Origin of the sequence: Hymenobacter lapidiphilus (genome assembly GCF_013377885.1) — a bacterium.
Classification (GTDB): Bacteria; Bacteroidota; Bacteroidia; order Cytophagales; family Hymenobacteraceae; genus Hymenobacter; species Hymenobacter lapidiphilus.
Map to the genome: position 1 here is coordinate 1 of NZ_JABKAU010000035.1, position 50,849 is coordinate 50,849.

Annotated in this window: 40 protein-coding genes; 16 read left to right on the forward strand and 24 right to left on the reverse strand. The window is 62.3% G+C overall.

The features are described from left to right. Positions 1 to 246: 246 nt before the first annotated feature. Positions 247 to 1,071, forward strand: a complete 825-nt coding sequence (gene mutM / locus HW554_RS15810; protein WP_176909552.1) for a DNA-formamidopyrimidine glycosylase — start codon at positions 247 to 249, stop codon at positions 1,069 to 1,071. A 288-nt stretch (positions 1,072 to 1,359) separates the two neighbouring features. Here mutM and HW554_RS15815 read toward each other — a convergent pair whose 3' ends face one another. Then, entirely contained in the window at positions 1,360 to 2,394 is a 1,035-nt protein-coding gene (locus HW554_RS15815; RefSeq protein ID WP_176909553.1) for an SDR family NAD(P)-dependent oxidoreductase, read from the reverse strand. 236 nt (positions 2,395 to 2,630) lie between these two features. Between HW554_RS15815 and HW554_RS15820 the strand changes: the two genes are divergently transcribed. Further along, positions 2,631 to 3,095 carry a hypothetical protein gene (locus tag HW554_RS15820; protein WP_176909554.1) on the forward strand — a complete coding sequence of 155 codons (465 nt, stop codon included), beginning with the start codon at positions 2,631 to 2,633 and terminating at the stop codon, positions 3,093 to 3,095. Positions 3,096 to 3,225: 130 nt separating this feature from the next. Here the strand turns inward: HW554_RS15820 and HW554_RS15825 are convergent, their stop codons facing one another. Further along, positions 3,226 to 3,999 carry a sulfite exporter TauE/SafE family protein gene (locus HW554_RS15825; protein ID WP_176909555.1) on the reverse strand — a complete coding sequence of 258 codons (774 nt, stop codon included), beginning with the start codon at positions 3,997 to 3,999 and terminating at the stop codon, positions 3,226 to 3,228. A gap of 207 nt (positions 4,000 to 4,206) precedes the next feature. Here HW554_RS15825 and HW554_RS15830 point away from each other — a divergent pair, with 207 nt between their 5' ends. From HW554_RS15830 to HW554_RS15850, 5 genes are all read left to right on the forward strand, one after another. Beyond that, positions 4,207 to 5,796, forward strand: coding sequence for an MDR family MFS transporter (locus tag HW554_RS15830; protein WP_246285343.1), 1,590 nt, complete (start codon positions 4,207 to 4,209; stop codon positions 5,794 to 5,796). Positions 5,797 to 6,046: 250 nt separating this feature from the next. Beyond that, a complete protein-coding gene (locus tag HW554_RS15835; protein ID WP_176909556.1) occupies positions 6,047 to 6,514 on the forward strand; it encodes a PepSY-associated TM helix domain-containing protein in 468 nt (155 codons plus the stop codon). Between the two features lie 386 nt (positions 6,515 to 6,900). Further along, positions 6,901 to 7,788, forward strand: a complete 888-nt coding sequence (locus HW554_RS15840; protein ID WP_176909557.1) for a tetratricopeptide repeat protein — start codon at positions 6,901 to 6,903, stop codon at positions 7,786 to 7,788. Positions 7,789 to 7,796: 8 nt separating this feature from the next. Then, a complete protein-coding gene (locus tag HW554_RS15845; RefSeq protein ID WP_176909558.1) occupies positions 7,797 to 8,858 on the forward strand; it encodes a bile acid:sodium symporter family protein in 1,062 nt (353 codons plus the stop codon). 85 nt (positions 8,859 to 8,943) lie between these two features. Continuing rightward, entirely contained in the window at positions 8,944 to 9,396 is a 453-nt protein-coding gene (locus HW554_RS15850; protein ID WP_176909559.1) for an ankyrin repeat domain-containing protein, read from the forward strand. A gap of 131 nt (positions 9,397 to 9,527) precedes the next feature. On the opposite strand, the gene HW554_RS15855 is transcribed toward HW554_RS15850, so the two are convergent. Together HW554_RS15855 and HW554_RS15860 are read right to left on the reverse strand one after the other, a co-directional pair. Further along, positions 9,528 to 12,197: an MGH1-like glycoside hydrolase domain-containing protein gene (locus tag HW554_RS15855; protein WP_176909560.1), complete on the reverse strand. Its 2,670-nt coding sequence runs from the start codon at positions 12,195 to 12,197 to the stop codon at positions 9,528 to 9,530. Between the two features lie 133 nt (positions 12,198 to 12,330). Further along, the gene (locus HW554_RS15860) at positions 12,331 to 13,200 is read right to left on the reverse strand and encodes a sterol desaturase family protein (protein WP_176909561.1); all 870 of its coding nucleotides are present in this window, start codon (positions 13,198 to 13,200) and stop codon (positions 12,331 to 12,333) included. A gap of 230 nt (positions 13,201 to 13,430) precedes the next feature. Between HW554_RS15860 and HW554_RS15865 the strand changes: the two genes are divergently transcribed. Continuing rightward, positions 13,431 to 14,975, forward strand: coding sequence for a SulP family inorganic anion transporter (locus HW554_RS15865; RefSeq protein ID WP_176909562.1), 1,545 nt, complete (start codon positions 13,431 to 13,433; stop codon positions 14,973 to 14,975). 58 nt (positions 14,976 to 15,033) lie between these two features. Here HW554_RS15865 and HW554_RS15870 read toward each other — a convergent pair whose 3' ends face one another. From HW554_RS15870 to HW554_RS15910, 9 genes are all read right to left on the reverse strand, one after another. After that, positions 15,034 to 15,978 (reverse strand): radical SAM protein, encoded by a 945-nt coding sequence (locus tag HW554_RS15870; protein ID WP_176909563.1) that lies wholly within the window; start codon positions 15,976 to 15,978, stop codon positions 15,034 to 15,036. Between the two features lie 155 nt (positions 15,979 to 16,133). Further along, positions 16,134 to 16,877 (reverse strand): ABC transporter ATP-binding protein, encoded by a 744-nt coding sequence (locus HW554_RS15875; protein ID WP_176909564.1) that lies wholly within the window; start codon positions 16,875 to 16,877, stop codon positions 16,134 to 16,136. A 285-nt stretch (positions 16,878 to 17,162) separates the two neighbouring features. Then, positions 17,163 to 17,816: a hypothetical protein gene (locus HW554_RS15880; RefSeq protein ID WP_176909565.1), complete on the reverse strand. Its 654-nt coding sequence runs from the start codon at positions 17,814 to 17,816 to the stop codon at positions 17,163 to 17,165. After that, entirely contained in the window at positions 17,809 to 18,429 is a 621-nt protein-coding gene (locus HW554_RS15885; protein ID WP_176909566.1) for a hypothetical protein, read from the reverse strand. Before HW554_RS15885 ends, HW554_RS15880 begins: the two co-directional genes overlap by 8 nt. A 94-nt stretch (positions 18,430 to 18,523) precedes the next feature. Further along, complete coding sequence (locus tag HW554_RS15890; protein ID WP_176909567.1) at positions 18,524 to 19,285, reverse strand: ABC transporter permease subunit; 762 nt, start codon at positions 19,283 to 19,285, stop codon at positions 18,524 to 18,526. A gap of 238 nt (positions 19,286 to 19,523) precedes the next feature. After that, entirely contained in the window at positions 19,524 to 20,384 is an 861-nt protein-coding gene (locus HW554_RS15895) for an ABC transporter permease family protein (RefSeq protein ID WP_176909568.1), read from the reverse strand. A gap of 159 nt (positions 20,385 to 20,543) precedes the next feature. After that, the gene (locus HW554_RS15900; protein WP_176909569.1) at positions 20,544 to 21,761 is read right to left on the reverse strand and encodes an ABC transporter substrate-binding protein; all 1,218 of its coding nucleotides are present in this window, start codon (positions 21,759 to 21,761) and stop codon (positions 20,544 to 20,546) included. 202 nt (positions 21,762 to 21,963) lie between these two features. Continuing rightward, on the reverse strand, positions 21,964 to 25,017 hold the full coding sequence (locus tag HW554_RS15905) for a TonB-dependent receptor (protein ID WP_176909570.1): 3,054 nt from the start codon (positions 25,015 to 25,017) through the stop codon (positions 21,964 to 21,966). A gap of 107 nt (positions 25,018 to 25,124) precedes the next feature. Then, entirely contained in the window at positions 25,125 to 25,817 is a 693-nt protein-coding gene (locus HW554_RS15910; protein ID WP_176909571.1) for a TIGR04282 family arsenosugar biosynthesis glycosyltransferase, read from the reverse strand. A gap of 184 nt (positions 25,818 to 26,001) precedes the next feature. Between HW554_RS15910 and HW554_RS15915 the strand changes: the two genes are divergently transcribed. The 3 genes from HW554_RS15915 to HW554_RS15925 all read left to right on the forward strand — a co-directional run bounded on the left by HW554_RS15915 (position 26,002) and on the right by HW554_RS15925 (position 29,186). Continuing rightward, positions 26,002 to 27,060: an aldo/keto reductase gene (locus HW554_RS15915; RefSeq protein ID WP_176909572.1), complete on the forward strand. Its 1,059-nt coding sequence runs from the start codon at positions 26,002 to 26,004 to the stop codon at positions 27,058 to 27,060. A 155-nt stretch (positions 27,061 to 27,215) separates the two neighbouring features. Further along, a complete protein-coding gene (locus tag HW554_RS15920; protein WP_176909573.1) occupies positions 27,216 to 28,205 on the forward strand; it encodes an aldo/keto reductase in 990 nt (329 codons plus the stop codon). 42 nt (positions 28,206 to 28,247) lie between these two features. Beyond that, entirely contained in the window at positions 28,248 to 29,186 is a 939-nt protein-coding gene (locus tag HW554_RS15925) for a helix-turn-helix domain-containing protein (RefSeq protein ID WP_176909574.1), read from the forward strand. Between the two features lie 7 nt (positions 29,187 to 29,193). Here HW554_RS15925 and HW554_RS15930 read toward each other — a convergent pair whose 3' ends face one another. From HW554_RS15930 to HW554_RS15940, 3 genes are all read right to left on the reverse strand, one after another. Then, positions 29,194 to 30,189, reverse strand: a complete 996-nt coding sequence (locus HW554_RS15930) for an SDR family oxidoreductase (RefSeq protein ID WP_176909575.1) — start codon at positions 30,187 to 30,189, stop codon at positions 29,194 to 29,196. Positions 30,190 to 30,193: 4 nt separating this feature from the next. Further along, entirely contained in the window at positions 30,194 to 31,210 is a 1,017-nt protein-coding gene (locus HW554_RS15935) for an NAD-dependent epimerase/dehydratase family protein (protein WP_176909576.1), read from the reverse strand. Positions 31,211 to 31,383: 173 nt separating this feature from the next. Beyond that, positions 31,384 to 32,082, reverse strand: coding sequence for a TIGR04283 family arsenosugar biosynthesis glycosyltransferase (locus tag HW554_RS15940; protein ID WP_176909577.1), 699 nt, complete (start codon positions 32,080 to 32,082; stop codon positions 31,384 to 31,386). 233 nt (positions 32,083 to 32,315) lie between these two features. On the opposite strand from HW554_RS15940, the gene HW554_RS15945 reads away from it, so the two are divergent. From HW554_RS15945 to HW554_RS15960, 4 genes are all read left to right on the forward strand, one after another. Further along, entirely contained in the window at positions 32,316 to 33,116 is an 801-nt protein-coding gene (locus tag HW554_RS15945) for a DUF547 domain-containing protein (protein ID WP_176909578.1), read from the forward strand. A gap of 156 nt (positions 33,117 to 33,272) precedes the next feature. Further along, positions 33,273 to 33,869: a DUF6134 family protein gene (locus tag HW554_RS15950; RefSeq protein WP_176909579.1), complete on the forward strand. Its 597-nt coding sequence runs from the start codon at positions 33,273 to 33,275 to the stop codon at positions 33,867 to 33,869. A gap of 353 nt (positions 33,870 to 34,222) precedes the next feature. Beyond that, entirely contained in the window at positions 34,223 to 35,422 is a 1,200-nt protein-coding gene (locus tag HW554_RS15955) for an MFS transporter (protein WP_176909580.1), read from the forward strand. A gap of 131 nt (positions 35,423 to 35,553) precedes the next feature. Beyond that, entirely contained in the window at positions 35,554 to 36,441 is an 888-nt protein-coding gene (locus HW554_RS15960; protein ID WP_176909581.1) for an RDD family protein, read from the forward strand. A 237-nt stretch (positions 36,442 to 36,678) separates the two neighbouring features. On the opposite strand, the gene HW554_RS15965 is transcribed toward HW554_RS15960, so the two are convergent. The 4 genes from HW554_RS15965 to HW554_RS15980 all read right to left on the reverse strand — a co-directional run bounded on the left by HW554_RS15965 (position 36,679) and on the right by HW554_RS15980 (position 41,317). Next, positions 36,679 to 37,023, reverse strand: a complete 345-nt coding sequence (locus tag HW554_RS15965) for a hypothetical protein (RefSeq protein ID WP_176909582.1) — start codon at positions 37,021 to 37,023, stop codon at positions 36,679 to 36,681. Between the two features lie 197 nt (positions 37,024 to 37,220). Continuing rightward, the gene (locus HW554_RS15970) at positions 37,221 to 39,452 is read right to left on the reverse strand and encodes a xanthine dehydrogenase family protein molybdopterin-binding subunit (RefSeq protein WP_176909583.1); all 2,232 of its coding nucleotides are present in this window, start codon (positions 39,450 to 39,452) and stop codon (positions 37,221 to 37,223) included. 228 nt (positions 39,453 to 39,680) lie between these two features. Then, positions 39,681 to 40,700 carry an FAD binding domain-containing protein gene (locus HW554_RS15975; protein ID WP_176909584.1) on the reverse strand — a complete coding sequence of 340 codons (1,020 nt, stop codon included), beginning with the start codon at positions 40,698 to 40,700 and terminating at the stop codon, positions 39,681 to 39,683. Positions 40,701 to 40,798: 98 nt separating this feature from the next. After that, positions 40,799 to 41,317 carry a (2Fe-2S)-binding protein gene (locus HW554_RS15980; RefSeq protein WP_176909585.1) on the reverse strand — a complete coding sequence of 173 codons (519 nt, stop codon included), beginning with the start codon at positions 41,315 to 41,317 and terminating at the stop codon, positions 40,799 to 40,801. A 221-nt stretch (positions 41,318 to 41,538) separates the two neighbouring features. On the opposite strand from HW554_RS15980, the gene HW554_RS21020 reads away from it, so the two are divergent. Next, positions 41,539 to 42,783 (forward strand): M1 family aminopeptidase, encoded by a 1,245-nt coding sequence (locus tag HW554_RS21020; RefSeq protein WP_176909586.1) that lies wholly within the window; start codon positions 41,539 to 41,541, stop codon positions 42,781 to 42,783. Positions 42,784 to 43,098: 315 nt separating this feature from the next. On the opposite strand, the gene HW554_RS15990 is transcribed toward HW554_RS21020, so the two are convergent. The 4 genes from HW554_RS15990 to HW554_RS16005 all read right to left on the reverse strand — a co-directional run bounded on the left by HW554_RS15990 (position 43,099) and on the right by HW554_RS16005 (position 50,515). Continuing rightward, positions 43,099 to 43,398: a putative quinol monooxygenase gene (locus tag HW554_RS15990; RefSeq protein ID WP_176909587.1), complete on the reverse strand. Its 300-nt coding sequence runs from the start codon at positions 43,396 to 43,398 to the stop codon at positions 43,099 to 43,101. Positions 43,399 to 43,612: 214 nt separating this feature from the next. Further along, on the reverse strand, positions 43,613 to 46,234 hold the full coding sequence (locus HW554_RS15995; protein ID WP_176909588.1) for a TonB-dependent receptor: 2,622 nt from the start codon (positions 46,232 to 46,234) through the stop codon (positions 43,613 to 43,615). 179 nt (positions 46,235 to 46,413) lie between these two features. Next, positions 46,414 to 46,707: a hypothetical protein gene (locus HW554_RS16000; RefSeq protein ID WP_176901240.1), complete on the reverse strand. Its 294-nt coding sequence runs from the start codon at positions 46,705 to 46,707 to the stop codon at positions 46,414 to 46,416. 490 nt (positions 46,708 to 47,197) lie between these two features. After that, a complete protein-coding gene (locus tag HW554_RS16005; RefSeq protein WP_176909589.1) occupies positions 47,198 to 50,515 on the reverse strand; it encodes a PAS domain-containing protein in 3,318 nt (1,105 codons plus the stop codon). Between the last annotated feature and the right edge of the window lie 334 nt (positions 50,516 to 50,849).

Here is a 50,849-nt window from a genome sequence, read left to right on the forward strand (position 1 = left end):
CTGCATCAAAGGGGGGGGGGGGGGGGGGGGTTTGCCCCCGCCCGCCGTTGAACGATTCAGACCTGAGCCGTTCAACGGCGGGCGGGGACAAGCCCCGCACCCTACACCGTTCTTTAATAACTCGGGCTATTTAGTTACGCGAGCCAGCCCTGCCTGACTTTTTACCGGGCTACCTGTTTATGCATGCAGGGGCCATTATAGCGCCCTTTACAACTCCCGAAACCCACAACTCGCTGACCCTCCCAAATGCCCGAATTACCCGAAGTCGAAACCTACCGCCGCTTTCTGGATGAGCTGGTAGTGGGCCAGACGATTACCGCTTTCGAAGTGCTCGACGCCCACGTGCTGGGCACGCCCGAAGACACGCTGCGGCCGGCACTGGTGGGCCGTACCATTTCGGGCACCAGCCGGCTGGGCAAAAACTGCTTCCTGCTGCTCGACAACGGCCAGGTGCTGGTGCTGCACTTCGGCATGAGCGGCGACGTGGGCGCCTACCGCGACGCCGCCGACGCGCCCCGCTTCACCCGCGTAGCCCTGCACCTCGACTCGGGCCTGCGCGCCGCCTTCGTCGACCCGCGCAAGTTTGGCCGCATCCGGCTGGCCGAAAGTGTAGCCGCCTACCAGCAGGCCAAAAAGCTTGGCCCCGACGCGCTGGAACTGACCGTTTCCGAGCTGACTGACAGGCTGACCAAGCGCAAAACGCTCCTCAAGCCCTTGCTGCTCGACCAGCGCCTCACGGCCGGCCTCGGCAACTGGATTGTGGACGAGGTACTGTTTCAGGCCAAAATTCACCCCGAGCGCATAGCCAACACCGTAACGGCCGCCGAGGTCAAGCGCCTGCACGCAGCCGTTCAGCTGGTACTCACCACGGCCATTGCCGCCGAGGCCAACTACCGGAACTTCCCGGCCAGCTTCCTCATTCACGCCCGCGAGTGGGACGAGTCGGCCACGCCCGGCACCGACTCCCACGAGTTCTGCCCCCGCCACCCACGCACCCGCATCGAGAAGAAATACGTGGGCGGCCGGGCTACCTATTTCTGCCCCAAGTGCCAGCCCGAGCCGGCAGAGTAGGACAAATCACCTGTCATCCTGAGCGCAGCGAAGGACCTGGTGAGAAGCTGCTTCCTTTTTGTCGTTGAAAGGGATATAGCGAACCTGTTTAGGAAGTGTCTGCTATTTAAATGAACGTCATGCTGAGCTTGTCGAAGCATCTCTACTGCTTCGTTGAACGCCCCACTACAAAGCAGTAGAGATGCTTCGACAAGCTCAGCATGACGTTCTAGTTGACTTCCTAAACAGCTTCAGCTTCTCACCAGGTCCTTCGCTGCGCTCAAGACGACAAATATTCCTCTCCCTCCCCTACTCAAACTCCTCGTTGTTCTTTTTCTCGGCACGGCGGTTGAGCATGGTAATCCAGGAGCGGGTGATGGGCGACTCGCTTTCGTAGCCGAAGCGACGGGCGTCGCCGCGGTTGCTGTCGGGGGCGGGCAGGGCCTGATTGACCCAGGCGAGCAGGTTGGCGGTGGTGCCGGGCAGCAGGCCGTGCAGCCCGGAGAGCAGCTTGGCAGGCAGGCTGAGGATGATTTCGGCGTCGCCGCGGCGGCAGGCGTTCCAGATGCGGCGGGCGGCGTTGTCGGCATTCATCGAGAGGGCCGGCAGCGAATCAGCCACTGTGAACCAGGCGTATTCCTTGCGGTGCTGGCCCTTGATGAGGGCGTGGCGGGCGCTGCCGGTACGCAGTAGCCCGGGGCACACGGTAGTTACGCGCACACCGTACTGCAGCAGCTCGGCCCGGAAACTTTCCGAGAGGCCCACCAGCGCGAATTTACTGGCACAATAGGGCGCCAGGTGCGGCACAGCCACTTTACCGCCCACCGAGGCAATGTTCACAATGCGGCCTTCGCCCCGCTGGCGCATGCTGGGCAACACGGCCTGCATGGCGTGCAGGGGGGCCCAGAAGTGCGTATCCATCGAGTCCTCGAACTCGCGCACATCCATATTGTCGAGCGGGCCGGCCGTGATGATGCCGGCGTTGTTGACCAGCACCTCAATGGGCCCCAGTTGCTGCTCCACATCGGCTACCAGCTGGCGCACCTCGTCGGGTTGGGTAAGGTCGCAGACGAAGGCCCGTACCGGCTCGGAGCCGGCAGCGGCCAGCTCGCGGCGGGCCGTTTCCAACTCGTCGGCGTCGCGGGCGCAGATGGCCACGCGCGCACCTTCGGCCACGGCCTGCCGGGCCAGAATGAGGCCCAGGCCGCGCGAGCCGCCAGTGATAAGCACGGTGCGGCCCGCCAGCTCGAAGCTGCCGCGGCGGTTGGCGTAGAGCGTAGCGGCCAGCAGCCCGGCACCGGCAGCGGCGGCCATGAGCAGGGAATTACGGGTATCAGATTTCATACAAGGAATATGTTTAGGTGGAAGGTTAGGTAGATGTAAGGATTTAGAAACCGAAAGGTTACAACTCAGCCGGCGGGCCGGGTTTTTTAGGCTCCTGCAGGGAATATAACTTCGCCGACGCGCGTTGGTGGCAGTGGTTTGCTGAAACTGGCACCATCTTTACTACCCCTTTGCGGTCCGGCCCCGGTTGCGGGCCGTTTCCCGGCTTTACTTCCTCGATACTGACTTCTTCGCTCATGAAAGCGTCCTTCCTGCTCGCCACTCTCTTTACCCTCACGGCCGCCCCTACCCTGCTGGCCCAAACGGCCGGCCGGCCCAAACCAACGCCCCGCCCCGCCACTACGGCCGCCGCGCCGGCTCCCAAGCTCGATGAAGGCAAGATTGCCGAGCGCGCCACGGCCCTCACCGCCAACATGCAGAAAGCCCTGGGCCTTAACCCGCAGCAAATGGCCAAGGTGGGCCAGATAAACCTGATTAGCGTGCGCGGTGTGGAAACCGCCCGCCAGACCTACCGCCAGAATGTGCGCAAGATGGGCGGCGTTATCGAGGACATCGGCCAGTCCCGCATGGCACAGCTCAAGGAGGTGCTCAGCCCCGCCCAGTTCGATAAGTACCAGCGCAAGCGCGAAGAGAAAATGGGCGTACCCAGCTCCCAGGGCATCCAGGGCAACCCCGTTCCCGGCATGCCGGGCCAGGAGTAAAGTGGGAGTTAGGAAGTTTGTCATTCTGAGCAGCGCGAAGAATCTCGCGTGCCACGGTAATCCTGTAGTAGGGAATTACTGTGGCGCGCGAGATTCTTCGCGCTGCTCAGAATGACAGTTCTTTTATTCGCTAACCACCAAAAAATACCTGCCAGCTCAGCTTCAGAATGAAAGCGCTGACCATTAGCAGGAACAGTACCCGTACGAAACCGGTGCCGTGGCGTAGGGCCAGGTGGGCACCCAGCGTGGAGCCTACGATGTTGCTGACGGCCATGGGCACCGCGGCAGCCCATAGAATTTGGGCGGAGGCGGCGAAGTAGATGAGGGCCGTGAAGTTGGTGATGGCGTTAACGAGCTTGGCCGAGGCCGAGGCCGAGAGGAAATCGTAGCCGAACAGCCCTACGAAGGAGAAGAGCAGAAACGAACCCATGCCGGGGCCGAAAAACCCGTCGTAGAAGCCCAGTACCAAGCCCAGCGCAGCCCCATAGTACGGCTCGCGGCTGGCGGGCAGCCGGGGCGCATGGATGCTGCCGAAATCCTTGCGCCAGAAAGTGTAGGCGGCAATAACCACCAGCAAACCTAGTACCAGCGGTGGCAGCAGCTCCTGGGGCAGCTTGCTTACCACCCGCGCCCCCAGAAACGAGAACACGCCCGCCACCGCCGCCGCCGTGCCCACCGCCCGCCACCGCAGCGGCACCTGCCCCGCATAGCGCCGCAATGCCGCCACCGTACCCAGCAACGACGATACTTTGCCCGTACCCAGCAATGTGGGCACCGGCACACCCGGCAACAGCACCAGCAGCGCCGGCAGCTGAATCAGTCCGCCCCCACCCACCACGGCATCAATCAACCCCGCCAGAAAGGCGAATAAACACAGCAGGGCAAGCGTGGTAGCAGTCAGCATAGGGCCGCGAAGGTAAGCGGCAGCAGGAAATGTGCTTCAATGGGTGAGAGAAGGACCGGCGCAGGAGCAAAAAAAAACAGTCATGCTTCGGCTGCGCGGACGCCAGATGAAGCATGACGACCTGAATGTTGTTGACTTTATTCCTGCCCAACCCTTGCTTTCGCCCGCTTAACAACCGGCGCCGCCGGCGGCCGTACAGCTTGGCTTATGACCGAACAACTTACGCAACGGCAGAAAATGCTCACGTTTGGCGCCGTGCTGCTGGCCATGTTTCTGGGGGCCCTCGACCAAACTATCGTCAGCACCGCTTTGCCGCGCATCGTGGACGACCTGCAGGGGCTCGACCGGTTTACCTGGGTAGCCACTTCGTACCTGGTGGCCAGCACAGCACTGGTGCCCATTTATGGCAAGCTAGCCGACACCTACTCGCGGCGCACCATTGAGATTGTAGCCGTGAGCGTGTTTTTGCTGGGCTCGGCGCTGTGCGGGCTGGCCGGCGAGTTCGGCACGCTGCCCCTGCTCGGCGACGGAATGACACAGCTCATCGTGTTCCGGGCCATTCAGGGCTTAGGTGGGGCGGGCCTGTTTGCCATGGCCTTCATTGTCATTGCCGATCTGTTTCCGCCGGCTGAGCGCGGGCGCTACCAGGGGTTTGTAGGGGCCGTGTTCGGCACCTCATCGGTGCTGGGGCCGTTTCTGGGCGGTTTCCTCACCGATAACGGCACCAACCTGATTCCGGGGGTGGAGGGCTGGCGGCTGGTATTCTACGTGAACCTGCCGCTGGGCGCGCTGGCCCTGTGGTTCATCATCACCCAGATGCCCCCGCTACGCCCCCGCGCCGCCCCCAAGCCCCTCGATTACCTCTCGATGCTGCTGCTGATTCTGGGGCTGGGCTCACTGGTCATCGGCCTGCAGCTCAACAAGAACCAGTATGGCTGGACCGACCCCGTTACGCTGGGCCTGCTATCCTTCGCGGCCCTGATGCTACTGCTGTTCGTGCGTCGCAGCCTCAGTCACCCCAATCCTATTCTGGCGTTCAGCCTGTTCAAAAACCCGGTGTTCCGGACGGCCAACGCGGCCCTGTTCCTGCTGGGCGGGGCGTTTCTGGGGCTCATCATTTTCGAGCCGCTGTTCATGGTGAACGTACTGGGCGAATCGGCCACCAGCGCCGGCGTGAGCCTGATTCCGCTGTCGATGGGCGTGGTGACAGGCTCGTTGCTGGCCGGCCAGATGGTATCGCGCTACGGCCACTACAAGCGCTGGATGCTGGCCGGACTGGTGGTGCTGATGGGCGGCCTTACGCTGCTGGCCACCATGCCGCCCACCGTAGGCTACAGCCAGGTGCTGGTGTACCTACTGATTTGCGGCGTGGGCCTGGGCCCGAGCATGCCACTCTACACGCTGGCCATCCAGAACGCCGTGGAGCCGCAATTTATCGGTCAGGCCACCTCGGCCAGCCAGTTTTTCCGGCAGATTGGCGGGGCCATTACGGCCTCGGTGCTGGGTGTTATTCTCTCGCTGGGCCTGAGCAGCGTGCTGCCCGCGGCCGGTCCGGCGGGCGGCGTAGCGCCATCGGCCGCAGCGGCCCAGGCGGCCCCAGTGGGCGAAGGCCCGGTGGTAGTGCCGGCTGGTACGCCCGCTTCGCCGGAGCTGAAAGCCGCGTTTTCGGAGGCTATTTCGCAGGTGTACCTGGTGACGCTGCTGCTAGTGGCCGCGGGCTTCGTAATGACGCTGTTCGTGCCCGAGCTGCCGCTGCGCAAAACCAACGAGGAGGCTCCGCCGATGAAGGTGAAGTAGAACGGCTGTAGCGCGAAGCTCCCGCTTTGCGTATCGTCGAACGGAATCGTTGAGGCAGTTGGCGGTTGAGTCGTTCAACGGCACGCGAAGCTGAAGCTTCGCGCTACAGTCGTTCTACAGTTAGCAGGCTACTACCCGCTGGTGGCTGTTATAGGTGCTTCACCCCGGCTTTACGGCCGGGGTCACCTCCTGTTTCTATTACATGATTACTGAAAACAAGCTTTAACTCAGCGTCTTCGACCAGTCGCCGGTGCCGCTGGGGCGCACGCCGCGCGAGGCGCTGCTGCACACCGTGGAACTGGCGCGGCTGAACGACCGGCTGGACTTTACCCGGTTCTGGGTGAGCGAGCACCACAACACCCGCGCGCTGGCCGGCTCATTGCCCGATGCGGCGCTGGCCCGCGCCCACCAACCGGCCCCGCGAGCGGTGTTCTACAGCCTGCAACTGCCCCAGGACTCCACGGCCAGTTTCAAGCTAGCCACCCTGCGGCCCGATGCCTCTACCGACAACGCCACCGACGAGGTTTATCCCGACCAGTACAGCGGCCAGATGGTGGGTGCCCAAACCTACGAGCGGCGTAACCTGGGCCAGCGGGTCCGGGGCCTGTTCAAGCCGGTGCATACGGGGTCCATCTGGGGCTGGCCGGGCAAAGTCGTCAGCCTCGTGGCCTACCTGCTGGGCTTCACTTTCCCATCACGGGCACCATTATGTGGCTGAAGCGCCTGAAAAAATCCCGCAAGAAACCAGCGAAGCAGTTAGTGGGGTAGAACACCGGTTGTTTCTATCTTCGAAGCTGTTTAGGAAGTCGAAAGAACGTCATGCTGAGCCTGCCGAAGCATCTCTACCGATTCGTTGAACGACTGTAACAAAGCGGTAGAGATGCTTCGGCAGGCTCAGCATGACGTTCTGATTGATTCCAAGTGCTTCTTGAACAGCTTCTTCTCCAGCAACAGCTAGGTTTTCCTTCTGGAAGCATCGTCCCTTACAGGACGGTGCTTCTTTATTTGTGTGCCATACCCCAACATTAGATATTTCGCAAAATACAGCGCGCTAATTCTATTGCGAGGCCGCATATTGCCCGCTCAATACTATTTCACCTATTCATGTATCCCCTCCTTAAACAAGCGGTAATTGCGGCTGCAATCCTGTTGGCGACTAGCCCACTGGCGGCCCAAACCGCTACCCTGCCCCAACTCGCCGCGGAGAAACTGTGCGCCTGCATTGGGGAAGTTCCCCAACCCGATTCGGTGGCGAATCGTCTGCAACGATGCCTCCCCCAGGCACTAACCAAAGCCGCCATCCAGCAGGGTGGTCTGGAGGCCATCGGCACGGTTGAGGGCATGAAAGGTGCCCTGCTTAAAACCCAGGAACTGGCAACCGCCTCGTGCCCGCCCGTGCGTAATGCTTATGTAGTGCAGCGCACCGAACACTCTTATGCGTCTTCGAATATTGCGGCAGCTCAGAAAGCGTACGATGCTGGCACCGCGTTGCTGGAGAAGCAACAATACCAGCAAGCGCTGCCCCTTTTTCTAAAAGCTCTCAAGCTCGACCGTAAATTTGTAAAAGCCCACGACCACGCCGCCATTTGCTATCGGCAGCTGCAGGATTTCAAAAAAGCCGCCGATTACTACGCTAAATCCCTGGCTATCTTTCCGGAAGACGACTTGGCCCTATTGAATATGGCGGTAGTGCAAAACCGGCTGGAAAAACCAGACGAGGCGCGTGGCTACTTTGAGAAGCTACGCTATTTTCATCCCTACAATCCAGAAGGCTATTTTGGAGCCGGAAAAATGGCCCTGGTTGCCAGTGATTTTCCCGCTGCCCTCGACAACCTGTTTCAAGCTCATCGTTTGTACACGCAGCAGGAGTCGCCCTATCTTGCCGACAGCAACAAGCTTATTAGCCTGCTGTACGGCGCGATGAAGGAGAATAATCAGCTTGATCTGTTTCGCAACAGGGCCCAACAGTACAATTTCGAAATCAAGGAGTAATCCTGCTGATGCCACAACCTGCTGCCCCATCACGCCTACCCCCTGTTGAAAATCGCCTGCTAGCTTGGTTGCGGCGCGCCGGGCTGCTCGACTGGTTTCTGCCGGCGCTGGCCGGGATGGTGGGACTGGCTTACCTGATGCCCGAACTGGGCAGCGAGGCCAGCCCTCTGCCCTGGGACGCTCTTACAAGCGGAGGGGTGGCATTGGTTTTTTTCCTGTACGGCCTCAAGCTGAGCCTAAGCAGTCTGCGCAATGGCACCCGTAACTGGCGGCTGCACATTGTAGTGCAGCTCACTACGTTTTTGCTGTTTCCACTGCTGGCGCTGGCAGTGCGGCCATTGTTTGGCGGGATGCAGGGCGAGTTGCTGTGGCCGAGCATTTTCTTTCTGTGCGTGCTGCCGAGCACGGTTTCCACTTCGGTGGTGATGGTAAGCATGGGCCGCGGCAACGTGCCAGCGGCTATTTTCAACGCCAGCCTGAGCGCTCTGCTGGGCATAGCGCTTACGCCACTGTGGGTGGGTTTGGTGCTGCACCCGGCCGGCGCGGGCGGCACTGAGGGGTTGGGAGAACTGGCCCTCAGCCTGGCCTGGCAGGTGGTGCTGCCGGTGGGCGCGGGCATGCTGCTCAACCCGCGCTTCGGCGAGTGGGCCGGGCGGCACAAGGGCCACCTGCGGGTGCTCGACCAAGTAGTTATTCTGAGCATCGTGTTCACCTCGTTCTGCGAATCGTTTGCCCAGGGCGTGTTCCGAAGCTACGCGCCGGCCACGGTGGCGCTGCTGGGCCTGGGCATGGTAGGATTGTATTTCGCGGTGTTCGGGCTGGTAGCCGGGGCCAGCAGTTTGTTGGGCTTTTCGGCCGCCGACCGCACCACGGCCATTTTCTGCGGCTCCAAGAAGTCGTTGGTGCATGGCAGCGTGTTTGCCAGCCTGCTGTTTCCGGCCACTGCCGCTACCGGGGCGCTGCTGCTGCCACTCATGCTCTACCATGCTCTGCAAATTGTGCTGGCCAGCATCATGGCCCAGCAGTTTGGGCGGGCCGCCCTACGCGCCGAGGCCCAGCCGGAAACTTAGGCGAGCACTTTTTATTGCGTGTATTTTTTCCACTGAAACCGTATCTTCCGGCTGGTTTTCTTCCACCCCACCCCCACTTTCCGGAATGAAAAAACTTCTTCTCGTTTTTACGCTATTTCTGACCACTACTATTCTGGCCCAGGCCCAGACGACGCCCACCCAGAAAGTGTACGCGGCAGTAGCAAAAAACAACCCGGCCGACGTAGAAACCCTGCTCGCGGCCGGAGCCGACGCCAACGCGCCGGTAGAAATGATGCCCGGCTTTCCGACCACCTTCCTGGTTATTGCCGCCGGCAACGGCCACCTCGATGTGGTGAAGGCCCTGCTCAAAAACAAGGCTCAGATTGATAAAACCGACTCCTTCCAGATGACCCCGCTTATGGCCGCCGCCGCCAACGGCAGCCTCGACGTAGTGGAATTCCTGCTTGCTAACGGAGCCAACCCCAAGGCCAAAGACAAGGACGGTAAAGACGTACTGGCCGCCGCCAAAGAAGGCGAAAACGAGCAGGTCATCAAACTGATAAAGAGCAAGATATAGCCAACGAAGCCATTCTTTCATGCTAAGCAGCGCGAAGGACTCATTAGGAAGCTCACCTCAACAGGTAGCCTCTTAATAGGTCCTTCGCGCTGCTTAGCATCACAGCTCGTTTGCCACATCCTACGTCCTAATTAATCCGCCTTCTTCTGCCCCAGCAGGCGCACGACGAGGCCAGTCCAGCCGGTTTGGTGGCTGGCGCCGAGGCCGCGGCCGGTGTCGCCGTGGAAGTACTCGTGGAAGAGCAGGTGGTCTTTGAAGTGCGGGTCGGTCTGCATGAGCTCGTCGCCGTTGAAGGCCGGGCGCAGGCCGTTGGCGTCGCGCAGAAACAGCTTGGCCAGGCGCTCCGAGAGAGCCTCGGCAATCTGCTTCAGCGTGTGCATCTTACCCGAGCCGGTCGGGTACTCGACCTGAAAAGCGTCGCCGTAGTAGGCATAGAAACGCTGCAACGACTCGATGATGAGGTAGTTGATGGGAAACCAGATGGGGCCGCGCCAGTTGCTGTTCCCCCCGAACATGCTGCTTTCGGCCTCGCCGGGCACGTACTGCACCGTGAAGTCGGTTTCGGGAGTGTGGTACACGTAGGGGTTGGCCAGGTGGTCGCGCGACAGGGAACGGATGCCGTAGTCGGAGAGGAACTCGGTTTCGTCGAGCATGCGGTGCAGCAGGGCCCGCAGGCGCGAGCGGCGCAACAGGCTCAGCAGGTGGCGGGCGCCCTTGCCGTCGCCGTCGGTTCCCTTCTCGCGCCAGCGCGACACGAGTTGGGCCAGGTGCGGACGGTTTTCGAGCAGCCAGCGGGCCCGCTCCGTGAAATCGGGCAGCTCGCTGAGCAGTTCCTCATCAATCACTTCCACGGCAAACAGCGGAATCAGGCCCACAATGGAGCGCACCTTGAGCATGGTGCGGGCACCGTCGGGCGTGTGCAGCACGTCGTAGTAAAACTGGTCTTCCTCGTCCCAGAGGTTGAACTGGCCGTCGCCGCCGCGCGTCATGGCGTCGGCAATGTAGAGGAAGTGCTCGAAGAACTTGCCGGCCATTTCCTGGTATACCGAGTTGGTGCGGGCCAGCTCCATGGCAATGCGCATCAGGTTGAGCGCGAACATGGCCATCCAGCTCGTGCCATCCGACTGCTCGATGTGGCCACCGGTGGGTAGTGGGGCCGAACGGTCGAAGACGCCGATGTTGTCGAGGCCCAGGAAACCGCCCTCGAATACGTTTCGCTCGCTTTTATCCTTGCGGTTCACCCACCACGTGAAGTTGAGCACCAGCTTGTGGAACACGGCTTCGAGGAAAGCCGGGTCGCCGTGGCCATTCAGCTTTTTGTCCATCTGGTACACCCGCCAGGTGGCCCAGGCATGCACGGGCGGGTTCACATCGGACAGGTGCCACTCGTAGGCCGGCAGCTGGCCGTTGGGGTGCATGTACCAGTCGCGGCACAGTAGCCGGAGCTGGTTTTTGGCGAATTCTACGTCCACCATGGCCAGCGGAATGCAGTGGAAGGCCAGGTCCCAGGCCGCGTACCAGGGGTATTCCCAGGTATCGGGCATCGAGATGATGTCGTGGTTGCGCAGGTGGCGCCAGTTGTGGTTGCGGCCCTTACGGCGGCGCATGGCAGGCACCCGCGGCAGGGCCGGGTCGCCGTCGAGCCATTGGGCCACATCGTAGTAGTAAAACTGCTTGCTCCAGAGCATACCGGCAAACGCCTGGCGCTGCACGTTGCGGGCGTCGGTGGCATCGGCGGGCAAATCGTCCTGGAGGCAGTCGTAAAACTCGTCGGCCTCCTGCTGGCGGGTTTCAAATATGGCTCCGAAATCGGCAAACGGTACCTCCAGAGCAGCCGGGGTCAGGCGTACCTGCACGGTAACCGATTCGCCGGCCGGCACCTCGAACTGGCAGTGAGCGGCCATTTTGGTACCCCGGCGGGCCGGGTTTACGGACGTGGGGTCGCCCTCCACCACGTAATCGTTGATACCGTCTTTGAAGTAGCGGCCAGGGTTGTGATAATCGGCCAGGCTGCCGGTGCGGTAGGCGTTGGTGTCGTTGTCGCAGAACAGCAGCTCGACGTCGGGATGGTCGCAGTAGCAGTAGTACTGGCCCAGCGTGGGGTGGGCCGCCAGGGCCGTGCCGGGGGCATGGGCCGCCACCACAGGCCGGGCTTCCTGGTGAGGGTAGCCCCAGCTCCAGGTGTTGCGGAACCACAGCTGGGGCAGCACGTGCAGCGGCGCAACCTCGGGGCCACGGTTGTGGGCCGTAATGCGCAGCAACACGTCATCGGGGCCAGCCTTGGCATACTCGATGAACACGTCGAAGTAACGGCCCTGATCGAAAATGCCGGTGTCGAGCAGCTCAAATTCGGGGTCCTGGCGGGTGCGGGCGGCACTCTCACGCCGCAACTGCTCGTACGGGAATTCGGCCTGCGGATACTTGTAGAGCATCCGCATGTAGGAGTGCGTGGGCGTGCTGTCGAGGTAGTAGTACAGCTCCTTCACGTCTTCGCCGTGGTTGCCCTCGGGGTTGGTCAGGCCGAACAAGCGCTCCTTGAGCATCTCGTCCTGCCCATTCCACAGGCCCACGGCCAGGCACAAGTGCTGCTCGTTGTCGGAGAGGCCACCTATTCCGTCCTCGCCCCAGCGGTAGGCGGTGCTACGGGCCTCGTCGTGGGGCAGGAAGCTCCAGGCCTGCCCGTCGGGACTATAATCTTCCCGGACCGTGCCCCACTGCCGCTCAGTGAGATAGGGACCAAACTTCTTCCAAGGGGCAGTCAGGGCGTTGGCATCAGCCAGCCGCAGTTGTTCGTGCGTCATAAATAGAATCGGGCCGGCCAACGGCCGCCGGTTCAGGATACCAAAAATCAGGCCCTGTTAAGCCGGCAAAGATACTGGGTTGCCAGTTGCCATCTACAGAAGAGTCTAAAAAGTGTTAACCGGACACCGAAACCTACTCCGCCAGCTCGGTAACCGGTTTGGCGTATTCAGGGTGTTCGGGTACCTCACCATTCGGCAACGCCCAGGTATCCTGGGGCTCCAGCGGCAGGGCCAGCAGGCGGGCAACGGTCTGGCCGGCCGGGTCGGCGTAGGCGGGCACGCCGATGGTGAGGTCCTGCTGGGGCACGTTAAGGCGCAGGGTGCGGTGGAGCCGGTCCCAGAGGGTGAGCACGACGCCGAAGTTGCTCTGCGTTTCGCGGTCGACCATGGAGTGGTGGATGCCGTGGGCGCGGGGCGTGACCATGAACGGGGCCAGACGGCGCTCCAGCTCATAGGGCAGCTCCAGGTTGGTGTGGTGGAAGGCCGTGCAGGCCTCAAACACCACCTCGAAGCCCAGCGCCGTGGAACCGCGCACGCCCAGCAGGGCCGCAATGCCGGCCCGGTATGGGATGCTGGCCAGCATTTCGCCGAAGTGAAAGCGCCAGCCGGTGGTCAGGTCCATATCGAGGTCGGAGTGGTGGACGCGGTGAAAGCGCCAGAGCAGCGGCGAGTGCAGCAGCCGGTGCCAGGAGTAGCCCAGGTAGTCGAGCAGCAGCACTTCGGCCAGCATGCGGGCCGGCTCGGGCAGGCGCGAGAGGGGCGTGCGGTACGGGGCCATTAGGTTGCCCAGGCCCACCATGGCGGGCAGTAGCGTCAGGCGCATGGCCGGCATCGAGGGGGCCGCCAGCACGGCGTTGCGCACCCACCGCTCGGTGCGGGGCCGGGTGCGTTTGCGCAGCGGCTTACGGGTTTCAAACAGCAGCAACCCCAGGCCCACCACGGCCAGAATAGGCGTGGCGTATTTATCGAACCGCTTGAGCAGCGGGTGAGAAACGGGGAACATGTTCATAATTAGTGGTGGTTGTCAGTTACGAGAATACAAAGAACGTCATTCAGCGCATGTGGCGGATGACGTTTTACTGAATCAACCACCAACCTTCGAACCCCTACCTTTGCCCCGGCGGATCTTCCGTCAGATTCTTCATTTCGCCGGGCTCCCACGTTTCCCGCCGCACGACCCAACCGGGGCGGGCGGCTTTTTTGGCCCCACTCCTTTCCTGCTTTTCGCCGCTTATGCAACAAGTCCTGCACTACTTCACGCAGTATAAAGTCAACTACAAAAACGAAATTCTGTCGGGTCTGACGGTGGCCCTGGCCCTGATTCCGGAGGCCGTGGCGTTTTCCATCATTGCCGGGGTACCGCCGCTGGTGGGCCTGTACGCAGCCTTTATGATGGGCCTGGTCACGTCGGTGCTGGGCGGGCGGCCGGGCATGATTTCGGGGGCGACCGGGGCGGTGGCCGTGGTGCTGGTGGCGCTGGCCAAAACCCACGGCGTCGAATACATCTTCGCTACCGTTATTCTGGCGGGCATTATTCAGGTGCTGGCGGGCGTGCTGCGGCTGGGCAAGTTTATCCGGCTCGTGCCGCAGTCGGTGATGTTCGGTTTTGTCAACGGGTTGGCCATTATCATCTTCCTGTCGCAGCTGGTACAGTTTCAGGCTCCGGGGGCCAATGGGGTGCTGCACTGGCTGACGGGAACCGCGCTGCTGACAATGGTCGGGCTGGTGGGCCTCACCATTGCCATCATTGTGCTGTTGCCACGCCTGACCAAGGTGGTGCCGGCCTCGCTGACGGCCATTCTGGTGGTGTCGGCGCTGGTTATCGGGCTGGGCATCAATACCAAAACGGTGGGCGACATTGCCTCGATTCAGGGCGGCTTCCCGCCGTTCCATATCCCGGCCGTGCCGTTCACCTTCGCCACGCTGGGTCTCATTTTCCCCTACGCCGCCATCGTGGCCGGCGTGGGCCTGATTGAGAGTCTGCTGACGCTGAACCTGATTGACGAAATCACCGAAACCCGGGGCCGCGGCAACAAGGAGTGCGTGGCCCAGGGCGTGGCCAACATGCTGTCGGGCGTGTTTTCGGGCATGGGTGGCTGCGCCATGATTGGCCAGAGCCTCATCAACATCTCGTCGGGGGCCCGCGCGCGCCTCTCGGGCGTGGTGGCGGCCGTCATGCTGCTGGTATTCATTATGTTCGGCGCTTCGCTGATTGAGCGCGTGCCCATGGCGGCCCTCACCGGCCTGATGATTATGGTGTCGGTGGGCACGTTCGAGTGGGCTTCGCTTAAAACGTTCAGCAAAATGCCCGTTTCCGACCTCGTGGTGATGCTAACCGTGACGCTGGTGACGGTGGTGCTGCACAACCTGGCGCTGGCCGTGTTTATCGGCGTCATCATTGCAGCGCTGGTATTTGCCTGGGAAAACGCCCGCCGCATCCGCACCCGTAAGCACCTCGACGAGGCCGGCGTGAAGCATTACGCCATCTTCGGGCCGCTATTCTTCGGCTCGGTGCAGGCCTTCGGCGAGAAGTTCGACGTGGCCGACGACCCGCAGGAAGTCATCATCGACTTCGCCGAAAGCCGCGTCGCCGATATGTCGGCCATCGACGCCCTTAACAAGCTCACCGAACGCTACCACCGCCTGGGCAAAACCGTGCACCTACGCCACCTCAGCCCCGACTGCCGCCACCTGCTCCAGCGTGCCGACTCGCTCATCGACGTGAACATCCTGGAAGACCCGATTTACCATGTCGCGGGGGCCGATTTACGGTACTAATTGGGTAGACCCGAAAACGGTGTAGGGGTGGGGCTTGTCCCCGCCCCTACACCGTTGTTTACACCGCAACCTTCGGCTCTTCGGAGGCTACCAGCGGGCCCTCAAAGTGCTGTTCGAAGAACTCGTCGCACCACTTGCACACGTTCTGCAGGTCCTCGGTGCGGGCCAGGGCGTGCGCTTCTGAGACGCCAACGGACTCGCCCATTTTCCATGGTGCTCCTTCATTGAGGCGCTGCATGATTTCCGATTTGGAAGCGCGCAGCAGCACGTCGGCTACTTTTTCCTTGCGGGCGTCGCCGAGCGGAAACTTGGTACCGGGACAGCAAGGGTTGATTTTCCAGAGCTGGATGCTGATTTCCTGGGGCAGCTCGGTACCGCCCAGGAAGCCTTTGGCGCCCGAGAGGATGGCGCAGAAGTTATGGCTGGGGTCCTTGAGCCAGATATCCTTTTCGAGGGCGCGGCCGCGGGCCCAGTTGCCGCCCAGCCACATATCCTCGCTGGCACCCCAGTAGCCCCAGCTCAGGCGGTGGGCTTCCACCAGCAGGTGCTCCTTATCGATGAGCGGGTCGTGGTCGTCGCCGTTCACGCCGCGGCTCTCAAACAGGTCGGCCAGCGTCATCAGCCGGGCCCCGGCGGCCTTGTGGTAACGGTCGATGCTGGCAATATCGAAGCGGGTAACGCCTTTATCGATAAGCAAATCGAGGATTTTCTCGGTCAGCAGGTCACCGTTGGTTTGCAGCATAATCTGGGTGCGGCCCTGGTACTTGCGCTGCAAAGCGTCCAGAATCGAGTACAGCTTCACCTTATCAGCCAGCGGCTCGCCGCCCGACAAAATCAGCCGATCAATCTTCTCGGGCAAGTTGTCGATGATGCGAAAACAGTCCTGCACACTGATGCGCGTACCCTGGGGCCCGGAACTGTTGTAGCAATGGTCGCACTTATCGTTGCAGAGCTGGGTAAATACCCAGTAAACGGATTCGCAATGATTGAAATCGGTTTTCATTCTGTGATTTTAGGTTATTCTAATGCGAAAGGCGGAACGTCATGCTTCATCTGGCGTCCGCGTAGTCGAAGCATGACGTTCCGCCATGCTAACTCTGTCGACTGCAACGAAGCACTAGAGATTCCGCTTCGCTCGGCATGACCCTGTTCTGTTATTCACTCGGCAACCGCTGGGCTGGCCGTGCTGCGGATGTTCTCCCAGAAAGACAGTTCGGCGGCAATATTGGTGCGGGCGTCGGCCACGAACTCGGTTACGGAGGCAAAGCTGGTGAGGCGGCCGCGCTCCAGGTAGCCGAGGCGGGTGCCCACGGTAAGCGCCTCGCGGCTGTCGTGGGTGACGAAAATGGACGTGATGTGGTGCTGGCGGCTGACACGACCGAACAACTGCTGCATGGCAGCGCGGGTCTGGGCATCGAGGTTGCCGAAGGGTTCGTCGAGCAGCAGCAAACGCGGCCGGATGATGAGCGCCCGCCCGAACGACACGCGCTGCCGCTGCCCGCCCGAAAGCTGATGCGGCGCCTTCCGGGCGTGCTCGCTCATCTCCAGCTCGGCCAGCAGCTCGGTTACGCGCTGCCTGATTTCTGCCTCTTTCACCTTCCGAATCCGCAGCCCAAAAGCCACGTTCTCGAACACCGAAAGGTGCGGAAACAGCAGCGGCTCCTGATACAGGTACACCATCTGCCGCTCGTTGGGCGGAACGGGGAGCAAATCCTGTCCGTGCAGCTCCAGGGTACCGCTGTCAGCCGTTTCGAGGCCCGCCAGAATCTTGAGCAGGGTGGTTTTGCCGCAGCCCGAGCGCCCCAGCACCGCCAGCACTTCGCCCTCGGCCAACGTCAGCGAAATATCGCGTAGTACGGGCTGGTCGTTGAACTGCTTGGAAAGGTGCGAAACGGTGAGCATGGGTTGGGTTTTGGGAAATTAGATGACGTTCAAAGGACTAGTAAGAACGTCATGCTTCGACTGCGCGGACGCCAGATGAAGCATGACGTTCCGGTTTTATCGAAGCTGTTTAGGAAGTGCCAGGAATCAGTTAGGACGTCATGCTGAGCGAAGTCGAAGCATCTCTACTGCTTCGTTAAACGACCACAACGAAGCGGTAGAGATGCTTCGACTTCGCTCAGCATGACGTTCTTTTGACTTTTTAAACAGCTTCATCATTAGCCACTCATTCCAGTCTGATCAACCTCATACCACTGCGCCCTCCCCATACGCCGCCGCGTCAATCGTCATGCGGTCGGGGCTGGGCTGCTGGTCGCTGAGCCAGTACGTGAGGCGGTCTACGTAGTTATCGAGGTGCGTAATTTGCTGCACGCCGTGCTCGACCAGCGGGTCGAGGGTGGTGGCCAGCAGTGTGCCACCGTAGGCGTGAGTTTGCCAGGTGATAATGTCGCCGGCGGCGTTGGTTTGCAGGATTTCGGCCGACTCGGGTACCCGGGTGTACACGCCGTGGGTGTGCCAGCAGGCCTGCCGGGGCGTGAGGCCCTGGTACACAGGATGGTCGTAGTTGGTTTCCGACACGGGCGGGTTGGTAGGGTCGTCCACCCACCAGTAGTTGTTTACGGGCCGGTCCTCCCACTGCGCATCGAGCCAGGCAGTCGAGGAATCGCCTTCCAGGAACACCTTTTTACCGGCCGCCAGGAAATCGTAAATGATGGCCTTTTTCTCCGTCAGCACCTGCTGATTCGACTGGAAGGGAATGGCCAGCGCCTCCAGGTCTGCCACAGCTTCGGCCGTGAGGTCGTGCACGTACAGCAGCTCATACAGGTCGCGGTATTTGGGGGCCGTAGCCACGGCGTAGTGCGACCACACACCGTTGAAAATCAAGCCGATCTTAGCCATGTGCAGAAACAGTTTCGGTGGAAATAAGGTGCAGGAAGTTGCGGTACAGCGTAACCATTGCGCTTTCCGATTTGCCGGCGTACGTTACGTCGGCCAGCGGGCCACTGGCCGTGAGCAGCATTCGGCCCGGTGTGCTTACCTCGTCGAGTACCACAATGGGGCGCTGCCAGGTATCGGCCAGCAGCACGTCGGCCCCGGCAGCCGCCCGAATGTAGCCGCAGGCCCACCAGCCGCTCATGCCGTGCGAGAAGTTCAGCTCATCGAGGTTGACGTTGGCCAGCAGGCCGTACGAATCGGTACCGGCCACATAGCGCACGTCGAGCGTGCGCCGGGAGTTGTCCATCAGCCACTGGTTACCAGGCACCCAGGCCGTGAAAAACCCGTCGCAGCAAATCAATGCCTTCCCGGCCGCCAAAAACGCCGCTACCTTATCCTTTATCCTGAGCATGGCCACGTGGTCGGAGCCGTTGGGCACCACCAGCAGGTCGTAAGGTAACAGGTCGGGATTGAAGTCTTTGGTGATAAGGCAGGTAGTGTACTGCACCAGCTCACTGGAAACATAGTAGCTATCCAGCCCTTGCAGACCATTGGAAATCAGAAGGGCTTGCAGCATTATCGTTGTCAGTTTTTGGTTGTCAGTTGTTAGTTTTTGGAGATTTTGGTTACCGACTGACAACTGACAACCAAAAACTAACAACTGATTAAAGCTACGGCTTTCGCAGCAGGGCAGATTTATTGGCCAGCAGCAGCAACATGGGCGGCAGCACCAGCAGCAGCGAGGCTACGGCCGCCAGCGGGGCGTTGGCCTCGCCTACGTACATGAACACCTGCACCGTAAGCGTCCGCACCTTACCTACGCTCAGCACGTTGGTCAGGCCGAAATCGAACCAGGCCAGCAGGAACGTTTGCACCAGCGTGGTGCGCAGCAGTGGGGCGGCCAGCGGCAGCAGCACCCGGCGCAGCGCCTGCCGGGGCGTGCAGCCCAATGTGCGGGCCAGCTGCTCGTACTCGGTGGCCCGCTGGCTCCAGAAGGAGCCCAGCAGCAGCGTAGCGAAGGGCAGCGCCAGCAGCAGCAGCCCCAGCAGCACCCCGCCCACCGAGCCCGACAAATGCATCCGGATAATAAAAGGCTGAATGAGGACGGCTAGTAGCACCGGCGGCAGCGCGTAGGGCAGGTAGCTCAGGGCGGTCCAGCGGGCCGATAGCCGCGTTCCGGCAATGGCCCGCGCTACTATAAAGCCGCCCACTGTGGCCAGCACTGCCACCACCGAGGCCAGCAGCAGGCTTTTGCCCAGGCCGCCCAGCAAGTCGTTATCGGCCGCTACCAGCCCGCGCAACGGCTCCAGCGAGTAGGCTGGCGGCAGCACCTCCGGGAAGCGCCACTCCTCCCCCACCGCCAGCAGCCCCAGCAGCCCAAACGGCAGCACGAAGAGGATGAGCAGAACGGTTATGAGGAGTCTGGAACGCATTGTTGGTGGTGAGAAGAGGTGCGGAAACGGAATACAGGAAGAACGTTGGCAAGCTGGTTATGTGGCGTATAGAGCCAGATTATGAGCGGACCCTATTAGCACGCTGTAGGGGCGGGGCTTGTCCCCGCCCGCCGTTGAACGATTGCCATTGAACGATTACCGTTGTAGCGGCGCGAATGGCGGGCGGGGGCAAGCCCCGCTCCTACATCGCTCTTCGCAATTCGGTTTGTTACTCCTCTCATCCTGCCTCTATCCTACTCCGGTTTGCCAGCCGCAACAGCAGCAGAATAAGCCCCAGCAGCCCTGCCGCCACCAGAAACCCGGCCAGGTAGGCGGCGGGCAGTTCGCGCAGGTCGAAGCGTTGGAGTTTGGTGATGATGAACACGCTCAGCATCTGCGGATACGGGCGGCCCAGCAGCAGCGGAATGTCGTAGGCGCCGAGCGTGGCAATGAAGCTGAGCAGCACCGTGGGCGCGGCCCGGCGCAGCAGCAGCGGCGCCGCCACCCGCCGCCGAAACTGCCTTGCGCTGGCCCCAAGCGTGCTCGTAAGCTGCCCCAGCTCGGCGAGGCGGCTTTCCTGATAGATGGCCTGGAACAGCAGCGTCAGGAACGGAAACGTGAGCAGCACGTGGGCCAGAATGATACCCACGCCTGCCGCGTCCTGCACCAGCTCGGGGAAGGCCTCCAGGCTGTTCGTCAGGCCCAGCCGGAAGCTGATGCGCGAGAGCCAGCCGCTGCGGCTCAGCAGTTGAAACAGATAGAACGCCACCACCAGCGCGGGCATTACCAGCGGCACGTATAACAGCCCCGGCAGCGGCCCGCGCTGCAGCGTGGCTTGCGCCCGCAGCACCAGCAACAGCGCCAGCACCACCGAAATACCCACCGAGGCGCCCGCAATCCAGAGGCTGTACAATGCGGCGTACGCCAGACCCGGTTCGTGGCCCAGCGCCTGCCAGTACTGCCCCGTAAAGCCCTCGGCCAGTGGCCCCACCACGCCCACACTACCCAGCAACGCGTAGCCCAGCCCCGCCAGTGGCAAGCCGATAACGAGCAGGGCGTAAAGCGGCAGAATGGGTTTGATGGGTTTGATGGGTTTCATGATGGTGTAGGAAACGTCATGCTGAGCGAAGGCGTAAGCCGTAGTCGAAGCATCTCTACCGCAATGCTAATTTTAATTCTGTCAGTTGCAATGAAGCGGTAGAGATGCTTCGGATCCGCGCTGCTGCGCTCAGCATGACGCCCTCTTAATATCCCTTGACTACTTCTCCAGCACCTGCGTCCGAAAATCCTTGAACAGCCGGGTCATGTATTCGGGGTCGGGTTCCATGAGGGCCAGGTTCTGCAGGCTCTCGCGGCGCGGGGCGTAGCGGCGCGAGGGTAGCTGCTGAAACTGCTGGCGCTGCTCGGGCGTGAGGGCGGCCAGGTTGAGCACCGTATGGTCGCCCCACACGTTGGGGTCCATCTTTTTCAGCTGGGCCTCGGGCGAAAGCAGGAAGTTGATAACCAGCATAGCCGCCTCGGGGTGTTGGGCCCCGCGCACCACGCCCAGGTAGTGGGAGTTCTGGATGGTGCCGGGCAGCGGCACGTAGGCGCGGGCCGTGGCCGGAAACACCTTTTGGTTCATCTTATTGTCCACCTCAGCATCGTTGTTGGAGAAGGTAAAGGCCACCTCGCCGTTGGCAAACAGCTGATGCAGCGGCGCCAGCTGCTCCGGAAACGTGCGGCCCTCCTTCCAGAAGTAGCGCTTGTTCTGGTTGATAACTTTCCACAACTCGCCCGACCACTTGGTGTACACCGCCTCGTCGAACTTGCCCTGAAACAGCTTCGGGTCGCCCGACAGCGCAATCATCCACGATTTGAGCAGGGTCATGCCCGTAAACTCGTTCGGGATGGTGAACTGGCCGGGGTGGGCCTGCACAAAGGCCGGCAGTTCGGCAAACGACTTCGGCGGACTGGCCACCCGGGCCGAATCGTAGATGAAGTTGAACTGCACGTTGCCCCAGGGGGCCTCCATGCCAGCAATGGGCTGCTGAAAATCGGTGTTGATGAATGGGTTTTCGAGGTCGAGCAGGCGGGCGTTGGGCAGCTTGTCTACGAAGGGCCCGAGCAACGCATTTACCTGCCGGAGCTGGTAAAACGTTTCGCCATTGATCCAGACCATATCGGCCTCGCTGGGCTGGCCGGCTTGCTGCTCGGCGGCCAGCATCTGCACCAGTTGCGCGCCCTGGCTGGACGCAATCTGCAAGTCGATGCCATAGCGGCGCTGCACCTCGGGCTTCACGTAGGTCTGCATATACTTATTGATGAGCGGGTCGCCCATCCACATCAGCATGCTCACCGGCTGGTTTTTACCCGCTGCCTCAATTTGCGGCCAGGTCTGGGCCAGCGTCTGGTCCGGCGTTTTGGCCTGCTCACCTGCGCCGCAAGCGGTCAGCAGGGCCAGGGCGGGGAGGAAATAGAGGAGGGAAACTCTCATAGAATGTAATTCAGTAACAACAAGAACGGTGTCATGCTGAGCATGTGGCGCATCAAGCCAGTGTCCGGAGGCGAAGTCGAAGCATCTCTACCGCTTCGCCGCAACACAAATCAGCCGACAGGATTACTACTGCAGTGCAGTAGAGATGCTTCGACTCCGCCTCCGGCCGCGCTCAGCATGACATCGTTCTCATCAATTCAGCCTAAAACGCGTAGCGGGCGCCGAACTGGAACTGGCGGGGGGCGCTGGCGTTCTGGCGCACGATGCCCGAGCCGGCGGGGCCCACCTGAATCTGGTTGCTTTGGGTGGCGTTGTTGGCGTAGCCGCTCAGGTTCTGGGTGTTGAACACGTTGAACACGTCGGCCCGAATTTCGAGCCGGCTCAGCTTCTCGCCAAACACGAAGTTGTACTGCAGGCCCGCGTCAATCGTCTTCGACCAAGGCAGCCGGTCGGAGTTGCGGCCTTCGCCCGGAAACCGGTCGGCGTTGCCCAGGTAAGCGGTGCTGAACGAGCTGCCGTCGCCGTTGAGGTCGTTGGTGAGTACCGGCGAGCCGTCGGGATTGAAGGCGCCCGGCACCGGATAGCCCCCGGCCACGCGGTTGATAGGCTGGCCGCTTTGCACCAGCGCCGCCACATTGAAATTCAGGTTGCGGATGGGCTGGTAGAAGCCCAGGGCATTGAATACGTGGGTGCGGTCGTTGATGGAGTTGGCGTATTCCGTGCCATACTGGTTGGCGTTCTGGGCCCGGAAGTTGATGTCCTCGGTGTCGTTTTTGAGGTTGGACAGCGAGTAGCTGAAGCGGTAGCCGTACTTGTCGTCGGCCAGCAGGTCGCGCTTGAGGTTCAGGTTGAGGGCCAGGTAGCGCGAGCGGCCGGCCGTTTCACTCACGATAATGTCGCGGGCCACGCCGCGTACCCGCTGGCCGTTGATGTTGGCGTAGGGGCCGTTAGCGTCGGTCAGAATCGGTATCGGGCGGCTGGCATCGGCCTGGGCCGCGGTGCGTACCACCACATTGTTGGGGTCGGTTACGGGGTAGTTGGCGGCCCCGTTCAGGCTGGCCAGCCGCAGCAGGTTAAACGAGCGGTTGAACACGGCATCGGCGTAGAACAGCGTGCGCGTGCCCACCTGGTACTGGTAGCCCAGGGTGCTCTGCTGAGTGTAGGGGTTCTGGTAGCCGTTGGGGTTGAGGATGCGCCGCTCGTTGCTGAACGAAGCCTCCCGCTGGCCCTGCAGGCTGGCCGCCGAAGGGCCGTTGAGGTAGGTGGTGTTATTGAACGAGGCCCCGGCGTTGCCGGCAAACGTTACCCGGTCGAGGTCGGTGTCGGCGGGCAGTGCGCCCACCCGCACCAGCTCGGTCAGCTGGGCGCGGTAATCGGCCGAGGTGGTGTTCTGCTGCAGCGCGTCGCTGTAAATGGCGTACTGGATTTTGTCATAGAACAGACCGAAACCGCCGCGCAGGCTACTGCGCTCCGTGAGCTGGTAGTTGAAGCTGGCGCGGGGCGCGATGTTGTTGAAGTCGCCCTTGTCGGAGCCGCCCTTCGAGAGGTTGTCGTAGTCGTAGCGCAGGCCCAGCGTCAGGTTCAGGCGGTCGGTTACAGCTACCAGGTCTTCGAGGTAGAGGTTGTACAGGTTCTGGGTGGTGCCGAACGAAGCCGGCCGCAGCTCCACGCCATAGTTAATCACCTGCACATCGGCCGGAATATCGTTGATGCTCAAGCCGCCGCCGAGGTTGCGGGCCCGAAGCGCCGCCAGCTGGGCCGCGCTTAGCTGCACGGTATAGCTGCCGTTGGGGTTGCCGCCGCCAAACAGCGAGTGCTGCGAGCTGATCAGGCCAAAACCCGCCTTAAAGGTGTTGCGGCCGGCCAGGTAGGTGAACTTCTGCTGGCCCTGCCAGGTGTTTTCCAGCGCATCGAACAGGTAGCCAGGATGGCCGAGCACGGCAATGGTTTGTCCATCGGGGCCGCGCACGCCCACGTCGGGGCTATTGGGGTTATCGGCCGCAGCGTAGTTCCAGCGGAAGCGCGCGTACTGCAGGCTGGTTTCGGAGGTGATTCGCTCGCCCACGTACACGTTCTGCGAGGCAATGCTCACCGAATTGCGGTCCTGCTGGTTGCCGGCCGAGTTGAAATTCACCCCGCCATCGAGGCCGCCACCTTGCCGCTCGATATTCACGACGCCCACGTTGGCCCGCAACGACGAGGTGAACCGGTCGTTCCAGCGCTGGTCGAGGCGGGTGCTCAGGTAGGTGAAGCGGTTCTGGCCACGCACGCTCTCGTTCACGCCCAGCGCGGGTGAGTTCAGCAGGTTGTCCTTGAAATCGAACGTCTGCTCGGCGTTCAGGTAGAAGAAGGTCTTGTCCTTCACCAGCGCCCCGCCCACACCAAAACCGAACTGTTGGCGCTGGAAGCCGCTTTTCACCTGGTTGCCCGAGAGGTCGCGCTGGGCAAAGTCCGACTTGCCATCAATGCCCGGGCCGGGCCGGGTCAGGTAAAACGCCTCGCCCGTCAGCTCGTTCGAGCCCGACTTGGTAGTGACGTTGACGATGCCGTTGGCCGAGTTGCCGTACTCCGTCGAGAAGTTGTTGGTCAGCACGTTCAGGTTCTGCACAAAGCCCACCGGGATGGCAAAACGCTGACCGCCCAGGAAGTTCTCGTTGTTGTCGAGCCCGTCAATCAGGTAGTTGGTGTACAGGCCGTTGGCGCCGTTGATGCTCACGTTGGGCGCCTCAGTGAAGAAGCCGGTGGCCTGCGTGACGTTGGGCAGGCGATAGAGGGCGCGGGTGATGTCGCGGGCTTCAATGGGTATCTGGCGCAGCTCGCGGGCCGAGAGCTGGGAGGCTACCTCGGCGTTCTGGGTGTTGATGGTAGTGGCATTGGGCGCCCGCACCGTCACCTCGCCCAGGGCCTGCCCGGTAGCCCGCGGCAGCACCAGCGTCACGCTCGGGCTGGAGTTGGCGCGCAGCAGAATGTTGGCTTCGCGCACCGGCTGAAATTTGTCCGATACGTCGGTGCTCACGGCGTAGGAGCCGGCCGTGCTCAGGCCCCGAAACCGGACTTTGCCCTGATTGTCGCTGGTTTGCTGGGTGCTGAAGCCGATGGCAGCATTATCGAGGTGTACCACCTGGCCCACCACCGGCTGGCGGGTGCCCACATCCACTACCGACACCACTAAATCGACGGATTGGGCCAGCGCCGCCGACACGGGCAGCACCAGCAGGCCCAGCGTAGCTGCTGCGCGAGAAGAAAAATTAGTCATTTGAAAGAGAAAGTCTGAAACCTAAAAAACCAGAACCCAGCCATACCCGTCGGCCAGACTGCCAACTGACAATCCAACCACCCCAGGCGGGCCGCTTACGAAGATTTTCAGGCGGCAGGGGGGCCGCGCAGGGGCAGCGACGCGGCTACGGCAACCGCCCGCAGGCGGGGCCGCAGGGCCGGCCGCACCGGGCCGGCCGGCCGCAGCAGGCGCAACAGGCGGCGGCGCAATGCGGCAGCCGGCAGCCGTCGCAGCACCCACGCCAGATCGTGGGCAGTATTTATGTCGGACAAGGACCGGAGCCGGGACACGGTGGCCCCGGCGTGGCGCAGGCAGCGGGCCAGCGCCTGGTGCAGGCTGGCGGTCTGCCAGGGCAGCGCGGCCCAAGCCTCGGCCGCAAAAAATGCGCGGTTTACGCCCAGCAGGTACACGCCCCCGGCCAGATCGGGGCCCAGCACGGCATCGGCCGTTGCGAGGCCGGCCACGGCTTGCCGCAGCTGCGCGGGCGTGAGCTGGGGGCAGTCGTTGCCAATAACTACCAGCCGCTCGTAGCCCAGCCCAAACCCGTAGGCCAACGCCGAAACCAGCCGCTGCCCGAACGTGCTGCCCACCTGCTGCCCGGAGCCAAAGTGCAGGAAATCGACGCCCGCCTGCCGGGCCGTGGCCGTGGCCTGGGCAATCAGCTGGGCGGCCACCACCGTACCGGGCCCGTTGCCGAAGCGCTTGTGCGCGGCTTCCTCGCCCGCCAGGCGGCTGAAAAGCAAGATGGCAGTAGTGGAGCGCGGAGCGGCAGTAGACACTGGCAGGAGCTGGACTTGATCAGGATTTCGGCCGGAAAACGGCCGGGCACTGCTTGCGAGGCGCAATGTACGGCAACGCTGGCCAGGATGGATTGACGGCTGCCACAGAGCGAATCGGCAATCAACCCATTTAGCCCACCCGATTGTTCTGCTTCTTTTCAACCAACTCCCCTGCTCCCTGCTTATGGCTTCCCTAACCACTTACCGCGCCCTGGGCCGCTCCGGCCTGCTCATCAGCCCGCTCACGCTGGGCACCATGACGTTTGGCACGGCCCGCTGGGGAGCCGCAGAGCCGGGCGCGCGCGCCATTTTCAACGCCTACGTCGAGGCCGGGGGCAACTCCATCGATACGGCTGATGTGTACTCGGGCGGCACGAGCGAGGAGCTGGTGGGCCGGTTCGTGGCCGAGGGCCACCGCCGCGACGAGCTGGTGCTGGCCACCAAGTTTGGCTTTTCGGCCCAGAAGGGCAACCCCAACGCCGGCGGCAACGGCCGCAAGCAGATTCATCGGGCCCTCGAAGGCTCGTTGCGCCGCCTCGGCACCGATTACATCGACCTGTACTGGCTGCACGTCTGGGACCAGGTGACGCCGGCCGAGGAGGTGCTGCAAACGCTGGGCGACTTGGTGCGGGCGGGCAAAATCCGCTATTTCGGCCTCTCGGATATGCCGGCCTGGTACGCCACCCAACTCGCCACCCTGGCCCGCGCCCACGCCGTGCCCGGCCCGGTAGCCATGCAGCTCGAATACTCGCTGGTGGCCCGCACCCTCGAAACCGAGTACGTGCCCGCCGCCCGCGCCTGCGGCCTCGGCATTATGCCCTGGAGCCCGCTGGCGGGCGGCTTTCTGGCTGGAAAATACGAGCCGAGCGCCGAAGGCACCCAACCAGCCGGCGGCGAGGGCCGGCTCAGCGGGTCCAACCCCTTCTCGGGGCCGTTCACCAAATTCACGGCCCGCAACTGGCAGATTCTGGCGGCCCTGCGCGAGGTAGCCGGCCAGCTCGACCGGCCCCTGGCCCAGGTGGCCCTGGCCTGGACGCTGGCCCGACCCGGCATCACGAGCACGCTTATCGGGGCCAGCCGCCCGGCCCAGGTGCCCGACAACCTGGCGGCGCTGGGAATCAGCTTCAGCCCCGACCAGCTGGCGGCCCTCAACCACGCCAGCGCCCCCGAGGCACCGGAATTTTTCTCGGCCGGCCTGAAGCAGGCAGTTTTTGGCGGAGTGGAAGTACAGGGCTGGGAGTAAGTAAAGCCTGTGAGAACCGCGTTTTGTGCTGCCAATACTGCGGTTTGTGTAAGGCTTGCACCACTTCGGAGCCGGACCTTTGTGGGGTAGATAATAGTCGGCTGAGCACCTCACCGCCTGGTATCATTTCCTCAACCATTCTCTCCTTACGCAGTATGAGCAACCTCAAAAAAGTAGCCCTAGGCCAGGGCCTGGAAGTATCGGTCGAAGGGCTGGGCTGCATGGGCATGTCGGGCTTCACCGGCGGTACCATTTACGGCCCCACTAACGACGCCGAAAGCATTGCCACCATCCATCGGGCCCAGGAGCTGGGCATCACGATGCTCGATACGGCCGACGTGTACGGCCCCTTTCACAACGAGCAGCTGCTGGGCCGCGCCCTGGCCGGCCGCCGCGAGCAGTTCACCGTCGCCACCAAGTTCGGCTTTGAAGTCGACGACGACGGCCAGTGGAATTACCAGTACAATGGCCGGCCGGCCTACGTGCGCAAGTCCATCGAACGGTCGTTGCGGCATCTGAACACCGAGTATATCGACCTTTACTACCTGCACCGCGTCGATGCCAACACCCCCATCGAAGACACCGTGGGGGCCATGAGCCGGCTGGTAGAAGAAGGTAAGGTGCGCTACCTGGGCCTGAGTGAGGTATCGGCCGATGAGCTGCGCCGGGGCCACGCGGTGCACCCCATTTCCGCCCTCGAAACCGAGTATTCGCTCTTCGACCGGACGGTGGAGGAGAACGGGATGCTGGCCCTGACCCGCGAGCTGGGCATCGGCTTCGTGGGCTACTCGCCGCTGGGCCGAGGCTTTTTGTCGGGCGAAATCAAGCGCGCCGACGACTTCGCATCCGATGACTCGCGGCGCATGTTCCCGCGCTACCAGGGTGAGAACTTCGCTAAGAACCTGGAGTTGGTGGCCAAGCTGGAGGCGCTGGCTCAGGCCAAAGGCGTTACGTCGGCCCAGCTGGCATTGGCCTGGGTGCTGGCTCAGGGGGTGGTGGCTATTCCGGGCACTAAGCGCCGCAAATACCTGGAGGCCAACGTAGCCGCCGCCGACCTATTCCTTGGCCCGGCCGAACTGGCCGAACTCGATGCTATTATGCCGGTCGGCAGCGTAGCCGGCGCGGCGTATCCTAGCTTTGGGTAACGCTAAACGCGAAGGGCGGCCTCCCCTTCTTTTCCCGTTTTTATGAAGCAGCCCGCCAACGAGTCTCAGGTGCTGGAAACCGTGACCGACTACACCCGCTTCTACGAGCTGCCCGCCCCGGCTCATCCGCTGCTCACGCTTATTGACCTCCGGCCCTTCGACGGCTCTGCCCCGCCCCCCCATCGGCCGGAATTGCTGGACCCGGTAGTGCTGGGGTTGTACACCGTATTTCTCAAGCGCAACCTCAACGGCCCGCTCTACTACGGCCACCACACCTACGATTTTCGGGAGGGCGTTATGGGGTTTTCGGCCCCGGGGCAGTTGTTTCGGGTGGCCCGGGAGCTCGATACCTCCCGGTTGAGTGGCTGGATGCTGGTGTTTCATCCCGACCTGCTGCGCCATCACCCCCTGGCCCAAAAAATAGCCGGTTACGGGTTTTTCGCCTACGATGTGCACGAAGCCCTTCACCTCTCGGCCCCGGAGGAAGCCCTGCTCGACACGCTGCTGCTGGGCCTGCGGCAGGAGTACGAACGGCCCATTGATGCCTTCAGCCAGGATGTGCTGGTGGCCCAGTTGGAGGTGCTGCTCCACTACGCCAACCGCTTCTACCACCGCCAGTTTCTAACCCGCCGCACCGCCGGCCACGACTTACTTAACCGGTTCGAGGCGCTGCTAGCCAATTACTTCACGCCCGATTCGGCACGGCCGTTGCCCACCGTGCGCCATTTCGCCGACGAGCTGCACGTATCGGTTGCCTACCTGAGCGACCTGCTCCGCACCCTTACTCACCAGAATGCTCAGCAGCACATCCACCATGCCCTTATTGAGCGGGCCAAGCACCTGTTGCTAAGCACCAACCTGACTATCAGCGAAACCGCGTTCCGGCTGGGGTTCGATTACCCGCAGTATTTCAGCCGCTTATTCAAACGCAAAACTGGTCGCAGCCCAGCGGCCTTCCGCACCGAAAGCTGGCTCCAGTAAGCACTGCCTACTCGTAAAACTTCCGCAGCCGGCGCATACTGGTCAGCACCACCCAGTCGCCGAGACGGGGGGCGTTGGTGTGGACGATGGCAATGAGCCACCCCAGGGCCGAAATAATGGTGCGCTGCCGCCGCTTGCGGATGTGGCGCACGATGATGGCGGCTACTTCGGCCTGGGTTTTCTGCCAGCGGGGCTTGCGGTAGGCAATGGGCACGGGCTGGCCGGCGGCATCGAGCACCCGCTTATCGTCGTCGTTGGCCGTGAAGCCGATATGCACCACCCCAAAATGCACGCCGGTATCGGCCAGCTCCAGGCGCAGGGTGTGGGCCAGGTTGGTGAGGGCCGCCTTGCCGGCGCAGTAGGCCGAGCCGCTGGGCATGCCGTTCAGAGCGGATATCGAGGAAATAAACGTGACGCTGCCCTGGCTTTCGAGCAGATGCGGCAGCGCAGCTTTCAGGGGGAATACGGCCCCGTACACGTTGCTATCGAGCACCCGCCGGAACACGTCGGGGCTCATGTCGAGGAAGTAGGCCCGCTGCGAGATGCTGGCATTGGCCACCAGAATATCAACCCGGCCAAACTCCTGCACCGCCGTAGCCACCAGGACCTCGCAGGCAGCATAATCGGTTACGTCGGCCAGGCAGACGGCCACGGTGGCGCCGGCGGCTTCGAGCTGCTGGCGAGTGGCCTCTAAGCGCTCGGCGCGGCGGCCGTTGAGCACCACAGCGGCCCCGGCGGCGGCCAAAGCCCGCGCCGTCTCGCGCCCAATCCCCGACTCGGAGCCCGTGACAATGGCTACTTTACCCGCCAGCGGCCCTACCGTGGGCAAAGCCCGGCGGGTGGCCGCCACAGCCGACGTAGTTAGCAGCGGCTCAGTTTCGGCAACTGCTTCGGTTGCGGTGGCGGCAACTTCAGCCACTGCCGCCACCGCAACCGGAGTAGCTGGGTGGGGGGCGGCGGGGGTGGGCTCAACAACGGCCGGGGCCGGACTTTCTTTCCACATAGAATCAAATATACTGTTGTGCCCGAAACCAGGCGAAGGCATCGGTTATGGCCTCGGCTATGGGCGTTTGGCGCAGGCCCAGCTCGCGGCGGGCCTTCTCTACCCCGAAGTAGTGCCCGTCGTTGGCCACGGCCGTCATGGCGGCGTTCAGGCGGGCGGGGCGGCCCGTGAGGCGGGTTTGCAGGCTGCACAGCTCGCCGTAGAGCTGGGCCAGACCGGCCGGCAGGGGCCAGCGCGGGGGCGCTACGTTCAGCAGGCCGGCCATCAGGGTAAAGGCTTCACGGTAGCTCAAATTTTCATTGCCCAGAATATACGACTCTCCCACCCTCCCCAGATTGAGGGCGTTTACGGTGGCGTGGGCCACGTCGCGCACATGTACGTAGTTTTTGCCGCCGGGCGGATAGCCGGGCACTTTGCCGCGGTAAATTTCCAGCAGCAGCGCCCCCGAAGTTGGCTTGGCATCGTCGGGGCCGAGCATAAAGGTGGGGTGCACCAGCACGGCCGGCAGCTGCTCGTCGGCCACGGCCTGCAGCACGAGGTTGGTGGCGGCGCGCTTGCTGTCCATGTAGTCGAGGCCGTAGCGGGCGCCGGCGTAGGGCCGGGTTTCGTCGCCGGGGTTTTCCCGGGTTCCGAAGCCGAATACATTGGCCGTGCCCACGTACACCAGCCGCCCCACGCCGGCGCGGCGGGCCTCAGCCAGCACGGCGCGGGTGCCCTCCACGTTCACTGCCCAAAGTGCCGGGTTGCGCGCCGGGTTCACGCTGGCCAGCGCGGCGGCATGAATAATGGCCCCGCAACCCTCGGCCACACTAACCAGCGCGGCGGGCCGGGACAGGTCGGCTTCAACATAACTTATGCCCCACTCGGACGGGAAAGGCGGCGCGGTGCCGGGCCGCACCAGCGCCCGTACGCTGTGGCCCCGGCCGTGCAGATCGGCCACCAGGTGGCGGCCCAGGAAGCCATTGGCCCCGGTAACGAGGACGGGGGCTGGGTTTAGTGGATGGGGAATAAAGGGCGTCATGCTGAGCATGTAGCGAATTGAGCTAGAGTGCGCAAGCCGTAGTCGAAGCATCTCTACCGCTTCGTTGTAATAGTATTAGTTGGCCAGAGGTAGAGATGCTTCGGACACTGGCTTGATGCGCCACATGCTCAGCATGACGTTCTTTTCTACTTCCTGCCTTCCCAAGCGCCCAATTAGCGGTGGTTTATGAGCGCCTTGTAGGTGCGGCCGATGCGGGCGGGCTCCACTTTCATAAAGTAGAGCATAAAGGCTGCCAGGTTGGCCAGCTGCACCCGCAACCAGCCGTTCTGCTCGTATTTGCGGGCCGATACCAGCACGCTCTGGGGCACGATGTAGAACGAGGCCACGCGGCGGATGCGCTGGATAATCTCGAAGTCCTCCATCACCACAAACCGCTCGTTGAAGCCGCCCAGCTGCCCGAACAGCTCGCGGGTAATGAACAGGGTCTGGTCGCCGCCGCGGCTCATGAGGCCTTTGAAGCGGGTGCCGTAGCTGTTGATGCGCAGCAGCGGGTGGGCCGAGTCGAAGCGGAAGCGGTAGCAGCCGGCCGCGTGGCCCACCGCTACGGCCTGGGCAATGGTGGTTTCGTACTCCGGGCAGATGCTCACGTCGGCGTGCACGAAGTACAGGATGCGGCCGGTGGCGTGGGCCGCACCGTAGTTCATCTGGGCAGCGCGGCCCGGGCGCGGCGAATGCAGTACCGTGGCCCCGGCGGCTTCGGCCAGCGTGGCCGTACCATCAGGGCTCTGGGCATCTACTACCAGAATTTCTACCGCCTCGCCGGGCGGCGCAAGCTGCCGCAGCTGTTGCACCAGCCCGGCAATGTGCAGGGCCTCGTTGTAGGTAGGAATGATGACGCTGAGCTCGGGCATAAAAAACTGAACAGGAGCGCAATTTGCGCAATTTTCGGCGGCCATAAACCGGCCCGGTCCGGCAGATACGCAGTTATGGCCCCGGCCAGTTTGCCCGTCCGGGCAATCCGGCCGGCCGGCACGGCGCGTTTATTGCAACAGGTTTCACCAGGGCCGCAGTTTTCCCCGTATGCCTCAAACGCTTAGGGCACCGACTAGCCGGTTACCTCTTTTCTTTCCCAGAATCCTCTTCCATGTCTTTATACCGCACTTTCCTGCTAACGGCACTTTGCGCCTCCACCCTCACGACTTCGGCCTGCAACGGCACCACCTCCGCCACCGACGAAACTGCCGCAGCCCCGGCGGCTCTGGCAGCGGCCCCGGTAGTGGCCCCAGTGGCAGCAGCCTTCGACCACAGCGCCTTCGACCGGCTGCTGAAAAAGTACGTCAATGCCCGGGGCCAGGTGAACTACAAGGGCTTCAAGAGCGAGGAAAAGGCCTTTAATGCCTACCTGGCCAAACTCAGCCAGAACCCACCCAAGACCGCCGACCCAAAGGCCGAGCAGATGGCTTTCTGGACCAACGCCTACAACGCCTACACCATTCGGCTCATTCTGGATAACTACCCGCTCAAGAGCATCAAGGACATCGGGGAACCGTGGAAGAAGATGTTCTTCAGCATCGGAGGCACCAAAATGAGCCTCGACGATATTGAGCACGGTATTCTGCGCAAGAAATTCAACGACCCGCGCATTCACTTCGCGCTGGTGTGCGCCTCCATCTCGTGCCCGCCGCTGCGCCCCGAGGCCTACACCGCCGCCCGCCTCAATGCCCAGCTCGATGCCCAGGGCCGCGCCTTCCTCAACGATACCGGCAAAAACAAGCTCAGCGCCGCCAGCGCCCAGCTTTCCAGCTACTTCGACTGGTACAAAGACGACTGGAACCAGAACGGCCAGTCGGTGGTGAAGTGGGTGAACAAGTATGCCAAAACCAAAATCAGCGACAATACCAAGATTGGGTACATGGATTACAACTGGAACCTGAACGAACAATAGGTTTTAAAAGAACGGGTAGGGTGCGGGGCTTAGCTTCGCCCGCCGTTGAACGGCTCAGGTCTGAATCGTTCAACGGCGGGCGGGGACAAGCCCCGCACCCTACACCGCTCTTAGATGCAGGCCCGAACCGTTGCAAGAAAACCCTTCTGCCCTCGAATGAAGCTAGTGTTCCTGCTGCTGCTGCTCCCCTTCCTCACCCAGGCCCAAACGCCCGAAACGCGGCGCTATGCCATTGAGGTGGCCGGCCTGCGGGTGGGCACCATGACTGCCACGCGCCAGCTGCCTACGCCCACCAACCCCGAAACCGTAAGCACGCTCACCAGCGACGTGCAGGTGGATATTCTGTTCTATCACCTCGTTATCTATTACAAGGTAACCAACTACATGCGCGGCGGCCAGCTGCGCCTGTCTACCGTGGATGCCCGCACCAACCAGGGCAACTTTTCGTCGCGCACCGAGTGGAAGGGCGACCACTACGACATTGTGGCCAACCAGTACAAATACCAGTACAAGGCCACCGAAACCAAGCCCATCCGCTACACGGTTACCGATATGTTTTTCGGGGAGCCCACCGGCCAGCCTCGCGCTTTCGCCGAGTACTTCGGCGACTTTTTCGTGGTGAAGCCCGGCAAGTCCGGCCGCTACCAGGCCACCCGCGACGGCCGCGAAGACGAGTACCAGTACCAGAACGGCCAGCTGATAACGCTTATCAAGAAGAACCCGCTAAAGAACTTCATCATCCGGCTGCTATAGGGCGCATGAGTGAGTAGAACGATGTAGGGGCGGGGCTTGTCCCCGCCCGCCGTTGAACGGCTCGGGTCTGAAACAGAGAACGAGTAGGGTGCGGGGCTTAGCTTCGCTGTCCTCCGGTTGTCCCCGCCCGCCGTTGAACGGTCCGGGTCTGAATCAGAGAACGAGTAGGGTGCGGGTCTTGCCCCCGCCTGCCGTTGAACGGTTATCGTTGAAATGGTGCGAACGGCGGGCGGGGACAACCGGAGGACAGCGAAGCTAAGCCCCGCCCCTACATCGTTCTCTGCTCCTTAGCCGTTTCTGCAAACCCCGGCCGAAACGGTTATTTTGCGGGCTCCTACCCTGCTCTCGTTCTCATGTCCCGCATTCTTCCCACCATTGTGCTGGCGCAGTTCTGCTGCACCTCGCTGTGGTTTGCCGGCAACGCCGTGGCCCCCGAGCTGGCGGCCCGCGTGGGCCAGCCGGCCGGCTTCGTGGCCGCCCTCACCAGCGCCGTGCAGCTGGGCTTTATTGCCGGCACGCTGGTATTTGCGCTGTTGGCGCTGGCCGACCGGTTTTCGCCCTCGCGGGTGTTTTTTACGAGTGCGCTGCTGGCGGCGGGCTGCAACCTGGCGCTCAACCTGCCAGGTCTGGGGGCCGAGGGGCTGCTGACGGCCCGGGTGCTCACCGGATTTTTCCTGGCCGGCATCTACCCGGTGGGCATGAAGCTGGCGGCCGATTACTACGAGGCCGGACTGGGCCGTTCGCTGGGGTTTCTGGTGGGCGCGCTGGTGCTGGGCACGGCGTTTCCGCACCTGCTGCGCGGCCTGCTAGCGGCACCCGGCGACGCGGGTGGGGCGCTGCCCTGGCAAACCGTCACTACCGCCACCTCGGCGCTGGCGGCGCTGGGCGGCACGGCGCTGCTGCTGCTGGTACCCGATGGCCCTTTCCGCCGCGCCGGCCAGCGCCTGCGCCCCGCCGCGCTGCTCGACGGCTTCCGGGAGCCCGGGTTTCGGGCGGCGGCGCTGGGCTACTTCGGGCACATGTGGGAGCTGTACACCTTCTGGGCCTTCGTGCCGCTGATGCTGGCGGTGTGGCGGGCGGCGCACCCGGCGGCGGCCGCCACCAACGGGCCGTTGCTGGCCTTCGGCATTATTGCGGTGGGGGCCCTGGGGTGCGTGGGCGCGGGGCTGCTGGCCCAGCGGCGCGGGGCCCGGGCGGTGGCGGCCGGGGCGCTGGTGCTCTCGGGGGCCTGCTGCCTACTCTCGCCGCTGGTGCTGGCCGGGGGCGGGCCGTGGTGGCTGGGACCGGCGTTTCTGGGTTTCTGGGGCCTGGTGGTGGTGGCCGACTCGCCGCTGCTCTCGACGCTAGTGGCCCAGCACGCCCCGCCCGCCAGCCGGGGCACGGCCCTCACGCTGGTTACCTGCCTGGGGTTCGCCCTCACCATTGCCAGCCTGCAATTCACCAGCTGGCTGGCCGCCCACCTGCCCGCGCCCTACGTGTACCTGCCGCTGGCGCTGGGGCCGCTGCTGGGGCTGTGGGGGCTGTTTGGACGGGGGCGGGCGTTGAGCGATTGAAGAGGTCAAAGGCGTCGGGTTTCGCTTATATTTACCACGGCAACTATATAAGCAAAAAGCAACTTCTGCTGCGAGTCGTGGCAATAGAAATATTGAGCGCAACCTAAAAGAACGAGAAATTTAAAATAACAATGGAACAGAAAACTAACGCAGGAACAAGAATTGGCTCAATGTTACTTGACCACATTGCTATGACATTTATTGCAATGTTCTTTTTCATCCCCGGAATTATTTCAGGATTCTCATCTGCTTTTGAAATTAATCACGATCAATCCGATATTGATATATTCGGTGGACTTAGTTACGTTGGTCTATTTGGTTTTGCTTTATATTTCTGCAAAGACTGCATTAATGGAAGAAGCTTCGCAAAGAGAGCTTTGAAGCTTCAGGTAGTGGAAAACAAAAGCGGAAATTCAGCTTCTCCGATTAGATGTTTTGTTAGAAATATCTTCTGCATTCTTTGGCCAATCGAAGTTATTGTAACCTTAGCAAGTCCAAGCAGAAGAATAGGAGATTTGGTTGCAGGGACAAGGGTAGTCCCGTTCAACCCAGAACTTGCTCAACCAAAAGTTAATTACTCTCAAATCGGACTATCAATCATTCTTGCATACGGGCTTATAGTTCTTACTATGCTTCCATTTGAAGGAATTAAATCAAAAATAGAAAGTGACCGAGTAGCTTATATTGAAAGTTCTATAAACGAAGCTTCTGCCAACGAAACAGAACAGCTTTTCGCAGACAGTTTGGGAGCATACCTTACTGCCGACGTTCGTATTTACGACAAAATAGAAAAAAATAAAGACCTGAAATATATCTCCGTAATTCTTCGCCTAAAGGAAAATTATATAGACAATGTCGATGACTATGAAAAAATTAAATCATCGACATTACCACTGCTTATAACAAAATTTCCTGAAAAGACTTTTGTTGGACAGATAAAATATGTTTTTCAGCAGCCAGGAAGTATACAGACAAAAACACTACCACTTGATTGGCGAGAAAAAGAATCAGAAAGGTAGCAGATAACAACACCTGTAGTCAATGCCCTGCGGGACATTACGCATAGCCAAAACGTTACCAATATGATGTGGTTCAACCACACACAAAACCGCCCCGCGACCTTACGGCTGCGGGGCGGTTTTGCGTTACGTCAGCGGCAGTAGTTACAGCAGCTTATCGAGCAAGATGGGCGGGTCGCGGACGCGCTTGCCGGTGGCGTGGAAGACGGCGTTGGCAAGCGCGGCCGTAACGCCGGGCTACTTGGGCAGCGAGGTGCTGGCCCCCGTGAGGGTTTCGCCGAGTTGAAGCAGCTTGGTTCTGATTTCCTCGTCCACGTCCTCGTCGGCGGCTCTGGTGGCAAGCTGCCCCAGGGCGTCGAGCGTGTGGGCAATATTGGCGCTATCGTTGGAGCTGATGTAGTCTTTCAGGTTCTTCAGCTCCAGCGCGATTTCGCCCTGGCTACCGGGGCCGTTCAGGTCAAGCATCCCAATCCAGCTATCAATCTGGTTGGCAGCTGGTGCGGCGGTGAGGCCGCCTTTAACGGCGTTGATAGCATCGTCGAGCGACTGGCCGGCGGAGGAAGGATTGTTGGAAGTTGACATATCAGATTGGGTTAGTGAAAGAACCCTATAGTTTACTGCTGCTGATTCGGAAAGGTTAGGCAAAATCACCCCTCCGCCTTCCCTGAGAGCACAGCGCCAATACGTTAACCTCCCTGCAACATCCTTCTGCCCACAAAAAAACCGCCCCGCGACCTTACGGTTGCGGGGCGGTTTTGCATTGCCTGAAGTGGTGGCCGTTACAGCAGCTTATCGAGCAGGATGGGCAGGTCGCGGACGCGCTTGCCGGTGGCGTGGAAGACGGCGTTGGCAATGGCGGCCGTGACGCCGAGCATGCCCACTTCGCCGATGCCCTTCACGCCCAGCGGGTTCACGATGTCGTCGTCTTCGTGCACGAAAATGACGTCGATGTGCGGGATGTCGGCGTTGACGGGGATGTGATACTCGGCGAAGTTGTGGTTCACGTAGCGGCCGAACTTATGGTCCATCACGGTTTCCTCCATCAGGGCCATGCCCAGGCCCCACACCACCGAGCCCAGCACCTGCGAGCGGGCCGTTTTCTGGTTGAGGATGCGGCCGGCGGCCACGGCACTCACCACCCGCGTCACCTTAATGCTGCCCAGGTCCTCGTCTACCTCCACCTCGGCGAAGGCCACGTTGTGCGAGTGCAGCGAGTAGCCGTTCTGCTTCACCATGTTGGGCATGGCCGAGCTGTCGGCTTCGAGCTGGGTTTCGCCGCTGGCCTGCAGCACGTCGCGCAACACCACGGCCTGGTCGTGGTCGAGGCGCAGGCGCAGCTGGCCGTTCACGAACTCCACGTCGTCGTACTTCGCGTCCTTCAGGGGCGAGTCGGCGGGTTTTTGGGCCAGCTTGAGGATTTTCTCGCCCAGCGCGTTGCAGGCGTTTTTCACGGCCGTGCCCACCGAGGCGGCGGTCCAGGAGCCGCCCTGGATGGGGGCTTCGGGCTGGTCGGTGTCGCCGAGCTCAAAGGTTACGGCCTCCAGGGGCAGGCCCAGGGTTTCGGCCGCAATCTGGGTCATGATGGTGTAGGTGCCGGTGCCGTTTTCGCCGGTGGCACTGCGCACCGTCAGGTGTCCGTCGGCCGAAATCAGGGCCTTAGCCGCCGATTTCACCTGGGTGGCATCCCAGACGCCCCCGCCCATGCCCATGCCCACCAGCTTGCCGTTGGCGCGCATCGAGCGGGGCTCCTGGGTGCGGGTTTCCCAGCCGAATTTAGCGGCGGCCTGCTGGTAGCATTCGCGCAGCTTCTTGCTCGAAAAGGGCTTGTCCACGTTCTGGTCGCGGTCGGCGTAGTTGCGCATCCGGAATTCGAGCGGATCGAGGCCGGCGGCGTAGGCCATTTCGTCCATGGCCACCTCCAGGCCCACATTGCCCGAAGCGGCACCCGGCGCGCGCATATCCTGGGGCGAGTAAATGTCGAGCTTGGCCAGCTGGTAGCCCAGCTTCACGTTCTCGCACTTATACAGCATCCCCGACCAGTTGACAATGTTCTCGGTGTAGTCCTCGAACTGCGAGGTTTCGTGGAGGGCGTGGTGCTGGAGGGCGGCCAGCGTACCGTCGGGGTTGGTACCAAGCTTAACCAACTGCAGCGTATTGGGCCGGTGGCCGATGCTGAACATCTGCTGGCGCGTGAGCGTGACGCGCACCGAGCGTTTTAGCTCCAGCGTGGCCAGCACGGCCATAAACACCGAGTACTGGGGCCGCAGCCCCGCGCCAAAGCCACCCCCCATAAACTGGTTCACCACCCGCACGTCGTCCTTACCCAGCCCGAACACGCCCATCAGGTAGTTCTTCACGTTGTACACGCCCTGGGTTTTATCATAGGCCGTGATTTTACCGTCGCCGCGCCACTCCACGGTGGTGGTAAACAGCTCCATGGGGTTGTGGTGCTGGGCCCCGTGGGCGTACTCGGCCTCAATGCTGTGGGTGGCATCTTTCAGGGCCTGGTCGGGCTTGCCACGGGGTGGCGGTGGTGGCTGGAAGCCGATTTTACCCCCGCCCGGCGCGTAGCCTTCGGTGCGCTTGGTTTCGAGGTTGGTTTCGTGCTCCTGCTGCTCGTAGTCGATGCGCAGCAGGGCGGCGGCGTAGCGGGCCAGCTCGAACGTGTCGGCCACTACCAGCGCCACCGGCTGCTGATTGAAGGTGATGTCGGGCGCGTGCAGCGGGCGGAAGGGCGAGCCGCCGGGGGCAATCTGGTCCTTGTAGCTCTTATCGAACCAGGCCAGATACGGCACATTCTCGTGCGAAAACACCTCCAGCACACCCGGCAGCGCCCGCACCTCATCGGCGTGTACTTTCAGGATTTTGCCCTTGGTAATGGGGCTGCTCACGACGTAGCCGTAGGCCAGGTTGGGCACGTTAAATTCGCCCGAGTAATGGGCCGCGCCCGCTACTTTCAGTGGCCCGTCTACGCGGCTCGGGGCTTTACCGATATGGTTGGTCTGGCTCATGGGATGGAGTTTGTAGCTGTTTGACGGCTTTGTAATAACGATGTAGGGGCGGGGCTTGCCCCCGCCCGCCGTTCAACGGTCCGGGTCTGAATCGTTTAACGGCTCGGCCTTGAATCGTTTAACGGCGGGCGGGGGCAAGCCCCGCCCCTACATCATTCTGTATGGCGCGGAGCTGGCCGGGTTGCTCCGGCGGCTCCGTGCAATGGCGGGCGAAGCGAAGCCCTGCCCCTACTGACCGCCCAGGTAAACGTCGCCGGCCTGCTGCTGACCTTCGGCGGCCTGCTTAAGGGCGCGCACGATGGCCCGGCGGGCCAGTTCAATCTTGAAGTCGTTGGAGCCACGACCCACGGCGTTGGCCACCACGTGGGCAGCCACGCGGCCAAAGGTTTCGGCGGTGGCGGGCTGTCCCTTCAGCAACTGCTCGGCCGACAGGTCGCGCCAGGGCTTGTGGGCCACGCCACCCAGGGCCAGGCGGGCATCTGTTATGGTGTCGCCATCCATTTCCAGGCCTACGGCCACACTCACCAGGGCAAAGGCGTAGGAATGCCTGTCGCGGAGCTTGAGGTAGGCGAAGTGCTTAGCAAAGCCTTTTTCGGGTAAGTCCAGCGAGGTAATCAGCTCACCTTCGACCAGCGTGTTGTCGAACTCGGGCTGCTCGCCGGGCAGGCGGTGGAAGTCCTCGAAGGCAATGGTTCGCTCGCCGTTAGGGCCGCTCACGCGCACGGTGGGCGCGAGGGCCGCCAGGGCTACGCACATATCCGAGGGGTGGGTGGCAATGCAGGCCTCACTGGTGCCCAGGATGCCGCAAACCCGGTTGAAGCCCCCGATAGCCGAGCAGCCCGAGCCAGGCTCGCGCTTGTTACAGGGCGTTGCTAAATCGTAGAAATAGTAACAGCGGGTGCGCTGCATGAGGTTGCCGCCGTTGGTGGCCGCATTGCGCAGCTGCGGCGAGGCCCCGGCCAGAATTGCCTGGTTCAGCAATGGGTACCGCGCCTTCACCTGCTCGTTCCAGGCGGTATCGGAGTTGGTGGCCGTGGCCCCAAGACGCAGGCCGCCGTCGGGCAAATCTTCGATTTTAGAAAGCGGCAGCTTGGCTACGTTGACCAGATGCGGGGGCTGCTCCACGTTCATCTTCATCAGGTCAATCAGGTTGGTGCCGCCGCCAATGTAGGCCGAGCCGTCGTGGCCGGCCTTGTCGCGCACCGCATCGGCTACATCGGTAGCGCGGGAGTAGGAGAAAGGGTACATGTTTTCAGTATTAAGTAGTGAGTATTTGGTATGGAGTACACTGGCAGATTGAGTAACAGGACACCATTTGCGTCTCACTACTCACTACCCGCCACTCACTACTGCTTATCTACAACCTCCTTCACGGCGTCGAGAATGCCAACGTAGGCGCCGCAGCGGCAGAGGTTGCCGCTCATCAGCTCTTTGATTTCGGCTTCGGAATGGGCGCGGCCCTCGTTGAGCAGGCCCTGGGCCGAGCAGATCTGGCCGGGCGTGCAGTAGCCGCACTGGAAGGCGTCGTGGTCGACGAAGGCCTGCTGCAGCGGGCTGAGATTTTCGGGGGTACCCAGTCCCTCAATGGTCGTGATGTCGTCGTCGTCGTGCATCACGGCCAGCGTGAGGCAGCTATTGATGCGGCGGCCGTTTACGAGCACCGTGCAGGCCCCGCATTGGCCATGGTCGCAGCCCTTTTTGGTACCCGTAAGGTGGGCGTACTCGCGCAGGGCGTCGAGCAAGCTGGTCCAGGGCGCGAGCTGCAGGGTCTGGGTTTCGCCGTTGATGTGCAGGCGCACCGGGCCGGTAGACACCGGGGTCGGCAGGCCGCCACTGGCGGGGGCGCTGGTAAGGGTTTGCGACATAAGACAGGGGTAATGGTAGTGAAGGAGAAAAGCGCCTAGCGCCGACGACGCGACGCCAACAGGCGCCTTTTCTGTACGCCCACAACGGCTGCAGCGTTATGCTTCACGCCATATTTATTCAACTCAAAAATCAATAAAGCGGCCAGCGGCCCAGTTCGCCGTTCTTGTTCGCACCATCGTGCGTAGCTTGGCACCCGCCTTGTATAGCCAAACCTGTTTTCGTGAAATATCTATTCATTCTACTGCTCGCGGCCCTTGGGGTCGCCGCCCCGGCCCGGGCAATGCCCTTCGTAGAAGTAAATCTGCAAGTAGCGCCGGCAACGCACTCCTTCACCTGCCGCTACCGCTTCACCCTGCCCGCTTCCGACACCACTTCGGTAGTGCGGCTGAACCTGAATAGCCACTTCAAGCTGCAACCGGTGCAGGCTACGCAGAACGCGCAGTCGCGCATTACATCGGTGCAGTATGCAGGTTATCCGCACCAGCAGATTCAGGTTCGCTTCGGCCCCAACCCGCGCCGGAGTCGCTCCATTGAGCTGGTGTACACGGGCAGCATCAGTGAGAATAACTATACCGACCAGGCAGCCCTTTTCAGTGCCCACAGCGAGTGGCTGCCCTTTCGGCCCTACCAGGAATATGAGGTGCTACCCTACCAGCTGACGGTGCAGGTGCCGCCCGCCTATCAGGTGCGCAGCACACCCCAGCCCGATAAGCAGAAGGCTGGCCGCTGGACTTTTTCGGGCACGACCAGCGCCATCGAGTTCACGGCCCTCGTGGCCCAACAGTTCTACCAAGCCGTGTCTGTTGCGGGCCCGCCCATCACGCTCGTTAAAGCCGGTGTCCCCCTGACCCAAACCGATTCAGTAACGCTTCGGCAGGCCGAGGTAATTACGGCCTTTTACAACCGCACCATCGGCCGGCAGGACCCCATTACCCGGTTCACCATTTTGATGCCCGGCAACAACAGCGGGGCCTACGGGCTGCTGGATAACGCTACCGTCATCACCTACTCCGATTTCGACGTGGCCAGAACTAACGAACTACTGATTCTGGCCCACGAAATCAGCCATAAATGGTGGGGATATGGTTCGTTCCATGATGAAACCGACTGGCTCAACGAAGCCTTTGCCACCTACTCCAGCCTCCTCTACCTGCAAGCCAGCGGCGACGAAGCGGGCTACCAGAAGGAGCTGGACCGCTTGGCGCAAACCACTCCCGGCACTCCGCCCCTGTGGGGTTTCGACCGCTACAAATATGAGTATCCCATGCACCGGCGCGTAATGTATAACAAGGGCACCGGCATCCTGCACGCGCTACGCACCCGCATCGGCACCGAGCAATTCCTGACCCTGCTGGCCCAATCTGCCGCCAAAAAAACCAGCACCACCGTGGAATTCCTGCAACTGGTGGAGCAGATAGCCGGGCCGGAAACCCGCGGCTGGCTACTGGCAGAGTTGAAGCGGTAAGGAGAAGAACGGTGTAGGGTGCGAGGCTTAGCTTCGCTGTCCTCCGGTTGACCCCGCCCGCCGTTGAACAGTCCGGGTCTGAATCAGGGAACGAGTAGGGTGCGGGGCTTGTCCCCGCCCGCCGTTGAACGATTCAGACCTGAGCCGTTCAACGGCGGGCGGGGTCAACCGGAGGACAGCGAAGCTAAGCCCCGCACCCTACACCGTTAGGCAACCTGGTATCTACAGTCGGCTTCCACGGCACAAAACCGCCTCTCCCACCGAACCAGTAACTGGCAACGGTACGGAGAGACGGTTGTCTTAAAGCCGAAAGAACTATGCGCCCTTAGCAGCCAGAATATCAAGCATCTCTACGGCCGGGGCCGAGGAAAACAGGTCGGAGGCCTGGGCAAAAAGGGCCTCAGCCACCTTGCCGCTCAGGTGCGCCTCCCGGCCCGACTCATCGGCAAACGTATCGAAAATACCGAAGGTAGAAGGGCCCATCTGCACCCCGTACCAGGTGGCGGTGCCGGGCTCCTGCTCTACGAGGGCCAAGCCGCCGCGCAGAAAATCGGCTACTTCCTGCTCTTTGCCGGGCTTGGCTTCGAGGCGTACAAACAATCCTACTTTTACCATGAGTGGGGGGCTTAAAGGGTTGGCAAGTAGGACCGGCTCGACAGTAGAATGTTTACTGCAACACTTTATTAAGCCCTAAAACGTCATGCTGAGCTTGCCGAAGCATCTCTACCGCTTCTCTGGCGTTGCAACGAAACGGTAGAGATGCTTCGGCAGGCTCAGCATGACGTTCTAAAGCATCTTCACCACCGTCGAATCGCCCTTATTGTTTCCCCTACAGCCCGTACGTCACCTGCGCGTAGTACAACCCACCCACGCCGGGGCCGCCGAGGTAGCTGACGTAATAGCGGTTAAGCACGTTGCTGGCCCCAAGTTTAAACCGCAGATTGGGCGCGGGCAGGTGGTAGCTGAGCTGGGCATCGAGTGTACCATAGGCCGGCACGGTGCCACTGACGAGGAAGGTTTCGGAGAAGTAAGCCGTCTGCCAGCGGTAGTTGAGGCCGAAGCCCAGGTGGCGGTACACGTTTTCGTGGCCCAGGTTCAGGTTGTAGCTCCAGCGGGGCGTATTAAAGCCGGCTTCCAGCCCGTCGGCGGCTTCGGTACGGTCGAGGCGGGCGTAGGTGGTGCTGGCGCCAGCCAGCAGGCCGCCGGGCACGTCGTAGCGCAGGCCCAGCGAGCCACCGTAGTTGTACACCCGGCTGCGCGAGTTAGTCCAGAGGCGGTAGCGGGCCTGGGTGGCGCGGGCGTTGAGGGCGGTGGCCACGGCGTTGGGGGTGGCCGGCAGGGGCTGCCCATCAGCAGCCAGCGGCACATAGGCTTCCACCTGGGCAATAAAGTCGCGGTAGGTATTGGCGTAGAAATCCACGTCGGCCAGCAGACGGCCACCGGGCAGCAGGGCCACCTTGTAGCCTACCTCCCACGAGCGCACAAACTCGGGCCGCAGGTAGGTGTAGGGGTTGCGCGCGAGCAGGCTCTGGTTGGCGGCAATGGCCTGGCTGCGGCTCTGCCCGCCGGTATTCACGGCCCGGGTTACGGCCGCATTAAACGCGTCAATCGAGCTCCGCAGGTAGCTGCCCTCAAACACCCCGTCCGACATCACCCGCAGCCCCCCGATCCGCTTTACCTGCCCGCTGTTCACATTGGAAAACCCTTCGAACAAGCTCGGGAAGCGGTAGCCGCTCTGGTAGCTGAGCCGGAAGTTATGACGGGCCGTGGGCGAGTACACGGCCGTTAGCCGGGGGTTGAAGCGCAGGTCGAAGTAGCGGTTCTTGTCGGCCCGCAGCGTGGCCGTAAGCCGGAGCTTCTCGCCCGGCAGCAGCCGCGCCCCGGCCTGCACAAACCCGCCCGTTTTGCCGTAGGCCAGGGTACTGAACTGGTCGCGGCCGGGGTTGGGGTTGATGAAGTAGTTGCCATCGGGCTGCACGAAGTAGGTGCGGTGGTCGGCCCCCACCAGCACATCGGCCCACACCGGCATCCCCTTACCCCCAGCCTGCCGCAGGGCTTGGCCCAGGTTCGCCTGCACTTCGGCGTGCAGCAGATTGGCCTGTACCCGCAGGGCCGCGCCCTGGTCCCAGTTATTGATGTCGGAAAGCGCGTTCAGGCGCTGCCGGAACTGCGGGGTGCCGGGCTGCAGGCGGCCGGCATCGGCAAAGGTGCGGGCCGCGGCGTGGGCAGCAGCCACCGGCTGGCCCTGCCCTACGGCCCGGTTCCACTCGGCGGTGTAGTCGGCGTTCCAGGCGTTGTCGGGCTTGAAGCTGCGGTCGAGGTTTTCGGCGGCCGAGCGCAGGTTATAGCTCTGGCCGGTGTTTTCCTGCGTGAAGTAGGTCCGCGCCTGCACCACGGGCGTCGTCAGCTGCAGGGCGTGCTGCTGCAGCCGGTAGTCGGCCAGCTGGAAGCGGTTGCTGCGCTGGTACACGTTGTCGAAACGGGCCCCGCGGTAGGTATAGGCCAGCTCGGTGCGCTCGTTCGGCTTGTAATGCAGGGCCGCGTCGTACTTCAGCGTCTGCAGATGATAATCTACTACGTCGCGCTCCAGGTAGCCGGTGCGGGCCACCTGGTAGCTTTTGCCGCCCAGCGTCAGCGTGCTGCGGTTCGATGATTCGTTGCCGTAGCTGCTTACCGGGTCGCGGGCGGGGTTATCGGCCCCCAGCAGGCCGGTGCTGGCGTTGCCGTTGGGGTTGAGGTCGGTCGGGTCGGTGGCCATCCAGTCGTAGCCCCGCAGGTAGGTGCCGTTCACCTTGAAAGCCCACTTCGAGCCCAGCACCCGGGCATAGCGCAGGCTGGTTTCGGAATAGGGCCGCGCCCCCGTGTTGGGGTCGTTTATATGGTTGACGCCCACTTTCTGCTGCGCGCTCAGCCCTTCGCTGGCAAACGGGTTGCGGGTGCTGAAATTGGCCAGCCCATTGATGGCATTCAACCCATACAATGCCGCCGCCGTGCCGGGCACAATTTCCACGCTTTTGATGTCCAGGTCGCTCGGCCCGAGCACGTTGCCAATCGGCCCACCGATGTGGGGGGCCTGGTTGTCGATGCCGTCTACGAGCTGGGCGAAGCGCACGTTGGTGGTGTTGGCGAAGCCGCGGGCGTTGAGCACCTTAAACCCCAGGCTGGGCGCAAGCACCTGCACGCCCTTCACCTGCTCCAGCGCATCGAAAAACGAAGGTGCCGGCGACAGCCGCAAGGCCCGCGCATTCAGTTTTTCCACCGTAACCGGCGACTGCAGAATGCTCTCCTCCACCTTGGAAGCGGCAACTACCACCTCACCCAGCCGCACCGGCCGGCGGGTGGTATCGGCCGGCGCAGCCTGCTGGGCCAGGGCCGGACTACCCGCCGTAGCGGCAGCCACGGCCAGCCCTACCAGCGCCCGGCGACGTATTACGTGTAACGCGTGCTTCATATAAAGACAGCCAGGAGCAACAATGGTAGCCAGAGCATCTGCTATGCAGCAGGCAACAGCCAGGATCGTCATTTGCCTTTCACCCCGGCGCATGAAATCCGAGCAGCTACTCTATCGGCAAGCAGGGGCTTTGCGGTGGCCGGCTTAAAAGCCAGTTGCCTATAGCCCATACACTGTCGTCAGACCGTTACGCTTTCCTCAATGGCCGCCGAAATATCCACTTCCTCCAGCGGCGGCACCAGCGCAAAACGCGACTCGTGGAAGTTGGCCTCGGGGAAGCCCGGCGCCACGGCCGCGTTGTTTATCTGGTGCAGCGTAATACCGAAGCCGTTGTGCGTGTCGTACACGTCGCGCACGGTGTAAATGGGGCCGCGCTTGGGCGTCTGGATGTTGGGATTCTGCACCAGCAGCATAGTAAAGTCGTCGTTGGTGCAGATAACTTCCTGGCCGGGATGGAAAAGGGGCGCTTTCATGGGGACAAAGATAAAGGGCCGCCGGGCAGCAGTTGCAGTACTCCCCAAAGTTTGGCCGGTTTATCCCAAACCCCGCCTGCCAGTATCCGCACAGAGCGTTACGCGCTGTCCGTACTTGCTGCGCGAACAAGTACGGAGCGCTCCTAATGAAATGTGGAGCACCAACACTCCCGTCACTCCCTTAGCCAAAGCCTTCCTGTATCTAGTGGCCGTGCCCGACTGGCACTCGCGCTACGGACTGAGTTGAGAGCTGAGCAATACGCTCGACATAGGTTTCTGTTTAACAGCGCTGGGCGCGGCGTTAGCGCTCCAGCCGCCCCGCTGCATCTTTAATTCCGACCTGAGCGGCGCGCAGTGGGCGGGCAGCAGGTAGAGGGCTTGCGGGCCGTTGCCGGCCACCAGCACGGCGTCGCTGACGCCATGCACCGGAGTAACGCCCGGTTGAGGAAGCTGGTGGTGTCGTCGTCGTCGTCGTTGAGCAAGGTGCAGGTTAGGCAGGGATAAAAGCGGGAAAGGACTGCTCGGTGGGGCCATTCTCGTGGGGCAGGAAGACGAAAAAGGTGGAGCCGGCCCCGAGCTGGCTGTGCACCTCGATGCGACCACCGGCGTTTTCAACCATGCGGTTAATCATGTACAACCCGATGCCGGTGCCCTCGACGTGGTTATGAAAGCGCTGGAACATGGTGAAGAGCCGGGGCAGGTGGGCGGGGCCGAGGCCAAGGCCATTGTCGTGCACTTCGAGTACGGTGTGGCCGGCGCGCACGTGGGCCCGCACGTCGATGTGGGGCGTGCGGTCGGGGTGGCGGTACTTGACGGCGTTGCTGAGCAGGTTGTAGACGATGCTGCGCAGGTTTTTCTCTGTGAAAGGAATGGACGGAGTGGCGGAAACGGCCACAAAAAGCTTGGCCCCAGCGGCCTCCAGCACGGGCTGCAGGTCCTGCCGAACGTCTTCGACCACGGCAGCCAGGTTGACCAGGGTGGCGGCGGACTGGTGCTCTTTCTGCAGCTTGGACACATCGGTGAGATGGTCGATAGTGCGCTTAAAACGGTCTACGGCGTCGAGCATGCGGGCCAGAACGGGGCCAACTTCCGCGTTCTGGGCCACCTCGGCGGGCAGCTCTTCCTGTAGCAGGTAGAGCAGGCCCTCGAGGTTGGAGATGGGCGCTTTAAGGTCGTGGCTGGCGGTATAAATGAAATTGTCGAGGTCGGCGTTGATGCGCACCAGTTGCTGGTTGGCAGTGGTTAGCTCAGCGGCCAGGGCCTGGGCGTGCTGGCGGGCACTCACCTGCTCAGTTACTTCAAAGGCGAACACCAGGACGCCGTCGATACGGTCCTGGGCGTCGCGGCGGGCCTGTTGGCTGTAGTTGAAGTACCGGTCTTCGAGCTGGCCGGTGGCGGGGTTGGTGAAGGGAATCAGCAAACATTTCTCCTCGTTGGGCAGGCCAGTTTGGTACACCTGCTCGAAGCTTTCGACCACGCCGGTGCCGGCCAGCTCGGGAAAAACGTCGGCGAGGGCGCGGCCGGGCAGCTCGCGGCCAGGAAACAGACTGGCGTAAATCGGGTTCACCAGCTCGTGCACCAGGCCAGGGCCGCCGAGGATGGCCACGGCCGCCGGGGCCTGCTCGAACAGTTCGGCCAGCTGCACCCGCTGGGACTCGCGCTGCCGGCGGGCCAGCACCCGCTCGGTCACATCGTAGGCAAAGACCGAAATGCCCGCTACCAGGCCGTCCTCGCGTATGGCTTGGTAGGTCGAGTCAAAGTAGCGCTCCTGGGGCGGCTGACCATCTGGCTGGGGGATGTAGGCGAGCAGCTCGTGGCTGAAAGAGGTTTCGCCGGTTTGAAACACATGGTCGAGCATTTCCAGAAACCCCTGCCCCCGCACCTCCGGGATGGCCTCGGCCATGGGCCGGCCGACGAGTTCGCGCCCGGCGAAAAGCTGCTGGTAGGCGGGGTTGACGTATTCGTAGCCGTGGTGTGGCCCGCACAGCAGGGCAATGCGGGCCGGGGTTTGCTCGAATACCTGGAAAAACGCCTCCCGCTGGGCAGCGACCTGTCCGGCGGCGGCCAGAGCCAGGGCCTGAGCGGCCTCGGCCTGCTGGCGGGCCAGTACGCGGCCTGTTACATCAACGAGGAAGCCGAGTACGGCGTGGGGCGCCTGCTGGCCGTGGCGCAGGGGCAGGTAGGCCAAGTCCAGGTACATGTCCTGCTGCTGCCCGGTGCGCGGGTCGCGGGCGTAGGCCGGCACTTCCTGCCCCCGGTAGGGCTCGCCGGTGCGCAGCACCTCCCGCAGCGAGGCCAGAAACCCCTGCTCGGCCACTTCGGGAAACACCTCCACTGCCGGGCGGCCCAGCACAACCCGTCCCTCAGCCAACTGCTGATACGCCTCGTTGAAGAAGCCGAAGCGCAGGTCTTCGCCCTCGAAGGTGACCACGCCGGCTGGCAGAGAAGAGAGGATATTGGTCAGAAGCTGGTCCTGTTCTTCAAACCGCTGCTGCACCCGCTTCAGGTCGTCGACGTCGAAGTTGGAGCCGAACCACTGGCGGAGCCGGCCGGCCGCTTCGGCCTCGGCCAGCGGCTCGGGCACGCCCTGGCTGGCAAACCAGCGGTAGTGGCCATCGGCCCCGCGCAGCCGGAACTCATAACTCCACGGGCGGCCCTCGGCTAGGGCCGCGTTAAACTCCTTCGAAATGGCGGGCAGGTCGGCGGGGTAAATAAAGTCAGGCCACGCTTCGCTGACGGGGGTACCAAGGGCCATGCCGGTGTAGGCGTACCACTGCGGGCTGATATAGAGCACCTGCCCGGCTGCGTCGGCGGTGAAGATGGTGTTGGGCAGGCTTTCGGTGACGTGCTGCAGGCGCTGGGCGACGGCCTCAGCTTCCTGGGTGCGGGCCTGCACGCGGGCCTCCAGCTCCTGATTGAGCTGGGCGGTATGGCGTTCCTTTTCTTCGAGCTGCTGGCGGTTCAGCACCAACTCGGTAACATCGGTGGCCACGATGAGGATGCCGTCGATGGTCCCGGCCGCGTTGCGGGTGGCCTGGTAGATGAAGTTGTGGTAGTGCAGCTGCGGCGTGCCGGTATTGGTATCGTCCATGTACGCGGGCTGTTCCGTGGCCGAGAACGTCTCGCCGGTCTGGTACACGCGGTCGAGCAGGTCGATAAAGCCCTGCGCCACGAGCTCGGGCGCGGCCTCGCGGTAAGTGCGCCCCTGGATACCGCGGTGGCCAAAAGCGCCCTCGAAGCCGTGGTTGGCCAGCTCCACGAGGTGGTCGGGGCCGCGGAGCTGGGCCATCAGGACGGGGTCCTGGAGAAAGACGTTGAGCAGGCGCTGGCGCTGGGCTTCGGCCTCGGCGCGGGCCTCGTCGCCAGCGGCCTGGCTCTGGCGCAGGGCCTCGTCGCCGGCGGGGCGGGGCTGGTCGGCAGTTTCAGAAAAGCTGACGACGAGTAGGTCGCCGGCGCGGTGGGCGGCCAGCTGATAGGCATTGTCGAGGCCCTCGTGCTGGCCGCTCACGACGAAGCGGCCGGGCGCACCAGCAAGAAACGTGTCGCGGTAAAAGGCAAAAATCCCAGCCTCAACCGCGCTGGGGTACCGGGTCAGGAACGACTCGGCGGGGCACCCTGGCAGCTGCAGCATCCGCTGGGCGGCGGGGTTAAGGTACACATAGGCCAGGTCGGTGATGGTGGCCGGGTGAGCCGGGTCGTATATGGGCCGAAAGGCGATGAAGCCAGTGAGAGAAATTTCCAGAGCCGCCTGGAGCAGGTCGGGCGGAGCGGACGACGGGAAAGACATGGGGGCAGCGGCAAGGGCCATAAGCAGACGAAGACAGTGCCCGTTGGAACGGCTCTGCCAAAGCAGGGTTTCCGGAGAGCGGTAGTTGGCATTTTCCTGGGTAACTGCGGCTTCGTTTAGTGGATCGGACGGAGACGCATGTTTACGCAGCTGGGGAAGAGTGGCCAGAACTGAAAGCGGCCGTTGCGCGGGTACAATTGTTCAGGAATGGCAATCAACTCTTCAAAATGAAACGCGGCGGATTTACCCGCCAAGAAACTATTCTAGGACTTACGCACTCGTAGGCAGCAGGGCCGGAATGAGCGGCTTAGCCAATAGTTGACGCAGATATGGAGCCCACTGCTGTCGGTGAGCC

Coding starts and splice junctions, on each gene's coding strand:
- mutM (WP_176909552.1), top strand. CDS start 247: ATGCCCGAATTACCCGAAGTCGAAACCTACCGCCGCTTTCTGGATGAG.
- HW554_RS15815 (WP_176909553.1), bottom strand. CDS start 2,394: ATGAAATCTGATACCCGTAATTCCCTGCTCATGGCCGCCGCTGCCGGT.
- HW554_RS15820 (WP_176909554.1), top strand. CDS start 2,631: ATGAAAGCGTCCTTCCTGCTCGCCACTCTCTTTACCCTCACGGCCGCC.
- HW554_RS15825 (WP_176909555.1), bottom strand. CDS start 3,999: ATGCTGACTGCTACCACGCTTGCCCTGCTGTGTTTATTCGCCTTTCTG.
- HW554_RS15830 (WP_246285343.1), top strand. CDS start 4,207: ATGACCGAACAACTTACGCAACGGCAGAAAATGCTCACGTTTGGCGCC.
- HW554_RS15840 (WP_176909557.1), top strand. CDS start 6,901: ATGTATCCCCTCCTTAAACAAGCGGTAATTGCGGCTGCAATCCTGTTG.
- HW554_RS15845 (WP_176909558.1), top strand. CDS start 7,797: ATGCCACAACCTGCTGCCCCATCACGCCTACCCCCTGTTGAAAATCGC.
- HW554_RS15850 (WP_176909559.1), top strand. CDS start 8,944: ATGAAAAAACTTCTTCTCGTTTTTACGCTATTTCTGACCACTACTATT.
- HW554_RS15855 (WP_176909560.1), bottom strand. CDS start 12,197: ATGACGCACGAACAACTGCGGCTGGCTGATGCCAACGCCCTGACTGCC.
- HW554_RS15860 (WP_176909561.1), bottom strand. CDS start 13,200: ATGTTCCCCGTTTCTCACCCGCTGCTCAAGCGGTTCGATAAATACGCC.
- HW554_RS15865 (WP_176909562.1), top strand. CDS start 13,431: ATGCAACAAGTCCTGCACTACTTCACGCAGTATAAAGTCAACTACAAA.
- HW554_RS15870 (WP_176909563.1), bottom strand. CDS start 15,978: ATGAAAACCGATTTCAATCATTGCGAATCCGTTTACTGGGTATTTACC.
- HW554_RS15875 (WP_176909564.1), bottom strand. CDS start 16,877: ATGCTCACCGTTTCGCACCTTTCCAAGCAGTTCAACGACCAGCCCGTA.
- HW554_RS15880 (WP_176909565.1), bottom strand. CDS start 17,816: ATGGCTAAGATCGGCTTGATTTTCAACGGTGTGTGGTCGCACTACGCC.
- HW554_RS15885 (WP_176909566.1), bottom strand. CDS start 18,429: ATGCTGCAAGCCCTTCTGATTTCCAATGGTCTGCAAGGGCTGGATAGC.
- HW554_RS15890 (WP_176909567.1), bottom strand. CDS start 19,285: ATGCGTTCCAGACTCCTCATAACCGTTCTGCTCATCCTCTTCGTGCTG.
- HW554_RS15895 (WP_176909568.1), bottom strand. CDS start 20,384: ATGAAACCCATCAAACCCATCAAACCCATTCTGCCGCTTTACGCCCTG.
- HW554_RS15900 (WP_176909569.1), bottom strand. CDS start 21,761: ATGAGAGTTTCCCTCCTCTATTTCCTCCCCGCCCTGGCCCTGCTGACC.
- HW554_RS15905 (WP_176909570.1), bottom strand. CDS start 25,017: ATGACTAATTTTTCTTCTCGCGCAGCAGCTACGCTGGGCCTGCTGGTG.
- HW554_RS15915 (WP_176909572.1), top strand. CDS start 26,002: ATGGCTTCCCTAACCACTTACCGCGCCCTGGGCCGCTCCGGCCTGCTC.
- HW554_RS15920 (WP_176909573.1), top strand. CDS start 27,216: ATGAGCAACCTCAAAAAAGTAGCCCTAGGCCAGGGCCTGGAAGTATCG.
- HW554_RS15925 (WP_176909574.1), top strand. CDS start 28,248: ATGAAGCAGCCCGCCAACGAGTCTCAGGTGCTGGAAACCGTGACCGAC.
- HW554_RS15930 (WP_176909575.1), bottom strand. CDS start 30,189: ATGTGGAAAGAAAGTCCGGCCCCGGCCGTTGTTGAGCCCACCCCCGCC.
- HW554_RS15935 (WP_176909576.1), bottom strand. CDS start 31,210: ATGACGCCCTTTATTCCCCATCCACTAAACCCAGCCCCCGTCCTCGTT.
- HW554_RS15940 (WP_176909577.1), bottom strand. CDS start 32,082: ATGCCCGAGCTCAGCGTCATCATTCCTACCTACAACGAGGCCCTGCAC.
- HW554_RS15945 (WP_176909578.1), top strand. CDS start 32,316: ATGTCTTTATACCGCACTTTCCTGCTAACGGCACTTTGCGCCTCCACC.
- HW554_RS15950 (WP_176909579.1), top strand. CDS start 33,273: ATGAAGCTAGTGTTCCTGCTGCTGCTGCTCCCCTTCCTCACCCAGGCC.
- HW554_RS15955 (WP_176909580.1), top strand. CDS start 34,223: ATGTCCCGCATTCTTCCCACCATTGTGCTGGCGCAGTTCTGCTGCACC.
- HW554_RS15960 (WP_176909581.1), top strand. CDS start 35,554: ATGGAACAGAAAACTAACGCAGGAACAAGAATTGGCTCAATGTTACTT.
- HW554_RS15965 (WP_176909582.1), bottom strand. CDS start 37,023: ATGTCAACTTCCAACAATCCTTCCTCCGCCGGCCAGTCGCTCGACGAT.
- HW554_RS15970 (WP_176909583.1), bottom strand. CDS start 39,452: ATGAGCCAGACCAACCATATCGGTAAAGCCCCGAGCCGCGTAGACGGG.
- HW554_RS15975 (WP_176909584.1), bottom strand. CDS start 40,700: ATGTACCCTTTCTCCTACTCCCGCGCTACCGATGTAGCCGATGCGGTG.
- HW554_RS15980 (WP_176909585.1), bottom strand. CDS start 41,317: ATGTCGCAAACCCTTACCAGCGCCCCCGCCAGTGGCGGCCTGCCGACC.
- HW554_RS15990 (WP_176909587.1), bottom strand. CDS start 43,398: ATGGTAAAAGTAGGATTGTTTGTACGCCTCGAAGCCAAGCCCGGCAAA.
- HW554_RS15995 (WP_176909588.1), bottom strand. CDS start 46,234: ATGAAGCACGCGTTACACGTAATACGTCGCCGGGCGCTGGTAGGGCTG.
- HW554_RS16000 (WP_176901240.1), bottom strand. CDS start 46,707: ATGAAAGCGCCCCTTTTCCATCCCGGCCAGGAAGTTATCTGCACCAAC.
- HW554_RS16005 (WP_176909589.1), bottom strand. CDS start 50,515: ATGGCCCTTGCCGCTGCCCCCATGTCTTTCCCGTCGTCCGCTCCGCCC.